49 protein-coding genes and 2 pseudogenes are annotated in these 53,437 nt (G+C 67.4%); 23 read left to right on the top strand and 28 right to left on the bottom strand.

The annotated features are described in order from the left end of the window. From C563_RS0119490 to C563_RS21670, 4 genes are all read left to right on the top strand, one after another. On the top strand, positions 1–399 hold a 399-nt coding region (locus C563_RS0119490; RefSeq protein ID WP_018763755.1), incomplete at its 5' end, for a zinc-binding dehydrogenase. Next, the gene (locus C563_RS0119485; protein WP_018763754.1) at positions 396–938 is read left to right on the top strand and encodes a gluconokinase; all 543 of its coding nucleotides are present in this window, start codon (positions 396–398) and stop codon (positions 936–938) included. The genes C563_RS0119490 and C563_RS0119485, both read left to right, overlap by 4 nt. Before the next feature lie 73 nt (positions 939–1,011). Next, positions 1,012–1,608 (top strand): TetR/AcrR family transcriptional regulator, encoded by a 597-nt coding sequence (locus C563_RS0119480; protein WP_018763753.1) that lies wholly within the window; start codon positions 1,012–1,014, stop codon positions 1,606–1,608. Further along, positions 1,605–2,651: a DMT family transporter gene (locus C563_RS21670; RefSeq protein ID WP_051083601.1), complete on the top strand. Its 1,047-nt coding sequence runs from the start codon at positions 1,605–1,607 to the stop codon at positions 2,649–2,651. Before C563_RS0119480 ends, C563_RS21670 begins: the two co-directional genes overlap by 4 nt. Here the strand turns inward: C563_RS21670 and C563_RS0119470 are convergent. Further along, positions 2,562–2,858: a DUF3040 domain-containing protein gene (locus tag C563_RS0119470; protein WP_081624215.1), complete on the bottom strand. Its 297-nt coding sequence runs from the start codon at positions 2,856–2,858 to the stop codon at positions 2,562–2,564. The two genes, C563_RS21670 and C563_RS0119470, sit on opposite strands and share 90 nt — an antisense overlap. A gap of 175 nt (positions 2,859–3,033) precedes the next feature. Further along, a complete protein-coding gene (locus tag C563_RS0119465; protein ID WP_018763751.1) occupies positions 3,034–4,080 on the bottom strand; it encodes an aldo/keto reductase in 1,047 nt (348 codons plus the stop codon). 285 nt (positions 4,081–4,365) lie between these two features. On the opposite strand from C563_RS0119465, the gene malQ reads away from it, so the two are divergent. Beyond that, positions 4,366–6,585 (top strand): 4-alpha-glucanotransferase, encoded by a 2,220-nt coding sequence (gene malQ, locus C563_RS0119460; RefSeq protein WP_081624214.1) that lies wholly within the window; start codon positions 4,366–4,368, stop codon positions 6,583–6,585. Positions 6,586–6,668: 83 nt separating this feature from the next. Here malQ and C563_RS0119455 read toward each other — a convergent pair whose 3' ends face one another. Then, positions 6,669–9,842: an alpha-amylase family glycosyl hydrolase gene (locus tag C563_RS0119455; protein WP_018763749.1), complete on the bottom strand. Its 3,174-nt coding sequence runs from the start codon at positions 9,840–9,842 to the stop codon at positions 6,669–6,671. A gap of 176 nt (positions 9,843–10,018) precedes the next feature. After that, positions 10,019–11,065, bottom strand: a complete 1,047-nt coding sequence (locus C563_RS0119450; RefSeq protein ID WP_018763748.1) for a lactonase family protein — start codon at positions 11,063–11,065, stop codon at positions 10,019–10,021. Positions 11,066–11,254: 189 nt separating this feature from the next. On the opposite strand from C563_RS0119450, the gene C563_RS0119445 reads away from it, so the two are divergent. Beyond that, positions 11,255–12,097, top strand: a complete 843-nt coding sequence (locus C563_RS0119445) for a putative protein N(5)-glutamine methyltransferase (protein WP_018763747.1) — start codon at positions 11,255–11,257, stop codon at positions 12,095–12,097. Between the two features lie 181 nt (positions 12,098–12,278). On the opposite strand, the gene C563_RS0119440 is transcribed toward C563_RS0119445, so the two are convergent. From C563_RS0119440 to C563_RS0119395, 10 genes are all read right to left on the bottom strand, one after another. After that, on the bottom strand, positions 12,279–12,680 hold the full coding sequence (locus C563_RS0119440) for a hypothetical protein (protein ID WP_018763746.1): 402 nt from the start codon (positions 12,678–12,680) through the stop codon (positions 12,279–12,281). A 125-nt stretch (positions 12,681–12,805) separates the two neighbouring features. Further along, positions 12,806–13,069, bottom strand: a complete 264-nt coding sequence (locus C563_RS0119435) for a GlsB/YeaQ/YmgE family stress response membrane protein (protein WP_018763745.1) — start codon at positions 13,067–13,069, stop codon at positions 12,806–12,808. A 130-nt stretch (positions 13,070–13,199) separates the two neighbouring features. Then, a complete protein-coding gene (locus C563_RS0119430) occupies positions 13,200–14,033 on the bottom strand; it encodes an aldo/keto reductase (RefSeq protein ID WP_026265138.1) in 834 nt (277 codons plus the stop codon). 99 nt (positions 14,034–14,132) lie between these two features. Continuing rightward, entirely contained in the window at positions 14,133–15,689 is a 1,557-nt protein-coding gene (locus C563_RS0119425) for a long-chain-fatty-acid--CoA ligase (RefSeq protein WP_018763743.1), read from the bottom strand. Between the two features lie 40 nt (positions 15,690–15,729). Continuing rightward, positions 15,730–16,926 carry an acetyl-CoA C-acetyltransferase gene (locus C563_RS0119420; protein WP_018763742.1) on the bottom strand — a complete coding sequence of 399 codons (1,197 nt, stop codon included), beginning with the start codon at positions 16,924–16,926 and terminating at the stop codon, positions 15,730–15,732. Between the two features lie 48 nt (positions 16,927–16,974). Further along, a complete protein-coding gene (locus C563_RS0119415) occupies positions 16,975–18,231 on the bottom strand; it encodes an acyl-CoA dehydrogenase family protein (protein WP_018763741.1) in 1,257 nt (418 codons plus the stop codon). Between the two features lie 126 nt (positions 18,232–18,357). Then, positions 18,358–19,074, bottom strand: a complete 717-nt coding sequence (locus tag C563_RS0119410) for a TetR/AcrR family transcriptional regulator (protein ID WP_018763740.1) — start codon at positions 19,072–19,074, stop codon at positions 18,358–18,360. 81 nt (positions 19,075–19,155) lie between these two features. After that, a complete protein-coding gene (locus C563_RS0119405) occupies positions 19,156–20,178 on the bottom strand; it encodes an NAD-dependent epimerase/dehydratase family protein (protein ID WP_018763739.1) in 1,023 nt (340 codons plus the stop codon). Next, entirely contained in the window at positions 20,172–21,143 is a 972-nt protein-coding gene (locus C563_RS0119400; protein WP_018763738.1) for an aldo/keto reductase, read from the bottom strand. Before C563_RS0119400 ends, C563_RS0119405 begins: the two co-directional genes overlap by 7 nt. Before the next feature lie 55 nt (positions 21,144–21,198). Then, positions 21,199–22,020, bottom strand: coding sequence for an aldo/keto reductase (locus C563_RS0119395; RefSeq protein WP_018763737.1), 822 nt, complete (start codon positions 22,018–22,020; stop codon positions 21,199–21,201). A gap of 197 nt (positions 22,021–22,217) precedes the next feature. Here C563_RS0119395 and C563_RS0119390 point away from each other — a divergent pair, with 197 nt between their 5' ends. Beyond that, the gene (locus tag C563_RS0119390) at positions 22,218–23,132 is read left to right on the top strand and encodes an MmyB family transcriptional regulator (protein ID WP_018763736.1); all 915 of its coding nucleotides are present in this window, start codon (positions 22,218–22,220) and stop codon (positions 23,130–23,132) included. A gap of 149 nt (positions 23,133–23,281) precedes the next feature. Then, positions 23,282–23,488 carry a hypothetical protein gene (locus tag C563_RS0119385; RefSeq protein WP_018763735.1) on the top strand — a complete coding sequence of 69 codons (207 nt, stop codon included), beginning with the start codon at positions 23,282–23,284 and terminating at the stop codon, positions 23,486–23,488. 84 nt (positions 23,489–23,572) lie between these two features. Here the strand turns inward: C563_RS0119385 and C563_RS0119380 are convergent, their stop codons facing one another. Both C563_RS0119380 and C563_RS0119375 read right to left on the bottom strand, forming a co-directional pair. After that, on the bottom strand, positions 23,573–23,785 hold the full coding sequence (locus tag C563_RS0119380; protein ID WP_018763734.1) for a dodecin: 213 nt from the start codon (positions 23,783–23,785) through the stop codon (positions 23,573–23,575). 118 nt (positions 23,786–23,903) lie between these two features. Next, entirely contained in the window at positions 23,904–24,608 is a 705-nt protein-coding gene (locus C563_RS0119375) for a FadR/GntR family transcriptional regulator (protein WP_018763733.1), read from the bottom strand. Positions 24,609–24,780: 172 nt separating this feature from the next. Here C563_RS0119375 and C563_RS0119370 point away from each other — a divergent pair, with 172 nt between their 5' ends. The 7 genes from C563_RS0119370 (at position 24,781) to C563_RS0119340 (ending at position 31,915) form a co-directional block, all read left to right on the top strand. Further along, entirely contained in the window at positions 24,781–26,280 is a 1,500-nt protein-coding gene (locus C563_RS0119370; RefSeq protein WP_018763732.1) for a four-carbon acid sugar kinase family protein, read from the top strand. 30 nt (positions 26,281–26,310) lie between these two features. Next, positions 26,311–27,210, top strand: coding sequence for an NAD(P)-dependent oxidoreductase (locus C563_RS0119365; protein WP_018763731.1), 900 nt, complete (start codon positions 26,311–26,313; stop codon positions 27,208–27,210). 154 nt (positions 27,211–27,364) lie between these two features. Beyond that, on the top strand, positions 27,365–28,831 hold the full coding sequence (locus C563_RS0119360) for a GntP family transporter (RefSeq protein WP_018763730.1): 1,467 nt from the start codon (positions 27,365–27,367) through the stop codon (positions 28,829–28,831). After that, a complete protein-coding gene (locus C563_RS0119355) occupies positions 28,831–29,682 on the top strand; it encodes a class II fructose-bisphosphate aldolase (RefSeq protein ID WP_018763729.1) in 852 nt (283 codons plus the stop codon). Before C563_RS0119360 ends, C563_RS0119355 begins: the two co-directional genes overlap by 1 nt. A gap of 36 nt (positions 29,683–29,718) precedes the next feature. Then, entirely contained in the window at positions 29,719–30,117 is a 399-nt protein-coding gene (locus C563_RS0119350) for a DUF1304 domain-containing protein (RefSeq protein WP_018763728.1), read from the top strand. 85 nt (positions 30,118–30,202) lie between these two features. Beyond that, complete coding sequence (locus C563_RS0119345) at positions 30,203–31,570, top strand: acyltransferase family protein (RefSeq protein ID WP_018763727.1); 1,368 nt, start codon at positions 30,203–30,205, stop codon at positions 31,568–31,570. A 15-nt stretch (positions 31,571–31,585) separates the two neighbouring features. After that, a complete protein-coding gene (locus tag C563_RS0119340; RefSeq protein ID WP_018763726.1) occupies positions 31,586–31,915 on the top strand; it encodes a GNAT family N-acetyltransferase in 330 nt (109 codons plus the stop codon). 82 nt (positions 31,916–31,997) lie between these two features. On the opposite strand, the gene C563_RS0119335 is transcribed toward C563_RS0119340, so the two are convergent. Both C563_RS0119335 and C563_RS0119330 read right to left on the bottom strand, forming a co-directional pair. Further along, positions 31,998–32,321 carry a hypothetical protein gene (locus tag C563_RS0119335; RefSeq protein WP_018763725.1) on the bottom strand — a complete coding sequence of 108 codons (324 nt, stop codon included), beginning with the start codon at positions 32,319–32,321 and terminating at the stop codon, positions 31,998–32,000. A gap of 123 nt (positions 32,322–32,444) precedes the next feature. Next, positions 32,445–32,795 carry a hypothetical protein gene (locus C563_RS0119330; RefSeq protein ID WP_018763724.1) on the bottom strand — a complete coding sequence of 117 codons (351 nt, stop codon included), beginning with the start codon at positions 32,793–32,795 and terminating at the stop codon, positions 32,445–32,447. 87 nt (positions 32,796–32,882) lie between these two features. On the opposite strand from C563_RS0119330, the pseudogene C563_RS21665 reads away from it, so the two are divergent. Beyond that, positions 32,883–33,673, top strand: a pseudogene (locus C563_RS21665) (SDR family NAD(P)-dependent oxidoreductase). On the opposite strand, the gene C563_RS21660 reads toward C563_RS21665, so the two are convergent. Continuing rightward, entirely contained in the window at positions 33,623–34,765 is a 1,143-nt protein-coding gene (locus C563_RS21660; RefSeq protein ID WP_018763723.1) for an FUSC family protein, read from the bottom strand. The pseudogene C563_RS21665 and the gene C563_RS21660 sit on opposite strands and share 51 nt — an antisense overlap. A 220-nt stretch (positions 34,766–34,985) precedes the next feature. Next, positions 34,986–36,572: an MFS transporter gene (locus C563_RS21655; protein WP_018763722.1), complete on the bottom strand. Its 1,587-nt coding sequence runs from the start codon at positions 36,570–36,572 to the stop codon at positions 34,986–34,988. Positions 36,573–37,004: 432 nt separating this feature from the next. On the opposite strand from C563_RS21655, the gene C563_RS0119310 reads away from it, so the two are divergent. Continuing rightward, positions 37,005–37,262: a hypothetical protein gene (locus C563_RS0119310; RefSeq protein WP_018763721.1), complete on the top strand. Its 258-nt coding sequence runs from the start codon at positions 37,005–37,007 to the stop codon at positions 37,260–37,262. Between the two features lie 119 nt (positions 37,263–37,381). Here the strand turns inward: C563_RS0119310 and C563_RS0119305 are convergent, their stop codons facing one another. Beyond that, entirely contained in the window at positions 37,382–39,883 is a 2,502-nt protein-coding gene (locus C563_RS0119305) for an ATP-dependent DNA ligase (RefSeq protein WP_026265135.1), read from the bottom strand. A gap of 40 nt (positions 39,884–39,923) precedes the next feature. Here C563_RS0119305 and ku point away from each other — a divergent pair, with 40 nt between their 5' ends. The 3 genes from ku to C563_RS0119290 all read left to right on the top strand — a co-directional run bounded on the left by ku (position 39,924) and on the right by C563_RS0119290 (position 42,446). Then, positions 39,924–41,024 (top strand): non-homologous end joining protein Ku, encoded by a 1,101-nt coding sequence (gene ku / locus C563_RS0119300; protein ID WP_018763719.1) that lies wholly within the window; start codon positions 39,924–39,926, stop codon positions 41,022–41,024. A gap of 148 nt (positions 41,025–41,172) precedes the next feature. Beyond that, complete coding sequence (locus C563_RS0119295) at positions 41,173–42,012, top strand: class I SAM-dependent methyltransferase (RefSeq protein ID WP_018763718.1); 840 nt, start codon at positions 41,173–41,175, stop codon at positions 42,010–42,012. Positions 42,013–42,014: 2 nt separating this feature from the next. After that, on the top strand, positions 42,015–42,446 hold the full coding sequence (locus C563_RS0119290; RefSeq protein WP_018763717.1) for an SRPBCC family protein: 432 nt from the start codon (positions 42,015–42,017) through the stop codon (positions 42,444–42,446). A 174-nt stretch (positions 42,447–42,620) separates the two neighbouring features. Here C563_RS0119290 and C563_RS0119285 read toward each other — a convergent pair whose 3' ends face one another. The 5 genes from C563_RS0119285 to C563_RS0119265 all read right to left on the bottom strand — a co-directional run bounded on the left by C563_RS0119285 (position 42,621) and on the right by C563_RS0119265 (position 47,376). Further along, a complete protein-coding gene (locus C563_RS0119285; protein WP_018763716.1) occupies positions 42,621–42,899 on the bottom strand; it encodes an HPr family phosphocarrier protein in 279 nt (92 codons plus the stop codon). 67 nt (positions 42,900–42,966) lie between these two features. Continuing rightward, complete coding sequence (locus C563_RS0119280) at positions 42,967–45,063, bottom strand: PTS fructose transporter subunit IIABC (protein WP_018763715.1); 2,097 nt, start codon at positions 45,061–45,063, stop codon at positions 42,967–42,969. Between the two features lie 2 nt (positions 45,064–45,065). Next, positions 45,066–46,088, bottom strand: a complete 1,023-nt coding sequence (locus tag C563_RS0119275; RefSeq protein WP_018763714.1) for a 1-phosphofructokinase family hexose kinase — start codon at positions 46,086–46,088, stop codon at positions 45,066–45,068. Continuing rightward, positions 46,085–46,891 carry a DeoR/GlpR family DNA-binding transcription regulator gene (locus C563_RS0119270; RefSeq protein WP_018763713.1) on the bottom strand — a complete coding sequence of 269 codons (807 nt, stop codon included), beginning with the start codon at positions 46,889–46,891 and terminating at the stop codon, positions 46,085–46,087. The genes C563_RS0119275 and C563_RS0119270 overlap by 4 nt, the downstream gene beginning before the upstream one ends. Before the next feature lie 227 nt (positions 46,892–47,118). After that, positions 47,119–47,376 (bottom strand): DUF6458 family protein, encoded by a 258-nt coding sequence (locus C563_RS0119265; protein WP_018763712.1) that lies wholly within the window; start codon positions 47,374–47,376, stop codon positions 47,119–47,121. A 173-nt stretch (positions 47,377–47,549) separates the two neighbouring features. On the opposite strand from C563_RS0119265, the gene C563_RS0119260 reads away from it, so the two are divergent. The 3 genes from C563_RS0119260 to C563_RS0119250 all read left to right on the top strand — a co-directional run bounded on the left by C563_RS0119260 (position 47,550) and on the right by C563_RS0119250 (position 51,582). After that, on the top strand, positions 47,550–48,167 hold the full coding sequence (locus C563_RS0119260) for an alpha/beta hydrolase (protein WP_026265134.1): 618 nt from the start codon (positions 47,550–47,552) through the stop codon (positions 48,165–48,167). A gap of 195 nt (positions 48,168–48,362) precedes the next feature. Next, the gene (locus C563_RS0119255; protein ID WP_018763710.1) at positions 48,363–49,100 is read left to right on the top strand and encodes an HAD family hydrolase; all 738 of its coding nucleotides are present in this window, start codon (positions 48,363–48,365) and stop codon (positions 49,098–49,100) included. Positions 49,101–49,236: 136 nt separating this feature from the next. Continuing rightward, positions 49,237–51,582: a glycoside hydrolase family 65 protein gene (locus C563_RS0119250; protein WP_018763709.1), complete on the top strand. Its 2,346-nt coding sequence runs from the start codon at positions 49,237–49,239 to the stop codon at positions 51,580–51,582. 61 nt (positions 51,583–51,643) lie between these two features. Here the strand turns inward: C563_RS0119250 and C563_RS0119245 are convergent, their stop codons facing one another. Together C563_RS0119245 and C563_RS0119240 are read right to left on the bottom strand one after the other, a co-directional pair. Next, positions 51,644–52,954: an MFS transporter gene (locus C563_RS0119245; RefSeq protein ID WP_018763708.1), complete on the bottom strand. Its 1,311-nt coding sequence runs from the start codon at positions 52,952–52,954 to the stop codon at positions 51,644–51,646. Between the two features lie 70 nt (positions 52,955–53,024). Continuing rightward, a pseudogene (locus C563_RS0119240) lies at positions 53,025–53,437 on the bottom strand (lipoyl synthase); the annotation flags it as partial.

Genomic DNA, 53,437 nt, shown 5'->3' with positions numbered 1-53,437 from the left:
GACCAGGTCATCAACGCCGCAGACACCGAAGCGATCGCCGCCGTGGAGGCCGATGTGGTGATCGAATCCTCCGGCAACCACCACGGACTGGCCTCCGCCATCCGCGGCGCGGTCCGCGGCGGGACCGTGGTCATGGTGGGGCTGCTGCCCACCGGCATGCAACCGCTGCCCATCTCGCTGGCCATCACCCGCGAACTGGACCTCAAAGGCTCCTTCCGCTTCAACGACGAAATCGACCAGGTCATCGCGGCGCTTGCCGACCGGTCCCTGCACATCAGCCCCGTCATCACCCACCAATACCCCGTCGAGGACGCCCTGCACGCCTTCGAGGTCGCCAAAGACTCCACCAGCTCCGGCAAAGTCCTCCTCAGCTTCGACGGGAACGGGGAGCAACGGTGAACGCCCCGTTGCCGCCCCTGGTGGTGATGGGCGTGTCTGGCTCGGGGAAATCCACCATGGGCTCCCTGCTGGGCCTGCGCCTGGACATGCCGTTCTTCGATGGCGACGATTTCCATCCGGCCGCCAACAAGCAGAAAATGGGCGCCGGCATACCGCTCACGGACGCTGACAGGGAGCCCTGGCTTGGCACGCTGGGGGAGTTGCTCGCAGGAAAGGCCGACGGCGTCACGACAGTCCCGCCGATCGTCGCCTGCTCAGCGTTGAAGCGCCGGTACCGGGACCTGCTGCGCAGCGCAGCGCCGGATGTTGTCTTCATCCACCTCACCGGAAGCACAGACACCATTGGAGCGCGGATGGAAGCCCGCGCCCACGAGTTCATGCCGCGGACCCTGCTGGAATCCCAGTTCGCAGTCTTGGAGGAACTGGACCAGGACGAGGCCCACGTCCTGGCCGATATCACCGAACCCCCGGCACTCCTGGTGGAACGGTTGGCCACGGAGCTCCAGGCCATGTCCGCCCGGACGGTCCGCACCGCCTAATCAAGAAGCAAGTGTTCCGCCCTGCGCTTGTGGTAGGTAGACTGGTCTACCTACCACCACCGCAAGGAGCCCCATGCCTGTGTCACGCGCCTCGGCGCCCAGCCGGCCTCCCGCCCGGGAACTGCTGCTCGACGCCGCCGCCCGCCTCTTTTATGCCCGCGGCGTTGCGGCCACCGGGATCGACACGATCACTGCCGAGGCGGGCGTTGCCAAAAAAAGCCTCTACAACAACTTCACGTCCAAAGCGGACCTCGTGGCCGCCTACCTGGAATCACGGCATGAGGAGTGGCTGGGGCTCTACCGGACGCGGCTGGAAAAGGCCGGGACCCCGGCGGAGCGGGCACTGGCGGTCTTCGACGCCTACCTGGACCACGCACATGCCGCCTACCAGCACGGATTCCGAGGCTGCGGGCTGCTCAACGCGGCGGCTGAACTGCCCGCAGGGGATCCGGGGCGGACTGCAGTGCGGCTCCACAAGGAGGAAGTCCAGGATCTCCTGGCCCGGCACGTCACGGACCTGTTGCCCGCGAGGGAGGGCCAGGCGCCCGCCGTTGCCGCCCACTTGGCGTTCCTCCTCGAGGGTGCCATGGCCAGGGCAGGCCTGGAGGGCGGCGACGCGCCGCTGCGGCAGGCCCGGGCCATCGCCGCGCAACTGTTGGACGCGCTGTGAACTCCTCCCCACGCCGCCCGGCGCCGCCATGGGGAGCGTTGTCCGTGGTGGCGGCGTCCGTCCTCTGGGGGACCACCGGGACTGCAGCCACCTTCGCGCCGGATGTAAGTCCCCTGGCCATCGGCGCGGTGGCCATGGGGGCGGGCGGGTTGCTGCAGGCTCTGTACGCCGCACGGCACATTGCCAGCCGGCCGGCCGGCCTGTTCCGGCGGTGGAGACTGGTGTTGTTGGGGGCGGCAGCGGTGGCTGTCTATCCCTTGGCCTTCTACAGCTCAATGCACCTCTCCGGCGTGGCCGTGGGAACTATGGTCTCCATCGGCTCGGCCCCCATCGCGGCGGCCCTCATCGAGCGGGCGGCGGACAGGAATCCACTGCGCCGGCGGTGGATTGCCGGGGCAATGCTCGGAGTGGGTGGAGCGGCGCTCCTTTCCTTTGCCGGGCATGGCCCTGCCGGGCCCGCCGCCACGGATTCCTGGACCACCACGGCGGGAGTGGCCCTGGGACTGCTGGCCGGCAGCACGTACGCCCTGTATTCCTGGGCAGCCCACCGCCTGATCGGGGACGGTGTCACACCCAGGGCTGCCATGGGCACGGTCTTTGGCCTGGGCGGGCTCTTCCTGATGCCGGTCCTTGCCCTGACGGGCGGCCCACTCCTGGCCTCCTGGTCCACGGTCGGCGTCGGCGCCTACATGGCGGTGGTGCCGATGTTCGTCGGCTATCTCCTGTTCGGCTGGGGCCTTGCCCGGGTGGGGGCGAGCACGGCCACCGGCATCTCGCTGCTCGAAACGGTGGTTGCTGCCGTACTGGCGGTATTCGTAGTGGGTGAACGGCTTCCGGCGCTCGGCTGGCTTGGCGCCGCCGCGGTCCTGGCCAGCCTGTTCATCCTGGCGCCGCTCACCCGGGCCGTACCAGGGCCGGCAGCAATCCCGGGTCCGCGCTCACCAGCGGCGCCGTCAGGCGGTGGGCTGCCGCCGCGCGCTCCTGTTCAACCCGATGGGGCCCAGCAACAGGCAGGCGCCCAGCCCCAGCAGCAGGATTCCTAGCACCACCGCGCCCGGCGCCGGCAGACCTGCCCCCGCCAGGATCAACACCAGGCCGATGACCGCCACCGCCAATCCCGGGAGGAGAGCTGTGGGGAAACGGCGCGCTGGATAGCCGGACAGCAGTTCCATGGCCAGATGGGGATCGTCCGCGATCAGCCCCAGTTCCAGCTCCTTGAGCAGGCGTCGCTCCTCATCGGACATTGGCATGGCAGCCCCTGTATTCCCTGGGAGGCGGTTTCGCTATCGACCGTAGGAGTCTTCTACCGCTTAGTCAATAGTTTCCCCGGCGGCCCGCCCCGCCGTCCCGCCCGCCGGTGTCGTTCGACGCCGGGCCGTGACGGTGCTGCCGGACGCTGACCGTGCTGCCGCGCCCGTGAGCCCGCTACCGGCGTCGTAATTCGGCGAACTCGATGGACGGGACAATTGCCCCGGCGTCCCGCTCCACGAAGTTGGTCCCCGGCGGAACCAGATCGTCGATGGCGTCCAGGACCGTCTCGCCCAACTGGACATCCGCGGCGCGGAGGTATGCCTGAAGGTGTTCCTCGCTGCGCGGGCCGATGATTACGCTGCTGATCGCGGGGTGGGTCAGGGCGAAGCCGACGGCCAGGTCCACCAGGGGCATCTCCAGCTTGTCCGCCAGCCGGGCCAGGGAATCCGCTGCCAGCAGCTTCCGCTCGCTGGAGGGCCCGGAAATGTCGTACCGCCCCGGCAGCGTGTGCACCCGGGTGGGCGGCTTCCCCGAGTCAAGGACGAAGCTGCCGGAAAGCCAGCCGCCGGCCAAGGGTCCGTACGCCAGCACGCCCAGCCCGTACTGCTGGGCGATGGGCAGCACGTCGCGTTCGTTGCCGCGGACCAGCATTGAATAGGGAACCTGGTTGCCCAGCGGCGGAATCAGGTGGTTGGTGGTTGCCAGCCACTGCGCTTCGACGAGCTGCGCCGGGGTAAACACCGACGTGCCGTAGTAGAGGATCTTGCCCTGGCGGATGAGGTCGTTGAGGGTGGTGATGGTTTCCAGGACGTCGGTGTTGTAGTCCGGCCGGTGCGCCTGGTACAGGTCGATGCGGTCCGTCTGCAGCCGGCGGAGGCTGCCCTCGACGGCCTGGGTGATCCAGCGGCGGGAGTTGCCCGAGTGCGCCGGATTGGGGCTCATCTGGCCGTGGAACTTGGTGGCCAGGAAGACGTCATCCCGCCGGCCCCGCAGTGCCCTCCCCACCACCTGTTCGGACTCGCCCTGGGAATAGACATCGGCGGTGTCCACCGCCGTGATGCCGGCATCAAGCGCCGCGTGGATGATGCGGATGGCCTCATCCGCGCCGGTGGGGGCGCCCGGCGGCCCACCGGTTCCTTCGCCAAAGTTCATGGTGCCAAGGGTGAGCGGGCTGATGGGGGTGCCTGACCGTCCGAACACCCGCAGTTCGCTAAGGCTCATCTCCGGTCTCCTCCATATAGTTGCCGCGCCGTGGATCGTCATGACGCTACACAGATTCCGCGGACGGCCGCAGAATTCCGCCTTAGTCCTTCTCTTTTCGTCGCATGGAGTAACCGGAGCGCCGCAGGATGACGTTTTGTGGCGGCCGCCGCCATCCTCGGCCCGGGTTTCGCCCCGGCTGCCCCCTGCAATAATCTGAACCAACGGTTGTGCACTGGGGTGTCAGCTCCCGGGGCAACAGGCAGCACTGTAAGTTCGGGACCATCACAGACGAGGCGGACACCCATGACGGCTTCAGACCAGCAGCACGCACCACGGCCAAACATGCCCGCAGACCCTCCCGCCGCCCAGGCGCCGGTGGATCCGCACCTGCTCCAGCAGTTGGCGGATGCGCACGGCGTGGGCACGTCCTTCCAAGGCTGGGACGGGCTCCCGCACTCCGTGGCCGCGCCAACGCTGATCAAGGTGCTCGCCGCCCTGGGTGTGCAGGCCCATACGAACCAGCACATCGAAGCTGCCCTGGCGGAAGCGGAACTGGCGCCATGGCGGCGGATGCTGCCGCCCGCCGTCGTCATCAAGCAGGGTGAGCCCGCCCAGGTTCCGGTCCATGTCCGGGACGGCGCAACGGCCCGGCTGACGGTCGCCCTCGAAGGCGGCGCAGGCTCACTCGAGGCGGCCCAGGAGGACGTCTGGGTCCAGCCCCGGGACGTCGACGGCATCCCCACCGGACGCGCCACCTTTTCCCTGCCGCCGGATCTCCCGCTGGGCTGGCATACCCTGCACGCCGACTCCGAGGGCGCCACGGCCACTGCCACGCTGGTGGTGACGCCGGGGCGCCTGGACACGGCGGCGCCCCTGATGGAGCGGCGCGGCTGGGGCCTGGCCACGCAGTTGTATTCGGTCCGGTCCAAGCGCTCGTGGGGCATCGGCGATTTCGCGGACCTGGCGGACCTGGCGGCGATCAGTGGCGGGCGCGGCGCCGATTATGTGCTGGTCAATCCCCTGCACGCGGCGGAACCGGTGCCACCCATCCAGCCCTCGCCCTATTCCCCGTCCACGCGGCGGTTCTTCAACCCGCTCTACATCCGTATTGAGGCGGTCCCCGAGCTTGCCTACCTGCGGCCGCGGAAACGGGCGGCGCTGGAAAAGCTGCACGAGGAAGTCGCCGGGCTGAACAGGGACGGGGCCCGGCTGCACCGCGATGCCGTCTACGCGGCGAAGCTGCAGGCGCTGGAAATGCTGTACCACACCCGGCGCTCGCCGGCCCGGCAGGCGGCGTTCGACGAGTTCTGCCGTATCTCCGGCAGCGGCCTGGACGACTTTGCCCTCTGGTCCGCCATCAGGGAGGACCTCGCGCCGGACGATCCGCTCTGGACAGACCCGGCCTGCGCCATCGGAACCCGCGAGGCGGAGGCACTGCGGGAGAAATTGGCGGACCGGATCGGTTTCCACCGCTGGCTTCAGTGGATCTGCGACGAACAGTTGGAAGAAGCGCAGCAGGCAGCCTTGCGCTCCGGAATGCGGCTGGGAGTGGTGCACGACCTCGCCGTAGGGGTTGACCACAGCAGTGCCGACGCGTGGACGCTGCGCGGCGTGCTGGCGCCGGCCACCAGCGTGGGCGCGCCGCCGGACATGTACAACCAGCAGGGCCAGGATTGGGGCCAGCCGCCATGGCACCCCACCCGGCTTGCAGAAACCGGCTACGAGCCGTTCCGCAACATGCTCGCCACCGTGCTCAGGCACGCCGGCGGCATCCGCGTTGACCACATCCTGGGCCTGTGCCGGTTGTGGTGGATCCCTGCCGGCAACGCGCCGGGGGACGGCGCCTACGTCCGGTATGACCATGAGGCCCTGATCGGCATCCTCGCCCTCGAAGCGCACCGCGCCGGTGCCGTGGTGATCGGGGAGGACCTGGGAACCTTTGAACCGTGGGTGCGTGACTACCTCGCTGCCCGCGGCATCCTGGGCACGTCCATCCTGTGGTTCGAGTACGACGGCGCCTCCCCGCTGGCGCCCGAAAAGTACCGGACGCAGGCACTCGCCAGCGTCAACACGCACGACCTCCCGCCCACCGCCGGCTACCTCGCGGGTGACCATGTGGCGTTGCGGAGCCGTCTTGGCCTGCTGGAGCGCTCCGAGGAGGACGAGCGGGCCGAGCACAATGCGTCGCTGGAAAAGATGTTCGCCCTGCTGCGCGAACGCGGTTATCTCACCGAGGCGAACACCACCGGACCGGGCGAACCCGGTGCCGAGGCGAACACCATCGAGGCGCTGCACCTGCTGCTGGCCCAGGCGCCTTCGGTGCTGCTCGGCGTGGCCCTGGTGGATGCGGTGGGGGAGCGGCGGGTCCAGAACCAGCCCGGGACCACCGAAGCGCTGTACCCCAACTGGCAGGTGCCTTTGGGCGGCCCCGACGGCAAACCGGTCTTCCTGGACGACCTTCCGGCCAACAAGAGGTTCAACTCGCTGCTCGCGGTGGTGGACGGGGCCCTGCACGGATCCTGACTGGTGTTCATTGACGAAGGGCCCCGCCGCTGGGTGAACTGCCCGGGAAGCGGCGGGGCCCTTCGGTGTGTCGCCGGCGAACGCTAGCCGGCGGTCATCACATGGGTGAAGTGGTCGTAGCGGAAGGTGACCGGGCCGCCGTCGTGCTTAAACACGATGTTGGCGCCAGGCGTTGCCCCGCCCGCTCCGTAGCTGACGTCCCATGACTTGTTGAGGGCGGCCTTGAACTCGTAGCTTCCTGCCGGGAGGTCCGGGATGGACAGCTTCCAGAGGAGGTCGGCCGGGTCCAGTACCAGCTGCGCCTGGGCACAGGACGGCTCCCAGTCCGAGGCGCAGCCCAGCTCGCTGTCCATGCTTCCGGCGGCTGCCACGGCGGCCGGCTGCTGCGACGCGTAGACGGCGCTGAGCAGGTGGGTGCTGTTGTCATAGCGGAACGTGACCGGGCCGCCGGGGTGGTCCAGCACGATGTTCTGCCCGTTGAGCTGGCCGTCTGCGCCGTAGTTTTCGTCCCAGCCGCCGTTGAGCGCTGCCTTGTATTCGTACTTCCCGGACGGCAGGTCCACGGTCAGCCGCCAGATCCGGTCCGCCTGGTCCAGGACCATCTTTGCCTGCGGGCAGGCCGGATCCCACTGCGCGGTGCAACCCATGGCCTGGTTCAGTGATCCGGCCACCGTGACCGAGTCGGGCTGCGGGGCCTGGCCCACCAGGACAGTCCTGGTGCCGCTGGTGACGTTGAAGCCGGCGCCGGTCATCGCCGCCCGGTATTGGACCTTGGTACCGTCCGCGAGTCCGGAGACGTCATCAGTGGCCGAGTACACGGGCGAGGACGAGTCGGTGCCCACCGACGTCCAATCCCCGCCATTGACGCTGCGCTCGAAGGACACCACATGGCTTGCCTTCTCCGGCTCAGCCGTGGCGCTCAGCTCCACTTTGCCCTCGACGCTGCTGCCTTCGGCAGGCTTCTGGAGGGTCAGCACGGGCGCGGGAACGTTGGTGGAGCGGCCTTGGCTGGTGGCTGTGTGGCCGCCGTTGTCCAGCACGGTGGCGCGGTATTCCAGCGGTGTCCCGGCATCCAAGGCCGCCACGTCGTGGAACACCTGGTACGGGGCGGTGTCGTCCGTCCCGATCGGCTCCCAGCTGCCGCCCGCCGTCCTGGCCTCGAAGGTGACCTCGTAGAACGACGTACCATCGACGTCGGCCGTCACCTGGATGCGCCCGTTGTCACTCGTGGCTGCTGCCGGCTGTTGGAGGGCGACGGCGGGAGCGGCCTTTGAGTGCGGAATGCGGCCTGAGGATTCGTAGACGACGGCGGAAAGCGGCGGGACGGTCACCGTCAGTTTGGCGTCAGAGGTTTTGGCTTCATTGGCGCCTTCGCCGTAAACGCGCGTGTAGCTGCGCTTGGCGATGTAGGTGGGAACGTCCGCCGTCCGGGCCTGGGCGCTGTTGTTCAGTGCCACCACGTATTCGCGCTGGTCCTGGGCGTCCGTGCGGGAGAAGGCGTAGATGCCCGGGCCGTCGGAGGCGTAACGGTTTTGGTGTGCGCCGTTCCGCAGCGCCGGGTGCTCCTTGGTGAGGGCTGCAAGCTCCCGGATCTTGGCGTACAGCGGGTGGCTTGGGTTGAAGTTGTCGGTGGCGTGGGTGGCGTCCGTGCCCAGCAGGTCGTCGTCGAGGTAGTCCGGAACTTTGCTGGCGAAGAGCGTCTGCCGGGCATCCTGGTCACCGCCCGGTCCGGTGAAGCCCTGTTCGTCGCCGTAGTACACCACCGGGTTGCCGCGCGAGAAGTACATCAGCTCGTGGGCCAGTTCGTCCCGTGCCACCTTCTCGGCGTCGCCTGCGGCGGGGTTGTCCTGGCTGATGAAGCTGCCGATGCGGCCCATGTCGTGGTTTCCGAGAAAGGTGGGCAGTTCGTAGACGTTGGAATCGGCGTCGGTGTACCAGTCATCGCCGGCGAAAAAGGCCTGGAGTCCTTTGGCGTCCTGGCTCTTGGACGCGAAGTTGCGGGCGGCATCCTGGAACGGGAAATCCAGGACTGCCTGCATTTTGTTGCGGGTGGTGAACTGGGAGGTGAAGCTCTTGCTGGTATCGAACACCTCGCCGAACATGAAGAATTCGTCCTTGCCGTGTTCCTTGGCGTAGCTGAGGACCTTGGGGCCGAATTCCTGCCAGAACTCGTTGTTCACGTGCTTCATGGTGTCGATCCGGAAGCCATCCACGCCAAAATTGCCGATCCACGATGTGTAGATGTCTTCCATGCCGTGCACCACCGTGGGGTTTTCGGTGAAGAGGTCATCGAGGCCGAAGAAGTCGCCGTACATGGAGTCCTCGCCGGTGAAGGTGGTGTCGCCCCGGTTGTGGTACAGCGTGGGATCGTTCAACCAGGCCGGTACTTTGAGGTTTTCTTCGCCGGGCGCCAGGACCGGCTTGTAGGGGAACGATGTCCCGGCATCCAGCTGCGGGAAGGTCCCGGTGCCGGCGTAATCCCGGTCATCAAACGGTTGGCCCGAGGCAGTTTTGTACGGTGCGGCGTCCTTGGATACGTAGCCTTTGCGGTCGCCCTCTTCGTAGCCGATGACGTCCGCCGTGTGGTTGGTGATGATGTCGAAGTAGACCTTCATGCCGCGGGCGTGTGCCTCGTCGATGAGCGCCTTGAGTTCATCGTTGGTGCCCAGGTGCGGATCGATCTGGGTGAAGTCGGTGACCCAGTAACCGTGATACCCGGCCGACTTGTCCTCCGGCTGGACTGCCTTGTTCTTGAAGCTGGGCGTCAACCAGATGGAGGTGGTGCCCAGGCCTTGGATGTAATCGATCTTGTTGCGCAGGCCGGCCAGGTCGCCGCCGTTGTAGAAACCCTTCTTGGTGGGGTCGAAGCCGGACACCATGGGATCCGGGCCCAGGCCGCCCTGGTCGTTGGCGGTGCTGCCGTTGTTGAACCGGTCCGCCATGACAAAGTAGAAGTTTTCGTCGGTCACGGGGCCGCGCAGCGAATGCAGTGCCGGAGCGGAGCCCGGGTTCTTGGGTCCGGGATCCTTGATGCCGGGCGCCGCCTGGGCCGGAAGGACCGCGATGCCTGCGGCGAGTGCCGTTGCCAGCAATGCGGCGGCGGACCGGGCAGCGGTGAGGTGGATTGCGGAAGTTGGCCGGGATGCGGCGCGGCGGGACCGTTTGTTCCGCCGGGACGCAGTGACGTGCTGGGATGCTGCCGGAGTGGCCGGCAGGTGGGCGCGTGGGGGCGCGCCATGGGGGGTGCGGAATAACAAGGGTGAGACCTTCCTGGGAAGCAGCGCTGCTGTACAGGCGTGCCGTTGACATGGGGATGCGGCAGGAGAGCTCGAAAGGGCAGCTTGCTGTCCTTGTGAACCAAGTCACAACTGTAAGCGCTTGCACCGGATTACTCCAGCGTTTGGGGAAGCTGGCGTTCGCTGGTGCCTTGCTGTTAACCGGCGTTTATGAGGGCGGTGGGTGACGGGGTGGAAAGGCGGTGCAGGACCGGGCCGGGGATGCCGCTGGCGGGGTCCAGGTCAAATGTGGCGATGTTGTCCGACCGTTCGTGGGCTACGTGCAGCCGGTTTCCCCGGACCAGGTGGTGCCGGGGCCAGTCACCGCCACTGGGGACGTCTTTGACGGGGATGAGTCCCGTGCCGCCTTCTGTGACGGCCAGGACGCTGATGATGTTCGAGCCGCGGACACCGGCATAGGCGAACCTGCCCTGGGGGCCGAGGCAGATCTCGGCCGCGGAATCGCTGTCCTTGCCACCGCTCGCTGTGGCCGGTCCGCTGAATATCAGTTCGTAGGTGCCAGCGTCCGCGCGGACCACGAAGACCTCCACGGAGTATTCGGACACGATGAAAACGGCGCCGGTGTGGTGCTGGACCATGTGCCGGGGACCGCTGCCGCGGGGGAGGACCACATGATGGTCGGGCACCAGCCCGGTTCCCGGCACATAGTTCCAGATACGGAGCACGTCATGGCCCAGGTCGGTGGTCATGATGCGGCCGTCCTGCAGCATCAGGCCGGCGTGGGCGCGGCTTTGCCTGGGGCTGCCGGGGGCCGTGCCGGCGTAGGGATCCACCGATGGTGCGCCGGGGAACCGCCCGGTGATGGCGCCGTCGTTATCCAATTCGTAGAGGAGGACCTGACCGTCACCCCAGCACGCCGCAGTGAGGAACCGCCCGGCCGGATCCACGGCGACATGGCACGTGGCCTCGCCGGCCGGTTGGGGCTGTCCGTGCGGCTCCAAACCGAAATTGCCCCGGCGGCGGTAGGCCCGCACTTCCTGGCGGTGCTCGGCGGCCGCGTACACCACCGGCTGAGTTGGGTGGACGGCCACGAACGACGGCGACGGGGCCTCGACCGCCGTGCCCAGCCATTCAAGGCTTCCGTCCTGGCGCGTGCCCACCGCGCCGATGCCGCTGGCACGGCCGCCTGCGTCGTCGGTGTAGCTGCCGATCCAAAGAGCGCTGCTGGCTGTGCCGGTGGTCATGGTTCCATCCTTTCAACACTTGGCCCCATTTCCCTGCATCGGGCTGGCCGTTAGCATGGGGAAGTCCGGCTGTTGCAGCAGGCGACGATGCCGTCTTCTGCAGTTTTCGTTGTCCACCGCATGCCGATCCAGACTGGTGGCGGACGGTGTCGGTGAGTGTTCCCGCTGATTCACATGAGAGGCGTCGATATGCCAGATCCTGAATCAAGCGCCGTTGACAGCCACCCCACCCGGGCCTTCGGCCACATCGCCACCCTCCTGCGTTCCGCCGGCTGCGTTTTCGCCGAGGAGGAGGCCCGGCTGCTGCTGTCGGACGCGTCCGGGCCTGCGGAGCTCGCGCTGAATGTGCAGCGGCGCGTTGAAGGGGTGCCGCTGGAGTACGTGCTGGGCTGGGCGGAGTTCGCGGGCCGCCGCATTGTTGTCGAGCCCGGGGTTTTCGTACCGCGTCGCCGTACTGAACTGCTGGTCAACCATGCTGTGGCCCTCTTGTCCGGCTCTTCCCTGGCGGTAGCTCAGGTGGTCGTCGACCTGTGCTGCGGGTCCGGCGCCATGGGGGCTGCCATCCTCTACGCGCTGCCCGGTGTGGAGCTGCACGCGGCCGACATCGACGCCACAGCCGCACGGTGTGCGATGCGAAACATCGGGCCGCTGGGCGGCCGCGTCCATCGGGGCGATCTGTTCGAGGCACTCCCTTCCTCGCTGCACGGCCGGGTCGGGCTGTTGGCCGTCAACGCGCCCTATGTGCCCACCGGGGCCATCAGGACCATGCCGCCCGAAGCCCGGCTCTACGAGCCGGTGGCTTCACTGGACGGCGGCGAGGACGGGCTGGACTTCCACCGCCGCGTTGCCGCCGGCTCCATCGAGTGGCTCGCGCCCGGGGGACACTTGCTGATCGAAACCAGTGAACGCCAGGCGGCCGGCACATCTGCAATCCTGGCTGCGGCCGGGTTCCGGACGCAGACGGTCCGCTCGGAGGACTTGGACGCGACGGTGGTGGCGGGGCGCGCCCTGCCCGGGACCAGCCGGGGCTAAGTGCTGTCGCGGGGCAGGAATTTTGCCTAAGGAAGTGACCCCGCCACACTTAAGACGATGCCGGCCGCCGCGTCCCCCAAGGATCGCGACGGCCAGCAAGGCGATTCAGTTGTAGCACAACACTGGCCGGCTGTGCTTGTCACACGGCCGCAGCGCTAAATGCAAACAAATAGACCTGGAGTCAGGCCTTTCCTGCGGTCGCGTCCGAGGTGCCAAGGTTGGTGGTCTCCGGGTGGGTGCTGTGGGCGGGAATGTGGTCCTCGCCCAGCCCCGCCGCACTCTCAGCCGGTGGGGTGCCGGTAACGGTGGCGGAGGTCCGGCTCCCGTCGGAGGCACCCTCGCGGTGCAGTGCGGAGCCAACCACAGTGCCTGCCCTGCGGGCGGCTTCGCCGAGCTGGTCGGCCACTTCGGGGGCCTTTTCCTTGACGGCCTCCGTGGCTGCTGCCACCTTGTCCTGAACCGGCTTGCTGTCCCACAGGCCGGCCGCGCGGGCTTTCAGCTTCTCATACGCTGCACGGCCGGACCGTGAGCCGAGAACGTAGCCGACAGCCACGCCCACACCCAAAAGAAGCTTGTTTTTCATGATGAACTCCTGCTCTGCGAGAGGGTTGTCAGTTCCGGCATACGCGGGGGCACCCGTTGCCGGAGAAAATGAAAGCCGGCCTGGGGAGGGTGTCCCCAAGCCGGCTTCCTGGCTTGCCCGAGCTGTTAGCGGGCGCTGCGCCGAGTGACCATGCCGTAGATGGCAAGGACGATCAGCGAGCCGACGATCGCCAGCAGCCACGTCTGGATGGAGAAGAACTCCTGCAGTCCACTGCCGAAGATCATTCCGCCCAGCCAGCCGCCGAGGAGCGCGCCAACAACGCCCAGGATCAGCGTGACGACCCAGCCGCCACCCTGCCTGCCCGGGAGGATCGCCTTAGCGATCGCACCAGCGATAAGTCCGAGAATCAGAAATGCAATAAATCCCATTTGTTGCTCTCTTCCTAGGTAGAGGAGGCCTCCGGGTCCCGGAGGCACTTCATCCTTCTGGCTCAATAGTAATCATGCTTACTATCTATTTGCCAACCTGTTTTTTGGAAAAGTGCTGTCCAGGCTGTTCTTAATGCCCGGTTTTGTCGGAATCGTTGCCGGCGCCGGGACCCTCGTCCAATACCGAAAGTTCCGCTAGATCCTGCGGATCCAGGGCGAAATCGAACACGTCCAGATTCTCCCGCATCCGCTCCGGGGAAGAGGTCTTGGGAATCGTTACCAATCCGTTTTGTATGTGCCATCGCAGGACCAGCTGGCCGGATGTTTTCCCGTGTTTTTCCGCCAGTTGCGCCAGAATGGGGGCACCCAGCAAACCCGCTCCGGATCCGCCCAATGGGCTGTAGGATTCCGTGACGATCCCGTGCCTGGCATGGAATTCGCGCTCAGCGGTCCGGGTAATTGCGGGGCTGAGCTGGACCTGGTTGACCGCGGGCACCACGTCCGTCTCCGCCATCAGGCGCTCCAGGTGCGACGGCTTGAAGTTGGACACCCCAATGGACCTGGCCTTCCCCTCCGCCTGCAGCCGCTCGAACGTCTGCCAGGTGGAAATATATTGGTCCCTGCCCGGGAGGGGCCAATGGATCAGCAGAAGGTCCACGTACTCCAGGCCCAGGCGTTTCAGCGAGCCTTCCAGTCCTGAGACGGCGCGGTCGTGGCCCTGGAACTCACCGTCGAGCTTGGTGGTGATGAAGAGCTCGCTGCGGTCCAGTCCGCTCGCCCGGATGCCGTTGCCCACGCCGCGTTCGTTGGCGTACTTCACGGCGGTATCGATGTGCCGGTACCCGGCTTCCACGGCATGTACGACGGCGGCAGCCACCTGGTCGTCGTCCAGCGGCCAGGTGCCAAGGCCCATTTGGGGAATGCTGTTGCCGTCATTGAGGGGGATGAGCGGTGCAAGTGTCATGGCATCAGTCTGCCCTGAATCGGCCGCGGCGGTGCCTTCGTCCATGAGGTTTCGGGGGAAGCTTTGGGGTTTGTCCTCCGGTGTGCCGGTCCCGCGGGCTTAGCCGGCGTCCCCGGCCAGTTTCCGCTTGAGGATCTTTCCACTTGGTCCGAGGGGCAGTTCGGAGAGGATCCTGACCACCCGCGGGTACTTGTAGGCCGCCAGTCGGGTGCTGGCGAACTCGACCAGCTCGGATTCGGTGACGGCGGCTCCCGGGTCCAGTACGATTGCGGCCGCGATCTCCTGCCCATGCATCTCGTCCGGAATTCCGTAAACGGCGGCGCTGACCACGGCCGGGTGGGTCAGCAGGACTTCCTCCACCTCCCGGGGATAGACGTTGTATCCGTTGCGGATGATCATGTCCTTCTTGCGGTCCACGATGGTGAGGTAGCCGTCGTCGTCCTTTGTCCCAAGGTCGCCGCTGCGGAACCAGCCGTCCACCACGGCTTCTGCCGTTGCCTCCGGGCGGTTGAGGTAGCCCTTCATCAGCAGGTGTCCGCGGATCACGAGCTCGCCCAGTTCCCCGTTGGGCAGCAGTTCGATGCTTTCCACCGTCTCGGGACGGGCGATCTCGATGTCCACGCCCCAGATCGGGACCCCGATGGTTCCCGGCCGGGGAGGGGTGCCCACGTGGTTGAAGGCGGCCACCGGGGAGGTCTCGGTGAGGCCGTAGCCTTCATGGATTTCCACCCCAAAGACGTCGCGGAACCGGTCCATCACGGCCAGCGGAAGGGAGGCCCCGCCGGAGATGCCGTACCGCAAGGCCGCCGGCCGTTCAGGCGCTGACTTGGCGGCTTCCAGGAGAGCCACGTACATGGTGGGCACGCCGAGGAAGATGTTCACGTCGTGCTTTACCAGCAGCTGCAGGGCGTCTGCGCCGGTGAATCGCGGCATCAGGACGATCGTGGCGCCGGCGCGGAGTCCCGTGTTGAGGACAACGGTCTGGCCAAAGGTGTGGAACAGGGGCAGTCCACCGAACAGGACGTCGCCGGGCCGGAAGTCCATCACGCTGGTGAGCAGGACGCTGGTCTGTTCCACCAGGGCGAAGTGCGTGCCCAGCGCCCCTTTCGGTTTGCCCGTGGTGCCCGAGGTGTAAAGGATGGTGGCCGTGTCCGAGGGGCGGCAGGGTTCATAGGTCCGGATGGGGTCGGCGGCGGCGGCCTCCGTCTCCAGCCGGGGGAACCCGTCGTCGTCCGGTGCCAACACCGTCACCACGTCCACTCCGCTGGCGGCAGCACCCGCCGCACCCTCGGCCAGGAGCGGGGCAGCGCAGATCAGCAGCCCGGCCCCGCTGTCCTGCAGGACATATTCGATCTCACGGGCCTTGAGCAAGGCGTGCACGGGGACCACGATGGCGCCCAGGGACAGGATGGCGTAATAAACCCGCGCGAAGTCCGGAACGTTGGGAATCAGGACGGCGACGGCGTCTCCCGGACCTATGCCGCGGGCCCGCAACGCTCCGGCGTAGGCGCGGGTCTGGCTCCACAGGTCCCGGTAGCTGACCTGGTCCTCACCGACGACGAGGGCAACGCTGTCCGGGGTCCGGTGTGCCGATTCGGCCAGGATGGCGGCGACGGAGATGGTGGCAAAACCGTCGGCGGTGCTGGTGTTGGTCATGGCCTGCTTCCTTGGTGGGAGGGACTCGCTGGTGGGAGGGTCAGGCTTTGAGGATGAGGGCGTCGCCTTGGCCGCCGCCCCCGCAGAGGGCTACGACGCCGGTGCCGCCGCCACGCCGTTTCAGCGCCAATGCCTGGTGCAGCACCAGGCGGGCGCCCGAGGCGCCGACGGGGTGGCCCAGGGCAATCGCCCCGCCCTCGGCGTTGACCGTTTCGGCGTCGATTCCAAGATCGTTCGCGGACTGGATCAGGACCGAGGCGAAGGCCTCGTTGATTTCCACCAGGTCGAGGTCCTGCGTGCTGAGGCCCTCGACCTTGAGGGCACGCTCGATGGCCCGGGCGGGCTGGGAGTGCAGCGATCCGTCCGGGCCTGCAGTCTGGCCGTGTGCGCCGATCTCGGCGATCCATTCCAGCCCCGCGGCGATGGCGGCGGCCTTGCTGGCAATCACCAGCGCCGCCGCGCCGTCGGACAGGGGCGACGCCGAGCCGGCGGTGATGGTGGCTGCGGCATCCTTTGAGAAGGCAGGCCGGAGCTGCGCCAGCGATTCGGCCGTGGTGTCCGGCCGGATGCCCTCGTCGTGCTCAAGGGTCACGGCGGGGCCCTTGCGCTGCGGTACCTGGATCGGCGCGATTTCCTCTGCCAGGGCACCGGAAGCGCGCGCCGCTTCGGCACGCTGGTGCGAGCGGGCGGCCACGGCGTCCTGCTCGGCACGGGTGATCCCGCGCTCAACATTTCCGGCGTCAGTTGCCTCGCCCATCAGTTTGCCGCTCACCGGATCCTGGAGCCCGTCATGGTTCAGGGAGTCCAGCATGGGGGCATCGCCGATGACGACGCCGGCGCGCAGCCCGGGGACCAGGTGCGGCGCATTGGTCATGGACTCCTGGCCGGCGGCGACAATGAAGTCGGCTTCGCCGGTGCGGATCATCCGGGCGGCATCAATGACTGCCGTCAGGCCGGACAGGCAGAGCTTGTTGATGGTGATGGTGGGAACGTCCCAGCCGATGCCGGCGGCCAGGCTGGCCTGCCGCGCCGGGCCCTGGCCGGCCCCGGCCTGGATGACCTGCCCCACGATGACGGCTCCGATGAGTTCCGGGGCCACGCCCGTCCGTTCCAGCGCCGCCCGGATCGCGTGGGCGCCCAGCTCGCTCGAGGAGAAGGGGGTGAGGCCGCCGCGGAACCTGCCAAAAGGTGTCCGGGCGCCGCCGAGGATGACGGGGATGTTGGCGTTCTGGTTCAAGAACAGTCCTTTCGGGACGATGGGGCGGCCAAAGTCAGCCGGTAAGGGTCAGGCGAAGGCGGAGACACCCGTGATGCCGCGGCCGATGATCAGGGCCTGCACGGTTTCGGTGCCTTCGTAGGTATGGATCGCTTCGATATCGGCCAGGTGCCGGGCCACCCGGTTGGCCAGCAGGATGCCGTTGCCGCCCAACATGTCGCGGGCATTGGAGGCGATCCCGCGGGCCGTCCGGGTGCAGGTGTACTTGACCAGCGAGGCCTGCTCCGGGGTCAGCGTTCCGGCTTCGTCGAGCCGGGTCATCTGCACCACCATGAGCTGCATGGTGGCCAGTTCGCTGAGCATCCGCGCCAGGCGCTCCTGGATGATCTGGGACGCGGCCAGCGGCCGGCCGAACTGCTTGCGCTGCTTGGCGTACTGGACGGCTGTCTCGTAGCAGGCCGTGGCATGCCCGACGGCGGACCAGGCCACGCCGAGCCGGGTCGCCAACAGGACGCGGGCGGTGTCCTTGAACGTGCGTGCGCCCGGCAGGACGTTGCTTTCGGGGACGAAGACGTTCTCCAGCCGGATGTGGGCCTGCCAGATGGCGCGAAGGGCCAGCTTGCCCTCGATCCTGGTGGCGGCGTAGCCGGGGGAATCCTGGGGGACCAGGTAGCCGTGCACCTGGCCATCGTCGCCGCGCGCCCAGACAACGCTGACCCCGCCGATGGAGCCGTTGCCGATCCACTTCTTTTCGCCATTGAGCAGGAATCCGCCGTCAGTGCGGGTTGCCGTGGTTTCCAGGGCTACGGAGTCGGATCCATGGGTGGGCTCTGTGAGGGCAAAGGCTGCGTACTCGGTTCCGCGGGCGATCGCGGGCAGCCAGCGTTCCTTCTGCGCCTCGGATCCGCACTCGGCGACGGACCGCAGGGCGAGGCCGCCCTGGACCGCGATCATGGTGGCCACGGATCCGTCCCCGCGGCTGATTTCCATGTTCACCAGTCCGGCGGCCATGCTGCTCATCGGTTCGAAGCCGTCCACGGCGGTGCCGTCGCGGAGCAGGTCCAGTTCGCCGAGGCGGTGGAGGAGGTGGAGCGGGTACTCGCCGCGCTCCCAGTAGCCGTCAATGACGGGGAGGACTTCCTCCTGGACGAAGCAGCGGGCGCGGTCCCAGTACTTCCGGTCCTCGGCGCTGATGCCGGCGAAGACGGAGGCGGGATCGGTGCCGAGGGCCTCGGTGAGAAGGTACTCGGGTTCCACCGTCCCGGCCGGGAAGTCCGGCGCACCGCCGGTGACGGTGGGTGCTGGGCTGGGCGACGTCGTCGTCATGTCTGCATCCTCTGGTTCAGCGGCGGCTGCGGGCCACCCGGGTGATGTGGCTCACGCCGCACCGACTAAGAATGCACTGAAACGCAGTTCCACGTCAAGAAACTCCGTACCAGATGCGGCTGGGCGTCAGGGCAACGCATCGCGGACCGCCCGGGCGATGGCATCCTTGTCTGCCGGGCCGGCGAGCACGGTGACGACGACGGTGGCCGCCCTTTGCTCCGTGGCGTCAACAGGGGCGCCGGGACCGAGGAGGGTTGGCCGGAACGTTTCGGCCAGGGCCGCGAGTTCACGGGCGAGGGCTGCCGACCTGTCAGGCTGCCCGGATTCCCCGGCCGCGAAGGGCGCGCGAAGCCACTGCCGCAGGAAGGCGTTGTGCACGGCCACCACGGCTGCGGCGAAGGCAACGGCCGCGTACTCGCGGCGGCCGTCCCTGGGCAGGGTGTCGTTGAGGTACCGCAGGAATGCCCGTTCATAGCGGTGGGAGGTGACCAGTTCCCGGTCCCGGAGGGCCGGCACCGCCTGCAGGAGCCCGTACCGGGCCAGGGACGTTGCGCGGTTCCGCAAGTGGTGGTCGAACACCAGGAGCGCGGCGTCCGCGACGGCGGCCAGTGGCTCCAGCCGTGAGTCCGCCAGCCGGGTGTTCACCTGCTGCAGGATGCGCTCGTGGTCAGCGAAGACCACATCCTCCTTGGATCCGAACCTCCGGAAGAACGTGCTGCGGCTCATGCCCGAGGCCTCCGCGAGTTCCTCAACAGACGTTGCATCGAAACCCTGCTTTGCCAGGAGTTCGATGGCGGCGGCGACAGGCCCGTCGGCAGGATGGCTGGGAGGGGGTGGGGTCATGCGCCGAAATCTAGCACAGCGGCACTGTGGCCGGCCTGCCGCGGGATGGTGCGGCAGGCCGGCCACGCCGGCAGGTACGGATCAGGCGCCTTGCCGGGCCCAGCCGGTGAGCTTGTCCGAAAGCTGCATGTAGGCCTCGTTGACCTGCTGCAGCTCCGGGTGGGCGTCGTACCACTGGACAATTTCCCGGGCTCCGTCCGCAAACGGGATGGTGGCGGTGTAGTCCGTGACCAAGGATTTGATCTTGGTGTTATCGAAGACCACCGAGTGGGACCGGTCGCCCAGCAGGTTTGACCCCAGTTCCTGGTCGTGCGCGGCGATGGTCTGGGATGCCACGTGCACCAGTTCGGGTTCACGGACGCCGGCCGCCCGGGCGAACAGCCGGTAGATCTGGTTCCACGGCAGGTATTCGTCGGAGGTGATGGTGTAGCTTTCACCCACCGCCTGGGGCCTTCCGAGCAGGCCAACAAACGCCTTCGCGAAGTCTTTGCTGTGCGTCAGCGTCCAGAGTGACGTACCGTCGCCGTGCACCATGACCGGAAGCCCGCTCCGCATCCGGTGGATGTCCGTCCAGCCGCCCACCATGGCGATTTTGGTGCGGTCGTAGGTGTGCGACGGCCGGACCACGGTCAGCGGAAAGTCCTCTTCCCGGTAGGCCCGGAACAACAGCTCCTCGCACGCGATCTTGTCCCGGGAGTACTGCCAGAAGGGGTTCTTCAACGGCGTGGACTCCAGGATGGGCAGCCTGGTGGGCGGCTTCTGGTAGGCGGAGGCGGAGCTGATGAAGACGTACTGTGCCGCCCGGTCCCGGAACAGATCCATGCTGGCTTGCGCCTGGTCCGGGGTATAGGCGATGAAGTCCGCCACGGCGTCGAACTCCCTGCCGCCCAGCACCTCACGGACCGCGGCCGCATCCCGGACGTCCGCGTGCAGCACTTCAGCACCGTCCGGAACCGGCCTGGTGGATTGGCCCCGGTTCAGGATGGTCAGCCGGTGGCCGAGCGCGACGGCGTGTTCTGCCGCCGCCGCGCTGATGACCCCGGTGCCGCCGATGAAGAGGAGGTTCCGTGGCGCCACCGTGCCGGCAGCCAGGGGAGTTACCACGCGTAGTCTTCCGGTGCCGTGCGGTGGCCGGGGAAGATGTCGTCAAGCCGCTTGAGCGCGTCTGCGTCGAGTGTGACGTCCAGGGCGCGGATGGCGGCATCCAGTTGTTCCTGCGTGCGCGGGCCCACGATCGGGGCGGTCACGGCGGGCTGGTGCAGCAGCCACGCCAGTGCGACGTCGCCCGGTTCGTGCCCCAGTTCGTCGGCGAAGTCCTCGTATTGGCGGATCTGGTCTTCATGCTTCTTCAGCGTCTCGGCGGCGCGGCCTTCGGTACGCCGCACGCCTTGCCGCTCCTTCTTCAGCACGCCGCCCAGCAGGCCGCCCTGCAGCGGTGACCAGGGGATCAGGCCCAGGCCGTACTGCTGCGCCGCCGGGATGACTTCCAGCTCCACCTGCCGCATGAACAGGTTGTAGATGGACTGTTCGCTGACCAGCCCGGTGTAATTCCGGCGCCGCGCCGCTTCCTGGGCCTGGGCGATGTGCCAGCCGGCGAAGTTGCTGCTGCCGGAGTACAGGATCTTTCCCTGCTGCACCGCCACCTCGATGGCCTGCCAGATCTCGTCCCACGGTGTGTCACGGTCGATGTGGTGGAACTGGTACACATCGATGTAGTCCGTCTGCAGCCGCTTGAGGCTCGCATCCAGGGCCCTGCGGATGTTCAGTGCCGAGAGCTTGGACTCGTTGGGCCGGTCCGTCATGGTGCCGTAGAGCTTGGTGGCCAGGACGGTGTGCTCGCGGCGCTCGCCGCCCTTGGCGAACCAGCGCCCAATGATTTCCTCGGTCCAGCCGCGGTGGTCTGCCCCGCCGTAGACGTTGGCGGTGTCGAAGAAGTTGATGCCGGACGCGTGGGCGGAGTCCATGATGCTGTGGGCGTCCGCTTCCTCCGTCTGCGGCCCGAAGTTCATGGTGCCAAGGCAGAGGCGGGAAACTTTCAGGCCGGACCGGCCCAGGTGGGTGTACTGCACGGAAATTCCTTTCGGTGGTGGAGCTTGTCGACCAGGTGGTCGGGCTTGTCGAAACCTACATCTGGGTGAAGGCCGCGACGGCGGGATCGGACCCGATGCGGGCACCGGACTCAAGCGCCGTGATGGCGGCCAGTTCGTCGGCGGAGAGCGTGAGCGATGATGCCGCGAAGTTTTCCCGGATCCGGCCGGGGTTGGCCGACTTGGGGATGACGATGTTTCCCTGGGCCAGGTGCCAGGCGAGTACCACTTGGGCGGTGGTGGCCTCTTGGGCGCTGGCAATCGCGGTGACGGCGTTTCCGTTCAGGTCCCCGCCCTGGCCCAGCGGGCTGTACGCCTCCACGGCGATGCCCAGGTCCCGGCACTTTGCGGCGAGGTCCGCCTGCTGGTAGCTGGGGTGCAGTTCGATCTGGTTGACGGCGGGGACGGTTTCGGCGGACTCAAGCAGGGTGTCCAGGTGGTCGGACAAGAAGTTCGAGACCCCGATCGCGCGGATTTCCTTGTTCTGGTACAACCGCTCCATCTCCTTCCACGCCTGGACGAACAAACCCTGTGAGGGCACCGGCCAGTGGATGAGGTAGAGGTCGATGAAGTCCAGGCCCAGTGCTTTGCGGCTGTTTTGGAACGCCTCCTGCGCGCGGCCCTGCTCGCCGTTGCGCAGCTTGGTGGTTACGAAGATCTCGTCGCGGGCGATGCCGGTGGCGGCAAGCGCCGCACCCACTCCGGCCTCGTTGCGGTAGGCGGCGGCGGTATCGATGTGGCGGTAGCCGGCCTCGAGGGCGTCCTCGACGGTGCGCTGGGTGTCTTCCGGCGGAACCTGGAAAACGCCGAAGCCAAGTTGCGGGATGGTGACGCCGTTGTTGAGTGTCAGCTCTGACATGGGTGTGCTCCTAGGACGATGGTGATGTGGATCGGTGCCGGCTGCTCGACGAAGAAAGCGGTTTCCGCTGGCTCACTCCTGAGCCTATGCACTTTTGCCCGACAAGTCAGCAGAGAAGGCTGTTCCTGTTTTTCCTAGGATTCCCAGTCCTACCTTTTGGGTGGAGCGGGGCACCCTTCCCGGGCAGAATGGTCTGCATGGGTCAAAGCGCCGAGTTCGGAAAATTCCTCAAAGCCATGCGGTCCCGGCTGAGTCCGGAGGTTGCCGGAACGGGTCCCAGCACCGGTGCCCGCAGGGTTCCGGGGCTGCGGCGGGAGGAAGTGGCGCGGCTGGCCGGGGTCAGTACCGACTACTACGTCCGGCTGGAGCAGGGGCGCAACATCCACCCCTCACGCACCGTCCTGGACGCCGTCGCGAGGGCGCTGCGGCTGGACAGCAGCGAGCACGCACACATGCTGGACCTGCTGGAGAACTGTGCCGGTGGTCCGCGCGAGGCCGGTACGGCCGCAGCGCAGGGCGTCCGGCCCGCGCTGCGCCAGCTCCTCGACGCGGTGGGGGAGGTGCCCGCCCTGGTGCTGGGCCGGCGCAGCGATGTCCTGGCCGGCAACCGGATGGCGTTCCTGCTGTTCGCCGATTTTCCGGCGCTGCCGGCGGCGGAGCGGAACCTCACCCGCTGGACCATCCTTGATCCAGCGGCGCGGGAGCTTTTCAGGGACTGGAAGACGGTGGCTGCCGAAGCCGCCGGATCCCTTCGGCTCGACGTGGGCCGGCATCCCAACGATCCGCAGGCCAACCACCTGGTGGGGGAGTTGGCCGTGAACAGCGAGCATTTCCGTCAGTGGTGGGCCGGGCACCGGGTGGCCACGAGGGCGGCGGGCACTGTCCGGCTGCACCATCCGGCGGTGGGCGACCTGGAACTGAATTTCGAGAACCTGGTCCTGCCGGAGGATCCCGACCAGATGCTGCGGGTGTATTCCGCCCGGCCGGGCTCGCCGTCGTCGGACGCATTGGCCCTGCTTGGCAGCCTGGGTGCCGCCAGTGCTCCAGGTGCCGGGGATGCAGGCACGCTGCGGGACGCAGCGGCGGTGGCCGACGGCGGGCCGGCGGACTAAGCGCCGCGGCTCGGTACCGTAACTGTACGTTCGTCCAGCGAATGGCGCCGATTCTGGCCAGCCGCCCATTGGGCTTTGCCCGGCCGTTTCCTAGGGTTGAAGAACAAGCTTCCCCGCACGGTTCTTACCACCCCAGGATGGTCTCAACGATGAAACGCATCGCACTGCTGAAGGAACGCCAGGCCTCCGCCGGCGCCACGTCCACAGCCACGGGTTCGCACTGCCCGGCCTCCGGACTCTGGAGCCCGGACTCCGATTCCCGCACCGTCCTGTCCTTCTTCGAAGGCCAGGTTTTCCCCGCGTTCGACGGCGTCCCAACGGTCTGGCGGCGCCGCAGCCCGGGAACAGCCAACTAACGCACGGGCCCGGGGCACCAAACTTAAAATCGGGAGGTCGTGAAGCCATCGCTTCACGACCTCCCGGCGTTAAGGCTGGGGTGTTCAGTGATCTTCCAGCCGGAAGCCGAGTTTGATGGTTACCTGCCAGTCAGCGACCTTGCCCTCCTCCAGGTGGCCGCGGATCTCCTTCACCTCGAACCAGTCGAGGTTCCGGAGGGTCTGGGAGGCTTTGGCGATCCCGTTCCGGACCGCGTCGTCCACGCCTTCGGTGGAGGTGCCGACAATTTCAGAAATGCTGTACGTGTGGTTGGACAACTTCGCTCCTCGTGATCATCGTTGCTCCCGGTTGCGGGCCGTCCCTGAAGCCTAGTGGCACTGCGAGAGCGTTGACCAGAGGGGCCGGCCCCCTTCATACGGGCCGCCGCCCGCGGGCTCACTTGGCGGGCAGGACCAGGTTCCGCAGGTCGTCCAGGGTCTGCTGCATGTGGGCGTCCATAGCGGTGCGTGAGCGGGCCGGGTCGCGGGACTCAAGGGCCTCGGCGATGTTCTGGTGGTGTCCGATGGCGTGTTCCTGAATGGCCGGTACCGCCGACGTCTCGGCCCGGCGCTTTTCCAGGACGCGGTGCAGCGGCTCGAACAGGACGGAGACGAAGACGTTCCCCGACGCGCGCAGGATGACATCGTGGAAGCCGAGATCGGCCTCTACGAACGCTGCGACGTCGTTGATGCTGTTGGCGGCCTTCATGGCCGAGACGTAGGCGAACAAGGAGGCAATGTCCTCCTCCGAGATGCGTCCGGCGGCAAGTTCGCAGGCTCCTGTTTCCAGCATCCGGCGGAGCTCGATGAGCTGGATGGAGGCGTCGGCGTCGTTCTTGCCCTCCGATGCCGCCCGCAGCACCGCTTCCAGCGATGTCCACCGGCTCAGGGGGTTGACGAACGTCCCCCGCCCTCGTTCGACGCTGAGGATCTGCTGGGCCTGGAGCGTCTTCATCGCTTCACGGACCGTCATGCGGCTGACTTCATGGCGGGCGCTGAGTTCCAGTTCGCCCGGAACCGTGGCGCCGGGCGGAAACTCGCCTTCGATGATGCGGTCCAGCAGCTCATCGGCCACGATGCCGACCAGCGATTTCCTTGCCATGGTTCCCCCGCTTCCTGCTTCCGGCCAACGCCCGGCGGATATGTCAGACAAGTCTACTTGCGCGTCTTTATGCCGTGTGCCACACTAACATTCAAATGCAAGATGTCAGACATCTTACAGTTACCTTTACATCAGTATCCGGGTCCCGGATCGCTACACAATGGAGTGCACTGTGACGCTTGAAGCAGACCTTCTGGCCGCCTATCCGGCTGACCTCGAGATCCCCGCAGGGCTCGTTGCCGGCTCCCTGGCCGCTTCCAACGCAGAGGTTCCCCGCGTCCTGGTGGTGCTCGACGACGACCCCACCGGCACCCAGTCCGTGGCAGACCTCCCCGTGCTCACCAGATGGGACGTAGAGGACTTCAGCTGGGCTTTTGCGCAGGGAAAGCCCGCGGTCTACGTCCTCACCAACACCCGGTCCCTCGACCCCGCCGAAGCGGCTGCCCGCAATGAGGAAGTGGTCCGCAACGCCCTCGCGGCGGCAGGATCGCCCGACTCCCTGCGGCTGGGATTCGTCAGCCGCAGCGACTCCACCCTCCGCGGCCACTACCCCCTGGAGCCTGACGTCATCGCGGCCACCGTTGCCGGGGTCAGCGGCGAGAAGACCGACGGCGTGGTCCTGGTCCCCGCATTCCCAGACGCCGGCCGGCTCACCATCGGCGGCGTCCACTACATGCGCGGCACCGGTGACGCGAAGGGCACCGTGGTCCCCGTCTCCGAGACCGAATTCGCCAAGGATGCGTCCTTCGGCTTCAGCACCTCCGTCATGGCCGACTACGTCGCCGAGAAATCCCAGGGCAGGTTCCCGGCGGACTCAGTGATCGTCCTGGACCTGAACATCATCCGTGCCGGCGCCGCCGCCCAGGACCCGGCCATCTCCGCCAAGGCGATCGCGGACGCCATCGAGCCCGCCACCGATTCCACGCCCATCGTGGCGGACATCGTCACCGAGAATGACTTCCGCGCCCTGGCGCTGGGACTGGAAGAGGCAGAACGCCGCGGCAAGAAGCTCCTGTACCGAGTGGGCCCGCCGTTCGTCCGCGGCCGCATCGGCCAGGAGATCCGGGCCGCACTGACTTCCGAAGAGGCCTACGCAGGCAACACCCCGTCGGAGGCGGGCGGCCTGATCGTGGTGGGCTCGCACGTCGGCGTGACCACACGGCAGCTCAACGTCCTCACCGCCGAACACAGCTCGGCGCGCATCATCGAGATCGACGTCGAGAAGCTCCTCGCCGCCGAAGCTGGAACAGCCGACCCCAACGCCAAGGAGCACCTGGACCGCACGGTGGACGCCGTGGTCGAGGCCCTACACGCCGGCGACGTGATCGTCCACACCAGCCGCCTGCTGATCAAGACGGACGACCCCGCCGAAAGCCTGCGGATCGCCCGTACCGTCTCCGCCGCCGTCGTGGACGTGGTCAACCGGACCCTGAAGACCTTCCCGCCGCGGTTCGTCATCGCCAAGGGCGGGATCACGTCCTCCGACGTCGCCGCCCACGGCCTGGAAATCCGGCACGGCATTGTCCGCGGCCCCATGCTCCCGGGCATCGTCAGCCTCTGGGAACCGGTGGACGGCCCCGCCAAGGGCATCCCCTACATCGTGTTCGCCGGCAACGTGGGCGACGACGACTCCCTGGCCCAGGTCACCCGCAAGCTCAGCAACAAGTTCTAAGAGTTCCGAACAAATTCAACGGAGAACACCATGACCAGCAACTACACCATCACCGTCCTGGGCCTCGGCGCCATGGGCCTGCCCATGGCCACCCGACTGGCCTCCCAGCTCACAGTCCACGGCTTCGACATCGCCGAGCCCCGCCTCAAGCTCGCCGAAGAAGCCGGCATCGCCACCTTCACCACCGCCCGCGAAGCCGCCAAGGGAGCGGACGCCGTCCTCCTGGCCGTCCGCAACGGCGAGCAGCTCAACGACGTCCTCTTCGGCGAAAACGGCGTGGCCTCCGTCCTGGAGCCGGGCGCCGTCGTCATCCTCGGCAGCACGGTGGGCACCGACGCCATCCCCGCCACCGTGGCCAAGCTGGCCGAATACGGGGTGGACCTGGTGGACGCCCCGCTGTCCGGCGGCCCCAAGCGCGCCGGCGAAGGCGACCTGCTGATCGTCGTCGGCGCGTCCCCCGAAGCCCGCGAAAAGGCCGCCCCCGCCCTGGACCTGCTGGCCTCCACGCTCACCGTGGTGGGTGACAACCCCGGCGACGGCCAGGCCCTGAAGACCGTCAACCAGCTCCTGTGCGGCGTCCACATCGCCGCGGCCGCCGAGGCCCTGGCCCTGGCCGACGCGCTAGGACTGGACCAGGCCAAGACCCTCGCCGCCCTCGAAGCCGGCGCTGCCGGTTCCTTCATGCTCTCCAACCGTGGCCCCCGCATCCTGGAGGCCTACAACGAGGAAGGCGCCGAGGTCCTGTCCCGCCTGGACATCTTCGTCAAGGACATGGGCATCGTGGGCAAAGCCACCCGCGCGGCCGGGCTGGCAGCCCCCGTTGCCGCCGCCGCCGAGCAGCTCTACCTGCTGGGCCAGGCCCAGGGCCTCGCCGCGGCCGATGACTCCGCCGTCATCAAGGTGGTCGCCCCGGCCAAGAGGACCAAGTAAGCGTCTCTCCCCCCGAACGGTACGACGACGGCGGTCCCCCCTCCGCCGTCGTCGTACCTCCCAGCGTTGCGGCTTAGTTCCGCAGCGTTCCATCCCCGCCGTGATACCTGATGCCCGTCTGCCCCGGACCGGCACGTCAAAGGAGACATTTCCCGTGAACCACCTGATGAGCCCGCTGATACAGCGGGCGGCCGATGCTCCGGCCATCAAGCCCGCCGTGGAGCTGGGCACCCCGCTGCTGCTCACCATCGCCGCCGTTGGCATCGCCATCCTGCTGGTGATGATCATCCGCTTCAAGATCCAGGCGTTCGTGGCCCTGCTGACCGTCAGCATCCTGGTTGCCGTGGCCGCCACGATCCCGCTGCAGGACATCTTCACCGTGGTGTCCGGCGGCGTGGGCAGCACCATGGGCAAGGTGGCCATCCTGATCGCGCTCGGCGCCGTGCTGGGCCGCATGATCGAGGTCTCCGGCGGTGTCCAGTCGCTGGCCGACCACTTCACCCGCAAACTCGGCGCCCGCCGGGTGGCCGTGGCGCTGACCGCCGTCGGCTTCCTGGTGGCCATCCCCGTGTTCTTCGAAGTCGGCATCATCGTGCTGGTGCCCATCGTCTACGCCTTCGCCAAGATCGCCAAAGTCCACCCGGTTAAGTTCGGCCTGCCCATGGCCGGCATCATGCTCGCCATCCACGTGGCCGTTCCGCCGCACCCGGGGATCGTTGCCGGCGCCGGCGTGCTGGGTGCCGACATCGGGCTGATCGCCCTGATCTCACTGCTCATCTGCATTCCGCTCGGCTTCCTGTCCTACTGGGTGGCGTCCATCATGAACCGCAAGGACTACGAGCTGCTGCCGGCCGTGAAGACCCAGGTGGAGGAGTTCGGTTCCGACTCACTGGTCAAGGTGGGCCACGACGGCCCCGGTGCCGCCGCCATCGCACCCCCTCGCCCGGGCCTGATCATTTTCCTGATCGCCGCCCCGATCGTGCAGATCCTCCTGGGTACCGCCGGCACCCTCATCCTCCCCAAGAGCGATCCCCTCTACGGCCTGGCAGCCTTCATCGGCAACCCGTTCCTGGCCCTGCTGGTGGCCGTGGCGCTGTCCTTCTTCCTGCTCGCGGTCCGCCGCGGCTGGTCCTTCAAGGAGACCGGTGAAATCTTCGAAGGCGCCCTGCCTCCCATCGCCTCCATCCTGATGGTGGTGGCTGCCGGCGGCGTCTTCGGCAACGTCCTGCAGGTCTCGGGCATCGGCGGGGCGCTCTCCAAGACCCTGGACACGCTCGGCGTGCCGCTGCTGCTGCTCGGCTTCATCATTTCCCTCGCACTGCGTGCCGCCCAGGGTTCGGCCACCGTGGCCATCGTGACCACCACCGGCCTGCTCTCCGCAGCGGTCAGCGGCGGCGGCTACAGCCCGGCCCAGATCGCCGTGATCGTGATCGCCATCGGCTTCGGCGCCTTGGGCCTCTCCCACGTCACGGACGCCGGCTTCTGGGTGGTGGTGCGATACTACGGCCTGACCGTCTCGGACGGCCTGAAGACCTGGACCGTCCTGACTACCATCCTGGGCCTGGCCGGCTTCGCGCTGACCTTCGTGGCCTGGATCCTGGTGGGAGGCCTGGGCGTCTGATGCGTACCCGACTGGACCACCTGGTCACCACCGCCCTGCAGCAGGGTTCCGCCGTGCCGGCCTTCACCTGCTACGACTTCACCACCGCGCTGGCCGTGGTGGGCGCCGCAGAGGAATCAGGACGCGGTGCCATCCTGCTGGTGGCACCCAAGACCGCCGCCACCGCGAACGGGCTCAGGCTCATAGCGGCGCTCCGCACCCTGGCCGACGCGGCCGCGGTTCCGGTGGCCGTGCAGCTTGACCACGCCAGCGACCTCAAGGTGATGGCCGACGCCGTCGCGGCAGGGGCGGATTCGGTCCTCGCCGACGGTTCATCCCTTCCCTACGAGGACAACATTGCCCTGGTCAAGTCGGCCCGCGCCCTGCTGGGCCCGGACGTGGTGCTCGAAGCGGAACTTGGCGGCCTGGCCGGCGACGAGGACCGCGCCTTCGGTGCAGACCAGTCCGGCGCCGACGTTGCAGGCCTGACCGACTCGGCGCAGGTGGAGGACTTCGTGTCCCGTACCGGCGCGGAACTGCTTGCCGTGGCCGTGGGCAATGTCCACGGCAAGTACAAGGGCGAGCCGCGGCTGCGCTGGGACGTGCTCCAGGACATTGCGGCCCGGGTCCACATTCCGCTGGTGCTGCACGGCGCTTCCGGCATCCCCGCCGGGGAACTGGTGAAAGCCGCGGCCATGAACGTAGGCAAGGTCAACTTCAACACCGAGCTGCGGACCGGCGTGCTGGCCACCCTCCAGGACCAGCTGCCCGCCCACCGTGCGGACGGCGAAAACCTGCAGGGCCTGCTGGCCCGGTGGAACCACTCGGCCAAGGAGTTCGCCACCGCCACGCTGGCCACGCTGGCACGGTAGGAAAGACCCCACTCCGGGGGAGGCTAGGATCAAGCCATGATCCTGGCCTCCCTCTTTTTTGCCTTCCTCGCCGCGGCGCTGCACGTTTTCATCTTCACCATGGAATCCGTGACCTGGACCCGGCCCGCCACGTGGAAACGCTTCAGCATCGGATCCCAGGACCATGCAGAGATCACCAGGCCGCTGGCGTACAACCAGGGGTTCTACAACCTGTTCCTGGCAGTGGGTGCCCTGGTCGGAATCGGCCTGGTGGTGTTCGGGGCCGGTCCGGCGCAGCACGTGGCGGGCTGGACCCTGGTGTTTTCAAGCTGCGGCTCCATGCTCCTGGCGGCCGTGGTCCTGGCCCTCAGCGGCCGCAAGTACCTCCGCGCGGCGGCCACCCAGGGCGCAACGCCGCTGCTCGCCGTCGTCCTGGGCCTGGTGGCTGTGCTCTAGCCCGGCACCCCTGCCTCTTCTACACCACCGGCAACAGGCGCAGAATGGTGCTGTGAACAGGGTCGGAACGCTGTAAGGCCACGCGGTGCGGCGGGGTCAGGGGAACCAAGACCACGCGGACACGGCAGCCCGTGATCCGGCGATCGACCTTGTCCGCTTCGTCTGCCTGGCATTGGTGGTGGTGGGCCATTCCATGATGGTCAGTCCGGTCCTGCACCCGGACGGGACCGTGACAACGGAGAACACCCTTGGCGACCAGGACTGGTTTGTCCCCGTCATCTGGATCTTCATGGTCATGCCCCTGTTCTTCGTTACCGGGGGTGTGACCGGCCTGCAGTCCTGGCGCCGGATGAAGGCGCGGGGCGGGACGGCGGCCCAGTTCATCCGTGCACGGCTGCTGCGCCTGGTCCGTCCGGCCACCGCGCTGCTTGCGGCGATGGTCCTGGGACTGTTGTTGGCCCGTGCCCTCGGGGTGGACCCTCAAGTGGTCCAGCTCATGGCCACCGGCGCCGGCATGCCGCTGTGGTTCCTGGCCGCCTACCTCGCGGCGCAGTTGAACATTCCGGTCCTGGCGGCGCTCCATGCGCGTTCCCCCTGGCTGGCGCTGGGCCTGCTCCTCGGCCTGGTGGTTGCCGTGGATTGCCTCCGGGGGGCGCTGCCGAACCTGGCCTACGCGAACCTGGTGTTCGTGTGGTGCGCAGTGCAGCAACTGGGCTTCCTGGCGGCCGACGGCTGGACGTCCCGGCTTTCCCGTTCGGGCCTGCTGGCCATCGCGTTGGCAGCAAACCTTGCGTTGGGTGTGGTGACGGGGCTGGGCCTGTACACCGGCAACATGCTGGTGAACCTCAATCCACCCAACCTCACCCTGGTCCTGTTGGGCGTTTCCCAGCTGGCCGCGATGGAGCTGGCGCGGCCGGTCCTCGCGTCGCTCGCCGAGGTCCGCTGGATTGGCCGCCTCGTGGGCGTGGCGGGCAGCCGGTCCCTGACGGTGTACTTGTGGCACCTGCCGCTGCTGGGCGCGATGTCAGGGCTGCTGCTCCTGGTGCCGTTCCCCAAGCCCGGCGCCGGCACCGCCGCGTGGTGGTGGTCGCGGCCCGTGGTGGTCCTGGCCCTGGTCGTCCTGCTGCTCCCCGTCGCTGCCGCCTTCGGCCGCCTTGAGGACCGGGTAACGGCGCCACACGCCTACCGCAGCCGGCCCGCCTTGGCTGCGGCCGCCGTCGTCGTGGTCTTCCTTCCCGCGGCGGACGCCGCCCTCAACGGGTTGTCACTGGGGCTGCTGGCTGCCGGCACCTTGTGCTTTTCCGCGGCGATCCTCCTGCTGGGCGGGTTTCCGCTGCGGCGCCGGCCATTGGCCGGGACCAGGCCCCCGCGACGGCCGGCGCGCGGGCCGGCGGCCCGGACCACCTCCCGCCGGAGGCGCGGCCGAAGGGGCATTGCCAGCGGGGTGAAGTAGTGCCAGTGTCAAACCATGACCGAGAACACCATGTCCACAGAGGATAAGTTCACCCCCAACGTCACCCTGCGGCGCAACGACGCGGACCACCGGTACGAACTCCTGGTGGACGGCAGGCTCGCTGTCCAGGCCTTCTTCCACGACCTGCCGGGACATATCGACTTCACCCATACCGAAACGGGCCAGGACTTCGAGGGGCAAGGGCTGGGCAAGGTGCTGGCGCATTTTGCCCTGGATGACGTGGTGGCCACCGGCAAACGCATCATCCCGCACTGCCCGTTTATGTCCAGCTACCTCCGCAAGCACGAGGGCTACGAACAGTTCGTGGACTGGCCCGAGCGCTGACCCGCCCGCCGGCCCCGCACGCTGATTGCATCCGCCGATCACATTCGCTGGCCGCGGGCCGGCGCCCGCGCTCGGAGCAGGGTCAGCTGGCCAGGGCCGAATCGCTGACCGCCCAGGCGGTCCCGGGGTCGTCGATGGTGAAGCCGCAGGCACAGCGGTAGGTGGTGACGGTTTCGGCCGCCTCCGGCCGCAGTGCCACCACGGAGGTTCCGTCAACGTAAACGGGCTGCCGGACCGGAAGTTCCCCGTGATCGACAAGCTGCATCGGCGTGCGGCAGTGCATGCGCGAATTGAGGGTCACCAGCAGTCCTGCATCGACAGGTACCGTGGCGGCCGGAAACTGCTCAGCCGGTTCGCGGCGCTCCCCAAACGCCATCAGCTGCTCATCCATTGCGGTGGTCATCATGTTCTTCCTTGGGCTTCTTTCACGGAACCGCCATAGCCGGCAGTCCCGCCGCGAACTGCTTGCGGAGGTTCATCTACCCCATAAGAAAAGCATGCTTACTAATTGATTCACAAGTCAGGGCCCTCATCTCCGGTTCCAGCATCGCCGGCGCTGCCAAGTCCAGGCGTGCCAGAACAGCAGGGCAATCAGGACGGCAGTCCCGCCGGAAATCCCCTGCGGGGCAAAGGCGAACACGAGATAGTCGAACGTGGCCCGGTCTCCCATGGACACGGACATGGGGTTGTTCAGCAGCGCCGACGCTCCGCCGGCAATCATTGCGGCGCACAGCAGCCACAGCGCCACGATGAACGGGTTGGGCGTCGGCCATGACCTTGGCGTCCCTGCCGGATCAGCACCGTCTGCTTCAGGCGCTACGGGTTGTCCGTGCCTGTCCACTTCGCGGAATCCGAGCGCCCCGGAGTGTTGCTGTTCCATGTTTCCCCCTCAGGCAGCAGCCCGGCCGGCTGCCGGCGGTACCAGCCTAGCGGCCCACAACATGCTCCCGCTGGCTAGGCTTGCAGCATGACGCCAACCAGCACCCGAACCACAGCACTCGTCACCGGAGCCAGCGCCGGGCTGGGACACGAATTCGCCAAGCAGCTCGCGGCCCAGGGGCACCCCCTTGTCCTGGTGGCCCGCAGCGCCTCCCGCCTGGAGGAAACCGCGGCGGACCTGCACCGGCGGTACGGAATCACGGCTGAGGTCCTGCCCGCTGACCTCACGGTGGACGCCGACGTCGCCGCCGTCGTCGAACGTCTCAAGGACCCCGCGCGGCCGGTGGGCATCCTGGTGAACAATGCCGGTATCGGGCTGCTGCACAACTTCGAGGACAACCCGATCGGGGCGGAAAAGACCACCTGAAGCTGCACGTGGAAACGGCCATGGTGCTCACCCACGCGGCGCTCGGCGGAATGCTCGAACGCGGGGAGGGCAGGATCATCAATGTGGCCAGCGTGGCCGCCTTCCTACCCCGCGGCACCTACTCGGCAGCGAAAGCATGGCTGGTCAGTTTCAGCCGGTGGGCCAACCTGGCGTACCGCTCGCGCGGGATCCAGGTCACCGCGGTATGTCCGGGTTTCACTCACACCGAATTCCACGACCGGATGGGCATGGACAAGTCCGTGGCCCCGTCCTGGACGTGGCTGCGCGCGGAGCGGGTGGTGCGGGAAGGGCTCGCGGACAACGAGCGCGGCAAGGCGGTGTCCGTACCTTCCAGGCGCTATAAGGTGGTGGCCGCCGTGGCCAAGCTGGCGCCGGCGCGGCTAATGGCGGGACCGGCGCGCAAACCCAAGCCGGAGCGCAACCCCGGGTAGCTGTACCGGGCCTTCAAGGCCGGCGGCTGCTTGCGGCCCGGAGCGGCGGACGGCCACCACCACCAGGATGCCCAGCAGCGCGCCCACCAACGTTTCCACGGCCCGCTCCAGGATCAAGACCCCCGGCTCGGCCGGCGAGGCCAGTTGGGTCATGAGCAGGATCACCGGGGTGAACCAGACCATGGCCAAGCCGTAGTGCCTGGTCATGAACAGCTCGGTGGCAAACTGGAAAAGGATCACCAGGAGGGCCAGCACCTGGGCATGGCGCGCGGGCTCCTGGAACGCGGGGTAGAACCCGGCCAGCGTCCAGGGTGCCGGAAGGAGGACGACGGCGGTCACGGCCAGGCCCAGGAAGGTCCCCACGATGCGGTGGATGCCGCGCCGGACACGGCTGGGAAGGTCCGCCCCGGCGAGCGGCACTGCCGCGGCTGCCATGGCCCAGTGCGGATGGCCGCTGCCGCTGAGGACGCCCACTGTTCCGGCTGCGCCCACGGCCAGCACATACCGTGCGGCGTGGACCAGCAGCTCACGCCGGCCCGCCGGGGTGGGGGAGGGCACGGCCCTGGTGGCGCCGGGTTCCCAGGACCTGCGCCGTATCCAGCCGCTGAAGCCCACCGCCATGGAGAACACAGCCGATCCGCCGGCGATGAGCATCGCCACATACCAAGGGACCGCGACAGGAACGGAAGCGCAGGCTCCGAGGGCCAGGATGCCGAAGAAGGGTCCGTTGGGTTTCAGCCGCACCCGGTCCGAGTAGGCGGAGCCCACCCCGGCAAGGGTGGCTTCCACGGCCACCAGCCACCAGGAATGGAGGTGGTTGATGGACAGCGTGATCCCCACGGCCACTCCGCAGAGCAGTACCAAGGCGGCCTGGCCTTGGTGCCGAAGCCGCAACTGGTGGGGCTCCGAGCGGCCGTACATCCCGGTAAGGGCACCGAACACGGCGTAGATGATCAGGTCAGTCCTGCCCAAGGCCAACAGGATCAGGGAGGGGGCTGCGACGCTCAGGGCAACCCGGAACGCCGCAAGATGGTCGTTGGTGGCCGGTTCCAGCCGGTGCAGCGCGCGCACCTGGTCCACTACGCGCTTCATATCCCGAATCCATTCCCTGTTACTGCGGTGCCGGCGCCTGATGGGGCCTTTGGGAACGTATCACCAGGCATCCCGCAGAGTCATATGTTGCCGGCTGGGCTCCTGACACACCAGGACATCCGGCGGGCACGCGAAGGCCCGCTTCCGTACTTCCCGCAGGAAGCACAGGAGCGGGCCTGTGAGCGTGGGCTACAAGAATGCCCGGGCGGCAGGCGGGAGCTTACGCTCCTGCCGGAACACCGCGGTGTGCATGCGGATCCGTACCGTCCTGGGTGTCGAACGGCAGTTCGTCCAGGTTGATCAGCGGGTTCTGGTCCTGGGTCTCCACCAGTTCCTTGGCTTCCGCCTGGGTATCAACGCTGGGCATCGATCCCGGGAGGGGGCGGTTGGCGGATTCCTTCAGGAAGTAAATGGCCACGGCGCCAACCAAAGAGGTTGCCATCAGGTAGTACGCCGGCATCATGTCGTTGCCGGTCGATTTGATCAGCAGTTCCACGATGAAGGGTGTGGTTCCGCCGAAGATCGCCACCGCGAAGTTGTAGGCAATGCCCATGGCTCCGTAGCGGCTCGACGTGGGGAACTGGGCCGGCAGGGCCGAGGCGAGGTTGGCCACGTAGAAGGTCACGGGGAAGGCAACCAGGGCCAGGCCTGCCAGGGTGGACCAAACGGCACCGATACCGATCAACAGGAACGCCGGAACGGCCAGGACGATGGTGCTCACCGCACCGATCCACAGCACGGGGCGGCGGCCGATCCGGTCAGACAGCCTGCCGGTCAGTGGGATGCAAAGGCTCATGACTACCAGCACCGGGATGGTCAACAGCGTGCCGTGGAGCTCGTCGTAACCCTTGGCGTCGGTCAGGTAGGTGGGCATGTAGGAGGTCAGGGCGTAACCAGCCGTGTTGGCGGCCGCAACCACAACCATGGCCACGATGATCGGACGCCAGTAGGCCTTGACGATACCGACAGGTCCCTTGGCCGTAGGGGTGCCTTCGGAGGCGTTCTTGGCGTTTGCCTCCTGGGCGTCCAGGGTGGCCTGGAACTGCGGCGACTCCTCGATCTTGCTCCGGAAGTACACGGCGATCAGGCCCAGCGGGCCCGCAATCAGGAACGGGATGCGCCAGCCCCAGTCCTCCATGGTGGCCTGGCCCAGGGTCAACTGCAGGACCGAGACCAAGGCCGCGCCGATAGCGAAGCCCATGTAGCTGCCCAGGTCCAGGAAGCTGGCAAAGAAGCCACGGCGCTTGTCGGCGGCATACTCGCTGACGAAGGTGGTGGCACCGGCATATTCACCGCCGGTGGAGAAACCCTGGATGACTTTGAGGAGCACCAGCAATGCTGCCGCCCACAATCCAATCTGGGCGTATCCGGGCAGCAGGCCGACGGCGAACGTGCTGGCCGCCATGATCATCAGCGTGGTGGCCAGGATCTTTTGCCGGCCCACTTTGTCGCCGAGCCAGCCGAAGATGACGCCACCGAGGGGGCGGGCGATAAAGGTCGCCGCAAATGTGCCCAGCAGGAAGAGGTTCTGCGTCGTGGGATCGGATTCCGGCAGGAACACGGGCCCCATGGTGGTGATGAGGTAGCCGAAAACGCCGACGTCGTACCATTCCATCGTGTTTCCAACGATGGTGCCGCCCAGTGCTTTTTTGAGCATGGGCTGGTCAACTACGTTGACGTCGGATTCCTTGAGCCGGCGGCGTGGCAGGAGCCTGGGCTTCTTGGCAGCCGTGGGGGCCGCAGGGTCGGTTCCGCGGGCGCTCTTGGCGCCTGCTGGAGAGTGGTTACTGCTTCGGTCTGTGGGCATTTGGGCAACTCCTGTGGAGGTCATTTGCTTGCGACTTGTAGCTGCCCCGCTCCGGGCAGGCCTTCAATTTTACGGGATGTCTATGGCGTTTGCTCGGCTCAATGGCGTAGCATGCTCCCTTTTCTACCCCTGAAGTGCCGCATTTGGTACCTTTTTTCGCCGTGGATTCCCGCGCTACTACTGGGAAGCAGGCTGATCAACGGCGCCGTTACCAAAAATTTTTCCTCGGGAACCGTTTCAAGCCGTTTATTTGGGTAAATGCGGGCGCGGAAGTGAGCACGGTCACGGCCTCCGGAGGGGTTCACAGGAGCCTTCGGGGTGCCTATGGTAGAGCGATGAACACACTTCTTTTCGGCTGACTGCCCGCGCACGCCCGGGCGCCCGGCCGGCGCCTCGTTTCAACGAAGAACGATGGAAAGAAGGGAAAAAGACATGGGTGAAGAGTCCAACCAGTTCCACATCAGGCCAGAGGTGGCGGACCATCTTGCCGCAGCCATGGACGCCCCGGTCACACCCGGGCCCGCAGTAAGCGGGGCTGTCCCCCTGGCCCGGCAGAATGCATGGCCGGATGGCGGCGGCAAACGCCGGCATCCGAAGGACCGGGCTGCCGGACACGGCCGCATGGGCCACGAGGCGGCAGTAACCGCCGTCCACCGGACCGGCCGGCCGCAGATGCCGCACTCCTCGTAGCCGCCTGGCAAAGGCCACTGCACCGATCGAAAACGCAAATTACCTGGCGCCCCGGAAATGTCGCGGGCGCCGGGTAATTTCCGTCTTGCCGCGCGCACGGTACGTCGCAAACCGGGGCGTCATTCCCGGACCACCTCCGCCGGGTCCTTGTCAACGCGCCAGCCCCGCCACCGAGGGTGCCGCAGCCTGCCCGGCCCGGTCCATTCGCTGTAGGTCACCTCTCCCACCAGTTCCGGGGCCACCCAATGGGCGTCCGCTGCGTCCAAACGGGGGACATCGTGGAACGGGGACGCCTTCCGGCCCAGCCGTTCCACGGTTTGCCGCAGTTCCGTGAGCTCGCGCATGCTGAAACCACTGCCCACCCGGCCCACGTACTGCAGCTTGTCGCCATCGGGAATCCCCACCAGCAGTGAGCCCACCGTCTCTTCCCGGCCGCCCTTCCCCGGCCGCCAACCGCCCACCACCACTTCCTGGGTTTGCTCAAGCTTGAGTTTGATCCAGGTCCGGGTCCGTTGGCCGCTGACGTACCGGCTGTCCGTCCGTTTGGCCATGATTCCTTCCAGGCCCAGCTCCCTGGCGCTGTCCAGCAGGAGCCCGACGGGTTCCTCGAGCACCATGGACAGGTCCACCGGACAGGCCGACAGCCTGAAGAACTCCTCGAGCCTCCGCCGCCGGGTGCTGAGCGGCAGGCGCCGCAGGTCCTTCCCGTCGTCGAAAAGCAGGTCGAACAGCATCAGTTGCACCGGGATGGCGGTGCGGGCTTTGGCGACGTCGGCGGCCCGGGTGAGTTTCATCCTGCCCTGCAGGAGCCCAAAGTCGGGCCTGCCGCCGGGCCCGACGGCGATGATCTCGCCATCGGCCACGAACGGCTGCTCCGGCCAGCAGGCGCGGTCCGTAAGCTCCGGGTAGGTCTTGGTCACGTCGTTGCCGTTGCGGCTCAATATCCGGATCTTTTCCCTGTCGGCCACCAGGATTGCCCGGACCCCGTCCCATTTGAGTTCAAATTGCCACGTGCTGCCGCGCAGGTCGGCTTCGGTGCCCGCCGTGGCCATCATGGGCCGGTATTCGGCAGGGTCCGGGGACGGATCCGGTGCGGCGGGCGCGGTCCGGGCAGGCTCCGCAGCAGACGCCGTGCCACCTGCGCCGGCTTCGCCCCGTTCCGGCGACGGCTCTGCTGCTCCCGTCGGCGCGTGCCGTGGTCTCCCGCCCGCGTGTTCCGGGTCCATGAGGTGGATAAGCCACTGCTTCTCCCCGTCCTTGTCCCGGCCGCGGCCGGTGTGGATGAGCGCCAGTTTCGTGGGCCCTCCCAGGCCACCACCCTCCGATCCGGTCAGGGTGACGATGACTTCCTTGCCATTGATCCACTTGTGCAGTTCGTAGGTGCCGGTGTCCCAAATGGTCATCTCACCCGCCCCGTATTGTCCCTTGGGGATGGTCCCGTGGAAGGTGAGGTAGTCCATGGGATGGTCCTCGGTCTGGACGGCCAAGTGGTTCTTGCCGCCGGATTGGGGGACCCCCTTGGGCAACGCCCAGGACACCATGACGCCCTCGTGCTCCAGGCGCAGGTCCCAGTGCAGCCGGCTGGCGTGGTGTTCCTGGATGACGAACGCGTTCCCGCCCGTCGGGATGCCCGCGAAAGGCTCGGGCGTTGCCTTGGGATCACGCATGGAGCGGTACGCGCCCAGGCGGGGGTCGCCGTCGTGCCCGTCCTCCGGTTCCTCCGCGCGGGCCGCAGCATTGACGACGACGGCGAACGGGTCCTTGCCGTCCCGCACCCGGCGCAGCACTTCCCGGTAGTCCAGGTGCTTCAGGCGGGGAGACCCGATTTCCCGCCACGTCCGCGGGGCTGCCACCATAGGCGTGGGCCGGCCGCGCAGCGAGTAGGGAACCACCGTGGTTTTCGCCGCGTTGTTCTGGCTCCAGTCCACCAGCACCTTGCCCCTGCGCAGCGTCTTCTTCATATCGCTGACGGCGAGGTCCGGGTGGTCCGCCTCGAGCGCCCGGGCCAGTTCGCGGGCGAAAGCGGAGATCTGCTCGGACGTCTGGGAACCGTCGAGCGCGGCGTAGAGATGGATGCCCTTGCTGCCGCTGGTCACCGGCACCGGTTCCAGGCCCACGTCCTCCAGGATGGACCGCGCGAGCAGTGCCACCTCGCGGCATTCCGGCAGGCCCGCGCCCTCACCCGGGTCAAGGTCCAGTACCAGCCGGTCCGGGTTCAACTGGTTGCCGTGTGCATCCACCCGCCACTGCGGCACGTGGATTTCGAGTGAGTTGATCTGCCCGAACCAGGCCAGCGTGGCGGCGTCATTGACCAGGGGGTAGTGGATGGTCCGGTCCTTGTGGGTGATCGCGGCCCGGGGCAGCCAGCCGGGGGCCGAGTCCTCCAGGTCCTTTTGGAAGAACACCTCACCGGGCTTGCCTGCCGTGCCCACGCCGTTGACCCACCGCTTGCGGGTGGCCGGCCGGTTGGCCGCGGCGGGGATCAGGACGTGGGCCACTGCGGCGTAGTAAGCCAGCACGTCAGCCTTGGTGGTGCCGGTCTCCGGATAGATGATTTTGTCCAGGTTGGTGAGCGTCAATTCGCGTCCCGCCACCCGGACACGTTCCCTAGTGCCGGCCACAGGTCTTCACCTCCGGCCCGCTCTGATGTTGACTGTATGAATGAGAGCCATCTGGAAGGGTGCCATCGCGTTCGGGCTGGTCAACGTGCCCGTGAAGGTCTACAGCGCCACTGAGGATCATGACATCAGTCTGCACCAGGTGCACAACGCCGACGGCGGAAGGATCCGCTACCAGCGCCGGTGCGAGGTCTGCGGGGAGGTGGTGGACTACTCGGACATTGAGAAGGCGTTCGAGGAGGACGGCCGGACCGTGGTGCTTTCCAAGGAGGAACTCAAGTCCATTCCGGCCGAGAACAGCCACGAGATCGAAGTGGTGCAGTTCGTGCCGTCCGAGCAGCTTGAACCCATGATGTTCGAGAAGAGCTACTACCTGGAACCGGATTCCAAGTCGCCCAAGGCGTACGTCCTGCTGCGGCGGGCCCTGGAGGACACGGACCGGGTGGCGGTGGTCCAATTCGCGCTGCGGGAGAAGACCCGGCTGGGGGCCCTGCGGATCAAGGACGACGTGCTGGTGCTGCAGTCCCTCCTCTGGCCGGACGAGGTGCGGGAGGCCAGCTTCCCCTCCCTCGAAGCAGACATCCGGATTTCGGCGCAGGAACGGGACATGTCCGCGGCCCTGGTGGAGTCCATGGCAGCTGATTTCGACCCCACCTCCTTTACCGACGAGTACCAGGTGCAACTCCGCCAGCTCATTGAGGCGAAACTCGAACAGGGTGAATCGCTGGATACGGAGGAGACTTTCGGCGTCGAGTCCGGTGAGGGCGGCAAGGGCGAGGTCATCGACCTGATGGAAGCCCTGAAGCGGAGCCTGGACCGGAAGCGCGGAGGTGCCGCCTCGGGCGGAGATTCCGACGGCGGCGAGGACGCGGCGGACGGGGAACCTGCCAAGCCAGCACGCAAGGCCGCCGGCACCAAAGCGTCCGGTGCCAGGACAGCCGCTGCCAAGACAGGCACCGATGAGGCAAAGCCGGCCACCACGAGGCAGGCAGGCAAGGCCACTGCCACGAAGGCTGCCGCGAAGCCGGCGGCCAAAACCGCCGCCAAGACCTCGGGCACTAAGTCCGCCGGCACCAAGTCCACCGGCGCAGCGGATGGCAAGCCGGCCGCGAAGACCAGCACCAGGACCCGCAAGCCTGCCTGATCCTGCCCGGCCGGGACAGTTGCTGCGCCTTTACAGGGGCTGCCATCGCGTCCACAATGAGTCGCATCGCAGCCTCCGCTGTGCCAACAGCGTGCTGTCACCCATTCGGAACGGACCCGTGGGAACGGGCACGTAAAGGGGCGCGGACATGAACGACCAGGCAGCAGCGGAGGCGGACCGGCAACTCAAGGCAAAGCACCGGGCCATGTGGGCGTCGGGGGACTACCCGGCGCTCGCGGACGAACTGCTCCTGGAACTGGGTGCCGTGCTGGTGGAGGCGTGCGGCATCAAACCGCGGCAGCGTGTCCTCGACGTTGCGGCAGGGACCGGCAACGCAGCCATCCCCGCTGCCATGATGGGCGCCAAAGTAGTGGCCAGCGACCTCACCCCAGAGCTGTTCGACGCAGGCCGGAAAGAGGCGGCCAACCGGGGCGTCACCCTCGACTGGAAGGAGGCTGACGCCGAAGCCCTGCCCTTTGGCGATGAGGAGTTCGACGCCGTCATGAGCTGCATCGGGGTGATGTTCGCGCCGCGCCACCAGGCCGCCGCCGATGAACTGCTCCGCGTCTGCAAACGGGGTGGCACCATCGGGCTGCTCTGCTGGACGCCGGAAGGCTTCATCGGGGAATTGTTTGCCGCCCTGGGACCGTTCGCGCCCCCACCCCCGGCGGGTGCCCAGCCCGCCACGCTGTGGGGGAGCGAGGAACACCTCCGCGAACTCCTGGGGGACAGGGCGGCCGGGATCCGCACCCGGAAGCAGAACCTGGCCGTCCGGAGCTTCCACCAGCCGGCGGACTTCGTCAGGTACTTCAAATCGCATTATGGCCCGATGATCTCCGTGTACAAATCACTGGCCGATGACCCGGACAAGGTCAAAGCCCTGGACCGGGCGCTCACGGACCTGGCGGACTCCTACGGGGACGCGCACGGCGACATCCCGTTCCAGATGGAATGGGAATACCTGGTCTTCACCGCGAGGAAGGATTGAGCATGACCGGAAACCACGTGGCAACGTCAGTCACCACCATCGATGCCCCGCCGGACCGTGTGTGGGAGGTGATCACCGACCCCGCGGCGGTGAAGGAGTTCATGTTCGGAGCCACCCTGCAGACGGACTGGAAGGTTGGCAGCCCCATCATCTGGCTGGGCGAATGGGAAGGGAAACCGTACCAGGACAAGGGCGAGATCCTGGCCGTGGAACCTGGACGAAAATTGGTCCACACCCACTTCAGTCCGCTCTCCGGCCAGCCTGACGAGCCCGGAAACTACCACACGCTCGAATGGACCCTGGAGGACCAGGACGGCACCACCCGGCTGTCCCTGGCCCAGGACAACAACCCCAGCGAGGAAGCCGCCGCCCACTCCCAGGCGATGTGGGACAAGCTGGTGGCGGACGTAAAGGCCATCGCCGAACGCGGCTGATCCCCGCCTCCCAACTGGGTCGCACATGTTGTCGTTTTGGGCGTTCAAAACTACAACAACTGCGAGTTGCTTGGGTGGGGTGGCGCTTAAAGCCAAGCGGCCGCCGTCGGGCACCCCTCCTTGGGGGAAGCCCGACGGCGGCCGCCGGCTGTGTGCTGCCAGGCAGCGTGGCTGCTACTCGGCGTCGTGATCCGTTTCCAGGATCTGCACCAGGCGTTCCAAGGCGTCGTCCGCACCCGCGCCCTCGGCGCGGAGGACCACCACGTCGCCGTGCGAGGCGCCCAGGCTCATGAGGGACAGGATGCTGGCGGCATCCATTGCCTCGTCTGCCGGCTCCCCCTCGCGGGCGATGGTGATCTCCAGGTCGAACTCGCCTGCCGCCTCAGCGAAGATGGCGGCGGGGCGTGCGTGCAGGCCCACTCGGCTGGCGACGGTTGCGGTGCGTTCTGGCATTGTTGCTCCTTAGTCGTTCGGCGTGCTGATGGTTCAGCGCCGGGAGGATAGGTGGGTCGGGGCCGGCTTAGACGGTTACGGGAACCGGTTCAACCGTATCAACGGTCTTCTTGACTGCCCAGCGTTTGAGAGCGATCACGGACAGGGCCGTAACTACCGTACCGACCACGATCGAGACGACGAACATCAGGAAGTTGTCGATGGCGAAGAAGACGAAGATGCCGCCGTGCGGTGCCTTGGATCCGACGCCCGCCGCCATCGAGATGGCGCCGGTCACCGCGCCGCCGAGCATGCTGGCGGGGATGACGCGCAGGGGGTCTGCAGCGGCGAACGGGATGGCGCCTTCGGAGATGAAGGACGCCCCCAGCAGCCAGGCGGCCTTGCCGTTTTCCTGCTCCGCGAGGCTGAACAGCTTCTTGTTCAGGACGGTGGAGGCCAGCGCCATGGCCAGCGGGGGAACCATGCCGGAGGCCATGACCGCGGCCATGATCTGCCAGGGTGCCTGGTTGTCGATGGTTGCTGCCCCCAGGCCGGCGACGGCGAAGGAGTAGGCAACCTTGTTGACGGGACCGCCGAGGTCGAAGCACATCATCAGGCCCAGGATCACGCCGAGCGCGATGGCGCCGGCACCGGTCAGGCCGGACAGCCAGGCATTCAGGCCCTTGGTGATGGCCACGATCGGGCCGCCCAGGATCAGGAACATCAGGCCGGAGGCCACCAGCGATGCCAGCAGCGGGATGATCACCACGGGCATCAGGCCACGCAGCCAGCGGGCTACCTGCAGGCGGCCCACCACGTGGGCGATGTAACCGGCGAGCAGGCCGCCGACGATGCCGCCGAGGAAGCCGGCTCCCATGAATCCGGCCACGGCACCGGCGACGAAGCCGGGGGCGATGCCCGGACGGTCGGCGATCGCGTAGGCGATGTAGCCGGCCAGCGCCGGGACCAGGAAGCCCAGCGAGAGCGCGCCGATCTTGAAGAGCACCGCACCCAGGTAGGCGCCCAGCGGACCCCACGCGTTGTCAGGGAACTCGGTGGGCAGGTTGAACAGGCTGTTCTGGACAACGATGTTGTCCGCGTACTTGGTGATCAGGTAGCCGCCCATGAGGAAGCCGAGGGCGATCAGGAGGCCGCCACCTGCCACGAACGGAATCATGTAGCTGACACCGGTGAGCAGGGCCTTCTTCAGCTTCTGCCCGATGTGCTCGCCCTTCTCCTCAGCCTCGTGCTCGGCCTGCTCCTCGGCACCGAAGTGCGGGACGCGGCGGGCGTGGGGGTTGTCGGCTGCGGCGAGTGCTTCCTGGACCATCTTGTCCGGCTCGTCGATGCCGCGCTTCACGGGGGCGTTGATCACGGGCTTGCCGGCAAAGCGCTCCTTGCCGCGCACATCCACGTCCACCGCGAAGATGACGGCGTCCGCGGCGGCGATGACGGCGGGGTCCAGTGCCTTGGCACCGGACGAGCCTTGGGTTTCCACCTGGAGGTCCACGCCCATTTCCCGGGCGGCTGCCACGAGGGAATCGGCCGCCATGTAGGTGTGCGCGATCCCGGTGGGGCAGGCCGTGACGGCTACCAGGCGCTTGGGGCCGCGCCCGCCGGACCCGGCCGCACCGGCGGCGGGGGCACCGGCGGCGGAGCCGGCGGCACCTGCGCCAACGCTGGCACCAACCGGTACCGCGTCCGCGGGGGCGGTGGCAGCGTGCGCGGCGGGCTTGTCCGCCAAGGCCCCTTCAACGAGTTCCACGATCTCGGCCTCGGAGGAGGCGTTGCGCAGCGCTGCGGTGAAGTCCTTCTTGATCAGGGAGCGGGCCAGTTTGGAGAGCAGCTTCAGGTGCTCCTGGTCCGCGCCGTCCGGGGCGGCGATGAAGAAGACCAGGTCCGCCGGGCCGTCCTTGGCGCCGAAGTCCACCTTGGGGTTCAGGCGGGCCATGGCCAGGGTGGGTACCGTGACGGCGGCCGAGCGGCAGTGCGGGATGGCGATGCCGCCGGGGATGCCGGTGGCGGTCTTCTGCTCGCGGGCAAAGGCGTCGGCGAAGAGGCCCTCGACTTCTGAGGCACGTCCGGTGGCAGCTACCTTGCTTGCCAGATGCCGGATCACCGCTTCGGGCGCGTTACCCAGGTTCTGGTCGAGCTCGACCAGTTCCGTGGTGATGAGCTGAGTCACTGTCAATCCTTTCGAAGGGCCGTGATGGTTACGGCATCCGGGGTTGTTTGGTGTACTGCCGGAACAGTGGAACCCGGCAGGGAGGCGGCGGCGGCACCGTGGGCCACCGCCTGACGAAGGCAGTCGGCCGGGGCGGATCCCCGGCCGTGGGCGAGCAGGTAGCCGGCCAGCGCGGAGTCGCCCGCACCCACCGTGCTCACTGCGGCGACCGGCGGGTGCGTGGCCAGCCACGCGCCGTCGGCCGTTACAAGGACAGCTCCCTTGGAACCGAGAGTTGCCAGCACAGCACCCACACCGGAACGAACGACGGCGGCCGCGGCGGCTGCAGCTGCAGCCGGGTCCGCTTCCAGCTCGTCTCCGGTGGCCGGGGCAAAACCGGCGGCTGCGGCCAGCTCAGCCAGTTCTTCGGCGTTGGGTTTGAGGAGGTCCGGTTTCCCGGAACCTGGGGTTGTTGCGCCGCTGCCCGTACCGTCGTCAAAGCTTCCGGCGTCGGTCAGGGAGGCGGCCAGGGGCGCCCCGGAGGAGTCGACGGCGATCAGCGGCGCTGTGCCATTGCCCGCCTCCCGGATCCGCCGGGCCACCATGGCGTAGAAGTTGTCCGGGAACCCGGGTGGCAGCGAGCCGGCCAGGACCACCCAGTTGGCGCCGCGCGAGCTTTCCAGCAGCAACTTGATGAGCGCTTCCTGCTGGTCTGCGGCCAGGACCGGCCCGGGTTCGTTGATCTTCGTGGTGACGCCGCCGGGTTCGGTGAGCGCCACATTGGTCCGCAGCGGCTCGTCGATGGGCAGGGAGACGAAAGGCACCCCCTGCTCGCGCAGTCCGGCCAGGACGGGATCGCCGTCCGCTCCGGGCAGGACCGCCAGGGAATCGAGGCCGGACGCCACCAGGGCGCGGGAGACGTTGACTCCCTTGCCGCCGGACTCCTGGCGGACGGAGACGGCACGCTGCACCTCACCGCGGGCCAGCGGGCCGGGCAGGGCAACGGTCCGGTCAAGGCTGGGGTTGGCCGTGAAGGTGACGATCATGCGATCACCACGTCGACGCCGGCGTCTTCCAGGGCGGCCGCGAGTTCGGGCCCGGGTTCACTGTCTGTGATCAAGGTGTCCAGGTCTTTCAGGGAGGCGAACTGGACCAGGGTTTCCGTGTCCAGCTTGGAGGAGTCGGCCAACACCACAATGCGGCGTGCCGACTGGACGAAGGCTGCCTTGACGGCCGCTTCTTCAGGATCGGGAGTGCTGACGCCGAAGGTGGCGTGGATGCCGTTGGTGCCGATGAACGCTATGTCCGGGCGGATGCGGGCGGCGGCGTCCACCGTCGCCTGCCCCACGGCCACCTGGGTAATGCCGCGGACGCGCCCGCCCAGGATCTGCAGGGCTACGCCGGGAACGTTGGAGAGCTTGCTGGCGATAGGGACGGCGTGGGTAATGACCACCAGTTCGTGGTGCGGCCCGGTTCCGTCGGTCGGTTCGATGGCGGTACGGCGCGCCAGCAGGTCCGCCAGGACCTCGGTGGTGGTGCCGCCGTCCATGAGGACGCTGGCCGGCGAGTTCCGTGGAATGAGCGCGAGTGCGGCCTCCGCGATGCGGATCTTCTGGTCCGGCCGCTGGATGGCACGCTCGGTGACGCTTTCTTCGGTGGTGCTGAAGCGGTCGGCAGCCACGGCGCCGCCGTGGACCCGGCGGACGGTGCCCGCGTTCTCCAGGGCGGCAAGGTCCCTGCGCACGGTTTCGGTGGTGATGCGGAAGCGCTCTGCCAGCAGGGTCACGCTGACCCGGCCGTTGCCGGCGACAAGCTCGGCAATCTTTTGCTGGCGCTCTTCGGCGAACACGTACCCTCCGTTGCGTAGGTTCCTGCGTGACTGGCATCACATTGATGTTGAGTTACTTGACTTTATCTTTGCTTATGTTGGTTTGTCAATGGAAACCCACACGAAACAAAATCGGTTGGCGAGCAACCCTTGTTGACGCAGGAAAGCCGGGCCGGACTTGGGATGGTCCAGCCCGGCTCTCCGGGTTCATGGCTTACTCCGGACTCGCGTTCCGGGATTCGCTGTGGCTAGATGCCGCCGTCGCGGGTTTCGTGCCGGGTGATGCGCTCGCCAGTGTTGGGATCGATGACCGAACGGGACTCGCTGACGCGGCGGCTCCGGCCGGGGGAGGCCAGGATCAGCGAGGCGATCAACCCAATCACGCCCACGGCGATCAGGATGTAGCCCACCAGCTGTTGGTCCACGAACGGGATCAGCCCTGGAGCCACGGCCCAGGCAAGGATGGCGCCGAGGGCGATGAGGAAGATAGACGAGCCAATTCTCATGACGTGCTCCTTATAGCCGCGTCCTGCGCGGCGCTGGTAGGGCATTGCGGTGATGGTGGTGCGTATGGTGCCACTGCTAAGCATGCTGTCTGTCAGGCGACACGCTACCTCCCGGCGATTCCGGATTCAATCACCGCGCCGGGGCGGCGTGCACGCCTCGCTAGGCTGGTCCGGTGGAAACAGTTGTGTGGTCCAAGCCGGAAGAGTTGCGCGCCGGCACCCCCTTGCTGGTGATGATGCACGGCTACGGCACGGACGAGTCCCGGATGGTGCGCCTCTTCGAGTATCTGCCCCAGGAGTTCACCTTCGCCGCGCTGCGCGCTCCCATGCCCATCGGGGACCACTGGGGGTGGTTCCTGCTGGACTACTTCCTGGCCAACGACTTCGCGGACGTCATCTCCGCGGCCACCTCCGTGCGGGCCTGGATCGGATCGGTCAAGGACCAGCACAGCAGCGTCACCCTGATGGGGTACTCCCAGGGGATGGCGATGGCAAGCACGCTCATGCGGCTGCACCCCGATGACTACAAGGCCGTGGTGGGGCTGTCCGGCTTCGTGCTCAACAACGAACTCCTGTCCACGATGGACTCCTTCGACACCAAACCGCCGTTCTTCTGGGGGCGGGACAAGGCGGACCTGGTGATCAATGAGGACGCCACTGCCTACACCGCCGAGTGGCTGGCTGCCAACACATTGCTGACGGCCCGGACCTACCCGGGCATGGGGCACGCCATGTCCAAAGCCGAGATGGTGGACATCAGCGCATTCCTGCGCCACTACGTGCTGCGCTGAACTCCGCCCGGTGCTGCCGGGCCGGGAAAAAACAGTTGCCAGTCAAATTTGCAAGCGCTTACACTCGTCTGTGGCCATGATCGGTCCTGCAGTGGGCGGACACGGAGATGCTGCTGTGCGCGTGCGCACGGGAGCCTCCTGTGGCCGCACCGGCGGGGCCGGCTGTCCGCAGACTGAAAGGACACCGCACCGCTGATGACACACCTCACGTCACCCGGGACTACCGACTGGACCGGCGCCGCCGCAATCCTGTTCGACCTCGACGGAGTACTGACGCCCACAGCCACAGTGCATGAGCGCGCGTGGCAGGAACTCTTCGACGGCTACCTGGCCTCGCATCCGGACGTTCCCGGGTACCGCGAAAGCGACTACTTCGACCATATTGACGGCAAACCCCGCTTCGACGGGGTGCGGGACTTCCTTTCGTCCCGCGGTATCACCCTGCCCGAAGGCCCGCTCGACGACGACCCCGCCCACGAAACGGTCCAGGGCCTGGGCAACAGGAAGAACGGGATCTTCAACGACATCGTCAGCGCCGGCGTCGAACCTTTCGACGGCTCGGTGCGGTTCCTCGAAGCGGTGCTGGCGCAGGGACTCAAAGTCGCCGTCGTCTCGTCCTCCCGGAACGCGCCCGCCGTCCTGCAGGCGGCCGGGCTCAGCCATCACTTCCCCGTCGTGGTGGACGGGGTGGTTGCCGCGGAACGGGGCCTGCCCGGCAAGCCGAGCCCTGCCACCTACGAGTACGCCGCGAAACTGCTGGACCTCTCCAGCGCCGAGTGCGTGGTGGTTGAAGACGCCGTGTCCGGGGTGCAGGCCGGACGGGCCGGATCGTTCCACTCCGTCATTGGGGTGGACCGGGGCGCCGGCCGGCAGACGCTCCTGGACGCCGGTGCCACCTTGGTGGTCAATGACCTACAGGAACTCATCCCCTAAGCCGGTGATGCCCGTTCCCCCCGGGCTACCGGTGCCGCTACCCCCCCGAGTGGCACCCATCCGAGCAGCGCATTCTCCCCGAATACCTCGTGCCCGCCCCCCGGCGGCACCCAGCAAGGCCAAAAGGATCCCCACCATGGCAGTCATTACCGCGGACCGCGAACGGTTCCCCGACACCCCCTGGCAACTCGTCGAAACCCGCCACGAGGCTGGTGGCGCAGGCACCCTCGAAACACTCTTTGCCCTGGGAAACGGGCACCTGGGTATCCGCGGCGCCCACTGGGCGGCGGCGGATGGCGGCCTGCCCGGCAGCTTCATCAACGGGCTGCATGAAATTTGGGACATCAAGCACGCGGAAAACGCCTTTGGCTTTGCCCGGACCGGGCAACGCATCATCTACGTTCCGGATGCCAACAACTTCGCGGTGGTGGTGGACGGCGAAAGCCTCAGCCTCGCCGAGTCCGAGGTCCTGGAATACCGGCGCGCCGTGGACTTTTCCACCGGAATCTACGAATGCCGCATCACCTGGCAGTGCCGGTCCGGGGCCGCCGTGACCACCACTGAACGGCGCGCCGTCGGCTTCGAGTCCCGCGGCTGCCTCGGCATCTCGCTGGAAGTGGCCACGGACCGGCTGGTTTCGCTGGACGTCACCTCCCAGGTGATCAACCGCCAGGACCAGCCGGTGGAGGACCACTCCGTGCACGATCCGCGCCGGTCCGGCCGCCACGCCGGACGGGTACTGCTGCCCGTAAACCTTGACGGCGGCGACGGTTCGCTGCGCCTCTCGTGGGAGGCCGCAGAATCAAAGCAACGGGTGGGCCTGGCCGTGGACCACTGGACCTCTGCGGGGCACCAGCCTTTCGAAACCCTGGTGGACCAGGATGACAGCAGCGTCCGGTATGTCCTGGCAGTGGAGCCGGACGAACCCTTCCGGCTGGAAAAGAGCGTCAGCTACGCCGCCGGCCGCCGCGTCCAGGACCCGAACGTCGATGCAGCCGCGGTGGCCGAGGAAGCCCTTCGCCCGGTGAACGAAATCTTCGCCGAGAGCATGGCCCACTACCGCGGCTACTGGGCAACGTCCGACATCGTGGTGGGCGGCGGCAGCCCGGGGCTCCAGCAGGCCATCCGGTGGAACCTCTTCCAGCTGGCCCAGGCGACGGCCCGCGCCGATGTTGCCGGCATTCCCGCCAAGGGAGTAACCGGCTCCGGCTACGAGGGGCACTACTTCTGGGACCAGGAGGTGTACCTGCTGCCCTACCTCACCTACACCAACCCCGACGGCGCGCGGCAGGTCCTGGAGTTCCGCCACGGCATGCTGCCAGAGGCCAAGATCCGCGCCAAGGAACTAAGCGTTGACGGTGCACTCTTCCCGTGGCGCACCATCAACGGACTCGAAGCAAGTGCCTATTACGCTGCCGGAACGGCCCAGTTCCACATCGCGGCCGCGATCGCCTTCGCCACCAACAGGTACCTCTGGGCCACCGGCGATGCCGCCTTCCGGGACGGAATGGGTGCCCAACTGCTCATCGAGACGGCCCGGATGTGGATCTCCCTGGGCTTCTTCGGCAAGGACGGCCTTTTCCACATCCATGGGGTCACCGGGCCCGACGAATACACGGCCGTGGTGAACGACAACCTCTATACGAACGTGATGGCCCGTTTCAACCTGCGGGTCGCCGCGGCGCTGGACCACCCCGGGATCGACGACGCCGAGCGGGAGCTCTGGGAGCAGGCCGCCAACCGGATGCAGCTGCCCTTCGATGAGGACCTGCAGGTGCACTCCCAGGACAACGACTTCATGACCCTGGAAGCCTGGGACTGGACCACCCCGCGGTCCAAGTACCCCCTGCTGCTGCACTTCCACCCGCTGGTGATCTACCGCCACCAGGTCCTCAAGCAGGCGGACACGGTCCTGGCCATGTTCCTCCAGTGGCAGGACTTCACGGCACGGGAGAAGCAGCGGGCCTTCGACTTCTACGATCCCATCACCACCGGCGACTCCACCCTGTCCGCCTGCGTGCAGGGGATCATGGCGGCCGAGGTGGGGTATTCAAAGGAAGCCCTGGACCACTTCACCAGTGCCGCGTTCATCGACCTGGACGACACCCACGGCAATACGATCGACGGCGTCCACATCGCCTCCACCGGCGGCGTGTGGTCCTCCCTGGTGTGCGGCTTCGCAGGCTTGCGGGACCAAGGGCCGGTCCCGTTCTTCGATCCGCGCCTGCCCGCGGAGTGGGATTCGCTGGCCTTCCACCTGAAGGTCAGGGGCCGGCTGCTGCTGGTCCAGCTCGCGTCCGGTTCCATCACCCTCACCGTGCAGGAAGGCGAACCCCTGGAAATTGACGTCAGGGGCCAGCGGGTCCTCGCGGCCGCGCAGGGCGTACAGGTCCCGCTGGAGCCGGTGGCCATTCCTGAACCGACGGTCTTCCCCAGCGGCCTTCCGACGGCGAGTATCCCGGTGGTCCGCGGCCACAGCTAGGCCCCTGCCGGGCACCCGGGTGGGTCCGACGGCGGGAGGAGACGGTGGTGCGCCCGCCGCCCTAGTCTCCTGCCGTCGTCGCCCGTTCCACCTGGAGTGCCGCGTCCAGCGGATGCGCGCGTTCATCGCGGGACATGTTGGCGGCTGCCATGGCCACCACCGCCACGACGGGGCACACGCCGCCGGCCACGAGGAAGATCAGCCAGATGGGCAGTACCTCCGCCGCCGGTCCTGCCAGCGCCATGGAGACCGGCATCAGGGCCAGCGACACAAAAAAGTCCAGGCTGGAAATCCTTCCCAGCAGGTGCGGCGGCACGCGTCTCTGGAGCAGGGTGCCCCAGATGACCATGCCGACGCTGCCGGTGGCACCGAACACGAAGAGGGCCGCCCCGACCGCCCAGAAGTTGTCCATCACGCCGATCGCGGCCAGGGGGAGGCTGCCGGCACCCCAGGACACCATCATGACCGTGAGGTACCGCCGCGGCAGCCGGAAGGACGCGGTGAGCAGCGAGCCCAGGGCAGCGCCGACGCCCATGATGGCGAGCAGGAACCCGAACGCGCTTGAATCCCCGCCGAGCTGGTCGCGGACCACAAACGGGAGCAGCACCTCGATGGGGCCGATCAGGAACAGCACCGAGATGCAGGCCCACAGGAGTGTCCACAGGAGCCAAGGGGTGCGCACGGTGTAGCTGACGCCCTCACGCAAGTCCCGGATGAAGGATTGCCGACGGCGTTCCGCGCCTTCCGCCGCTTCCCCGCCTTCGCCGCGGGTGTCCGGGCGTTCCTGGGGGCGCAGGAAGTTCAGGATGACGAAAGCCGCGAAGTGGCAACCGGCAACCGCGGTTACTGCGTGCGACGGCGAGAGCGCTGCCACCAGGACGCCGGCCGCCGCGGGCCCGGCCGCCTGTTGCAAAACCGGCCGCATGGACCCTTCCATGCCGTTGGCCGCCAGCAGGTCCTCCGGTGGCAGGATGCGCGGCAGGATGGCTGAGTACGCCGGGAAGAAGAACGCCGCACCCACCCCCAGCACGAACGCGCCCACCGCCACGTGCCACAATTCCAGCCAACCGGCGATCGCCAGCCCGCTGATGGCGGCGATCACTGCAAGGTTGGCGCCTTCCACGGCGATGATGAGGCGGCGCTGGGGGACCCGGTCGGCCGCGATCCCGCCGGCCAGGACGAAGGCCACCAGGCCAACGCTGCCCGCCGCTGCCACCAGGGAGAGGTCCAATGGGCCGCCACCCAGGTGGATCACCTGGTAGACCATGGCCACGGCCCACATCCCGGACCCGAAAATCGAGATGGCCAGGGCCGCAATCAGCACACGGTACTCGCGATGGGCAAACGGCCGCAAAGCTTTGGGCGTGGGCATAGGCCAAGTCTAGGGGCGTTCCGGCCGGGACAACCACCCTGGGCAGGGCCGGCCGGAACCCCGTCCTGGATTACCCGGCCAGGAGGGTGCTGGCTTCCTGGCGGGTGGTGCCGGAGTCTTGGATGCCGTCGGCGATGTGGGCGAGTTCGGCGGGGATGTCGCGGCCTTTTTTGCGCATGGCGGTGGCCCAGAGGCGGCCGGCGCGGTAGGAGGAGCGGACCAGGGGGCCGGACATGACGCCGAGGAAGCCGATGTCCTGGGCTTCGTGCTGGAGGTCCACGAATTCATGGGGTTTGACCCAGCGGTCCACGGGGAGGTGGCGTTCGGAGGGGCGGAGGTATTGGGTGATGGTGATCAGGTCGCAGCCGGCTTCGTGGAGGTCGCGGAGGGCTTCGGAGATTTCCTCGCGGGTTTCGCCCATGCCCAGGATGAGGTTGGATTTGGTGACCATGCCCAGGTTGCGGCCTTGGGTGATGACGTCCA

Origin of the sequence: Arthrobacter sp. 135MFCol5.1 (assembly GCF_000374865.1) — a bacterium.
GTDB lineage: Bacteria > Actinomycetota > Actinomycetes > Actinomycetales > Micrococcaceae > Arthrobacter.
Note: the sequence above shows the minus strand (reverse complement) of the source record. Positions and strands in the feature narration are given on the sequence as shown.

Excerpts from the sequence above, each read along its gene's own strand:
- C563_RS0119440 (WP_018763746.1), bottom strand. The coding sequence starts at position 12,680 with ATGAAAAACAAGCTTCTTTTGGGTGTGGGCGTGGCTGTCGGCTACGTT.
- C563_RS0119335 (WP_018763725.1), bottom strand. The coding sequence starts at position 32,321 with ATGATGACCACCGCAATGGATGAGCAGCTGATGGCGTTTGGGGAGCGC.
- C563_RS0119395 (WP_018763737.1), bottom strand. The coding sequence starts at position 22,020 with ATGTCAGAGCTGACACTCAACAACGGCGTCACCATCCCGCAACTTGGC.
- C563_RS0119450 (WP_018763748.1), bottom strand. The coding sequence starts at position 11,065 with ATGACCACCGGCACAGCCAGCAGCGCTCTTTGGATCGGCAGCTACACC.
- C563_RS0119375 (WP_018763733.1), bottom strand. The coding sequence starts at position 24,608 with ATGGCAAGGAAATCGCTGGTCGGCATCGTGGCCGATGAGCTGCTGGAC.
- C563_RS0119435 (WP_018763745.1), bottom strand. The coding sequence starts at position 13,069 with ATGGGATTTATTGCATTTCTGATTCTCGGACTTATCGCTGGTGCGATC.
- C563_RS0119310 (WP_018763721.1), top strand. The coding sequence starts at position 37,005 with ATGGGTGAAGAGTCCAACCAGTTCCACATCAGGCCAGAGGTGGCGGAC.
- ku (WP_018763719.1), top strand. The coding sequence starts at position 39,924 with ATGAGAGCCATCTGGAAGGGTGCCATCGCGTTCGGGCTGGTCAACGTG.
- C563_RS0119340 (WP_018763726.1), top strand. The coding sequence starts at position 31,586 with ATGACCGAGAACACCATGTCCACAGAGGATAAGTTCACCCCCAACGTC.
- C563_RS0119470 (WP_081624215.1), bottom strand. The coding sequence starts at position 2,858 with ATGCCAATGTCCGATGAGGAGCGACGCCTGCTCAAGGAGCTGGAACTG.
- C563_RS0119465 (WP_018763751.1), bottom strand. The coding sequence starts at position 4,080 with ATGAGCCTTAGCGAACTGCGGGTGTTCGGACGGTCAGGCACCCCCATC.
- C563_RS0119285 (WP_018763716.1), bottom strand. The coding sequence starts at position 42,899 with ATGCCAGAACGCACCGCAACCGTCGCCAGCCGAGTGGGCCTGCACGCA.
- C563_RS0119430 (WP_026265138.1), bottom strand. The coding sequence starts at position 14,033 with ATGACACTTGCACCGCTCATCCCCCTCAATGACGGCAACAGCATTCCC.
- C563_RS0119250 (WP_018763709.1), top strand. The coding sequence starts at position 49,237 with ATGGCAGTCATTACCGCGGACCGCGAACGGTTCCCCGACACCCCCTGG.
- C563_RS0119385 (WP_018763735.1), top strand. The coding sequence starts at position 23,282 with ATGAAACGCATCGCACTGCTGAAGGAACGCCAGGCCTCCGCCGGCGCC.
- C563_RS0119330 (WP_018763724.1), bottom strand. The coding sequence starts at position 32,795 with ATGGAACAGCAACACTCCGGGGCGCTCGGATTCCGCGAAGTGGACAGG.
- C563_RS0119255 (WP_018763710.1), top strand. The coding sequence starts at position 48,363 with ATGACACACCTCACGTCACCCGGGACTACCGACTGGACCGGCGCCGCC.
- C563_RS21655 (WP_018763722.1), bottom strand. The coding sequence starts at position 36,572 with ATGCCCACAGACCGAAGCAGTAACCACTCTCCAGCAGGCGCCAAGAGC.
- C563_RS0119245 (WP_018763708.1), bottom strand. The coding sequence starts at position 52,954 with ATGCCCACGCCCAAAGCTTTGCGGCCGTTTGCCCATCGCGAGTACCGT.
- C563_RS0119480 (WP_018763753.1), top strand. The coding sequence starts at position 1,012 with ATGCCTGTGTCACGCGCCTCGGCGCCCAGCCGGCCTCCCGCCCGGGAA.
- C563_RS0119415 (WP_018763741.1), bottom strand. The coding sequence starts at position 18,231 with ATGACGACGACGTCGCCCAGCCCAGCACCCACCGTCACCGGCGGTGCG.
- C563_RS0119410 (WP_018763740.1), bottom strand. The coding sequence starts at position 19,074 with ATGACCCCACCCCCTCCCAGCCATCCTGCCGACGGGCCTGTCGCCGCC.
- C563_RS0119290 (WP_018763717.1), top strand. The coding sequence starts at position 42,015 with ATGACCGGAAACCACGTGGCAACGTCAGTCACCACCATCGATGCCCCG.
- C563_RS0119390 (WP_018763736.1), top strand. The coding sequence starts at position 22,218 with ATGGGTCAAAGCGCCGAGTTCGGAAAATTCCTCAAAGCCATGCGGTCC.
- malQ (WP_081624214.1), top strand. The coding sequence starts at position 4,366 with ATGACGGCTTCAGACCAGCAGCACGCACCACGGCCAAACATGCCCGCA.
- C563_RS0119265 (WP_018763712.1), bottom strand. The coding sequence starts at position 47,376 with ATGAGAATTGGCTCGTCTATCTTCCTCATCGCCCTCGGCGCCATCCTT.
- C563_RS0119445 (WP_018763747.1), top strand. The coding sequence starts at position 11,255 with ATGCCAGATCCTGAATCAAGCGCCGTTGACAGCCACCCCACCCGGGCC.
- C563_RS0119355 (WP_018763729.1), top strand. The coding sequence starts at position 28,831 with ATGCGTACCCGACTGGACCACCTGGTCACCACCGCCCTGCAGCAGGGT.
- C563_RS0119425 (WP_018763743.1), bottom strand. The coding sequence starts at position 15,689 with ATGACCAACACCAGCACCGCCGACGGTTTTGCCACCATCTCCGTCGCC.
- C563_RS0119295 (WP_018763718.1), top strand. The coding sequence starts at position 41,173 with ATGAACGACCAGGCAGCAGCGGAGGCGGACCGGCAACTCAAGGCAAAG.
- C563_RS0119365 (WP_018763731.1), top strand. The coding sequence starts at position 26,311 with ATGACCAGCAACTACACCATCACCGTCCTGGGCCTCGGCGCCATGGGC.
- C563_RS0119275 (WP_018763714.1), bottom strand. The coding sequence starts at position 46,088 with ATGATCGTCACCTTCACGGCCAACCCCAGCCTTGACCGGACCGTTGCC.
- C563_RS21660 (WP_018763723.1), bottom strand. The coding sequence starts at position 34,765 with ATGAAGCGCGTAGTGGACCAGGTGCGCGCGCTGCACCGGCTGGAACCG.
- C563_RS0119350 (WP_018763728.1), top strand. The coding sequence starts at position 29,719 with ATGATCCTGGCCTCCCTCTTTTTTGCCTTCCTCGCCGCGGCGCTGCAC.